The organism is Mesorhizobium sp. M0751, from assembly GCF_040320265.1.
Classification (GTDB): Bacteria; Pseudomonadota; Alphaproteobacteria; order Rhizobiales; family Rhizobiaceae; genus Mesorhizobium.
Genome location: NZ_JAMYPH010000012.1, coordinates 56,056 through 113,141 on the forward strand (window position 1 = coordinate 56,056; position 57,086 = coordinate 113,141).

At 60.6% G+C, this 57,086-nt stretch carries 53 protein-coding genes and 7 pseudogenes (2 of these 60 only partly in view); 18 read left to right on the forward strand and 42 right to left on the reverse strand.

The window, feature by feature from the left end:
• From NKI19_RS19105 to NKI19_RS19140, 8 genes are all read right to left on the reverse strand, one after another.
• Nucleotides 1-148 carry the 5' portion of a hypothetical protein gene (locus NKI19_RS19105; RefSeq protein ID WP_352566834.1) on the reverse strand. It extends 68 nt beyond the left edge of the window, so the window shows 148 of its 216 coding nt (coding positions 1-148); it begins with the start codon at nt 146-148; its stop codon lies beyond the left edge, outside the window.
• A 355-nt stretch (nt 149-503) separates the two neighbouring features.
• A complete protein-coding gene (locus tag NKI19_RS19110) occupies nt 504-1,679 on the reverse strand; it encodes a hypothetical protein (protein ID WP_352566836.1) in 1,176 nt (391 codons plus the stop codon).
• A 6-nt stretch (nt 1,680-1,685) separates the two neighbouring features.
• The gene (locus tag NKI19_RS19115; RefSeq protein WP_352566838.1) at nt 1,686-2,117 is read right to left on the reverse strand and encodes a hypothetical protein; all 432 of its coding nucleotides are present in this window, start codon (nt 2,115-2,117) and stop codon (nt 1,686-1,688) included.
• Nucleotides 2,118-2,295: 178 nt separating this feature from the next.
• Nucleotides 2,296-3,144: a DUF4238 domain-containing protein gene (locus tag NKI19_RS19120; protein WP_352566840.1), complete on the reverse strand. Its 849-nt coding sequence runs from the start codon at nt 3,142-3,144 to the stop codon at nt 2,296-2,298.
• Nucleotides 3,145-3,156: 12 nt separating this feature from the next.
• Nucleotides 3,157-4,620 carry a hypothetical protein gene (locus NKI19_RS19125; protein ID WP_352566842.1) on the reverse strand — a complete coding sequence of 488 codons (1,464 nt, stop codon included), beginning with the start codon at nt 4,618-4,620 and terminating at the stop codon, nt 3,157-3,159.
• Nucleotides 4,621-4,733: 113 nt separating this feature from the next.
• Nucleotides 4,734-5,597: a CBASS oligonucleotide cyclase gene (locus NKI19_RS19130; RefSeq protein WP_352566843.1), complete on the reverse strand. Its 864-nt coding sequence runs from the start codon at nt 5,595-5,597 to the stop codon at nt 4,734-4,736.
• 7 nt (nt 5,598-5,604) lie between these two features.
• Nucleotides 5,605-6,375, reverse strand: coding sequence for a hypothetical protein (locus NKI19_RS19135; RefSeq protein WP_352484889.1), 771 nt, complete (start codon nt 6,373-6,375; stop codon nt 5,605-5,607).
• A gap of 21 nt (nt 6,376-6,396) precedes the next feature.
• Entirely contained in the window at nt 6,397-7,836 is a 1,440-nt protein-coding gene (locus tag NKI19_RS19140; protein ID WP_352566845.1) for an SMODS domain-containing nucleotidyltransferase, read from the reverse strand.
• A gap of 330 nt (nt 7,837-8,166) precedes the next feature.
• On the opposite strand from NKI19_RS19140, the gene NKI19_RS19145 reads away from it, so the two are divergent.
• The 9 genes and pseudogenes from NKI19_RS19145 (at nt 8,167) to NKI19_RS19185 (ending at nt 15,044) form a co-directional block, all read left to right on the forward strand.
• Nucleotides 8,167-9,516, forward strand: a complete 1,350-nt coding sequence (locus tag NKI19_RS19145) for a GrpB family protein (protein ID WP_352566846.1) — start codon at nt 8,167-8,169, stop codon at nt 9,514-9,516.
• Between the two features lie 289 nt (nt 9,517-9,805).
• On the forward strand, nt 9,806-10,192 hold the full coding sequence (locus NKI19_RS19150; protein WP_127253491.1) for a hypothetical protein: 387 nt from the start codon (nt 9,806-9,808) through the stop codon (nt 10,190-10,192).
• A 208-nt stretch (nt 10,193-10,400) separates the two neighbouring features.
• Nucleotides 10,401-11,141 (forward strand): amidohydrolase family protein, encoded by a 741-nt coding sequence (locus NKI19_RS19155; protein ID WP_352566858.1) that lies wholly within the window; start codon nt 10,401-10,403, stop codon nt 11,139-11,141.
• 35 nt (nt 11,142-11,176) lie between these two features.
• Nucleotides 11,177-11,929: an SDR family NAD(P)-dependent oxidoreductase gene (locus NKI19_RS19160; protein WP_352469357.1), complete on the forward strand. Its 753-nt coding sequence runs from the start codon at nt 11,177-11,179 to the stop codon at nt 11,927-11,929.
• A 19-nt stretch (nt 11,930-11,948) separates the two neighbouring features.
• The gene (locus NKI19_RS19165; protein ID WP_352469358.1) at nt 11,949-12,788 is read left to right on the forward strand and encodes a transketolase; all 840 of its coding nucleotides are present in this window, start codon (nt 11,949-11,951) and stop codon (nt 12,786-12,788) included.
• Nucleotides 12,785-13,801: a transketolase family protein gene (locus NKI19_RS19170; protein WP_502899313.1), complete on the forward strand. Its 1,017-nt coding sequence runs from the start codon at nt 12,785-12,787 to the stop codon at nt 13,799-13,801. The genes NKI19_RS19165 and NKI19_RS19170 overlap by 4 nt, the downstream gene beginning before the upstream one ends.
• A 106-nt stretch (nt 13,802-13,907) precedes the next feature.
• Nucleotides 13,908-14,194 (forward strand): annotated as a pseudogene (locus NKI19_RS19175) (transposase); the annotation flags it as partial.
• A 71-nt stretch (nt 14,195-14,265) separates the two neighbouring features.
• Nucleotides 14,266-14,421: pseudogene (locus NKI19_RS19180) on the forward strand (ATP-binding protein); the annotation flags it as partial.
• Between the two features lie 266 nt (nt 14,422-14,687).
• Entirely contained in the window at nt 14,688-15,044 is a 357-nt protein-coding gene (locus NKI19_RS19185) for a hypothetical protein (protein WP_352453730.1), read from the forward strand.
• 138 nt (nt 15,045-15,182) lie between these two features.
• On the opposite strand, the gene NKI19_RS19190 is transcribed toward NKI19_RS19185, so the two are convergent.
• Nucleotides 15,183-16,151, reverse strand: coding sequence for a glycosyltransferase family 10 domain-containing protein (locus tag NKI19_RS19190; protein WP_352453731.1), 969 nt, complete (start codon nt 16,149-16,151; stop codon nt 15,183-15,185).
• 536 nt (nt 16,152-16,687) lie between these two features.
• Between NKI19_RS19190 and NKI19_RS19195 the strand changes: the two are divergent.
• Nucleotides 16,688-17,812, forward strand: a pseudogene (locus tag NKI19_RS19195) (site-specific integrase).
• A 242-nt stretch (nt 17,813-18,054) separates the two neighbouring features.
• Here the strand turns inward: NKI19_RS19195 and NKI19_RS19200 are convergent.
• A complete protein-coding gene (locus NKI19_RS19200; protein ID WP_352493621.1) occupies nt 18,055-19,716 on the reverse strand; it encodes a tannase/feruloyl esterase family alpha/beta hydrolase in 1,662 nt (553 codons plus the stop codon).
• A gap of 191 nt (nt 19,717-19,907) precedes the next feature.
• Between NKI19_RS19200 and NKI19_RS19205 the strand changes: the two are divergent.
• A pseudogene (locus tag NKI19_RS19205) lies at nt 19,908-20,225 on the forward strand (integrase); the annotation flags it as partial.
• Between the two features lie 2 nt (nt 20,226-20,227).
• Here the strand turns inward: NKI19_RS19205 and NKI19_RS19210 are convergent.
• The 4 genes and pseudogenes from NKI19_RS19210 to nadE all read right to left on the reverse strand — a co-directional run.
• Complete coding sequence (locus NKI19_RS19210; protein ID WP_352566848.1) at nt 20,228-20,485, reverse strand: aminopeptidase; 258 nt, start codon at nt 20,483-20,485, stop codon at nt 20,228-20,230.
• 56 nt (nt 20,486-20,541) lie between these two features.
• On the reverse strand, nt 20,542-20,694 hold the full coding sequence (locus tag NKI19_RS19215; protein ID WP_352453905.1) for an aminopeptidase: 153 nt from the start codon (nt 20,692-20,694) through the stop codon (nt 20,542-20,544).
• Nucleotides 20,695-21,145: 451 nt separating this feature from the next.
• A complete protein-coding gene (locus NKI19_RS19220; protein WP_352566850.1) occupies nt 21,146-22,228 on the reverse strand; it encodes a histidine kinase dimerization/phosphoacceptor domain -containing protein in 1,083 nt (360 codons plus the stop codon).
• Nucleotides 22,229-22,632: 404 nt separating this feature from the next.
• Nucleotides 22,633-22,964, reverse strand: a pseudogene (gene nadE, locus NKI19_RS19225) (NAD(+) synthase); the annotation flags it as partial.
• Nucleotides 22,965-23,977: 1,013 nt separating this feature from the next.
• Between nadE and NKI19_RS19230 the strand changes: the two are divergent.
• Nucleotides 23,978-26,044, forward strand: coding sequence for a carbamoyltransferase family protein (locus NKI19_RS19230; RefSeq protein ID WP_352493622.1), 2,067 nt, complete (start codon nt 23,978-23,980; stop codon nt 26,042-26,044).
• A 107-nt stretch (nt 26,045-26,151) separates the two neighbouring features.
• Here the strand turns inward: NKI19_RS19230 and NKI19_RS19235 are convergent, their stop codons facing one another.
• A complete protein-coding gene (locus NKI19_RS19235; protein ID WP_352493109.1) occupies nt 26,152-26,307 on the reverse strand; it encodes a hypothetical protein in 156 nt (51 codons plus the stop codon).
• A gap of 319 nt (nt 26,308-26,626) precedes the next feature.
• Here NKI19_RS19235 and NKI19_RS19240 point away from each other — a divergent pair, with 319 nt between their 5' ends.
• The 4 genes from NKI19_RS19240 (at nt 26,627) to NKI19_RS19255 (ending at nt 29,770) form a co-directional block, all read left to right on the forward strand.
• On the forward strand, nt 26,627-27,811 hold the full coding sequence (locus NKI19_RS19240) for a glycosyltransferase family 9 protein (RefSeq protein WP_352567080.1): 1,185 nt from the start codon (nt 26,627-26,629) through the stop codon (nt 27,809-27,811).
• A 539-nt stretch (nt 27,812-28,350) separates the two neighbouring features.
• On the forward strand, nt 28,351-28,635 hold the full coding sequence (locus tag NKI19_RS19245; protein ID WP_352468510.1) for a type II toxin-antitoxin system TacA family antitoxin: 285 nt from the start codon (nt 28,351-28,353) through the stop codon (nt 28,633-28,635).
• The gene (locus NKI19_RS19250; protein ID WP_352453588.1) at nt 28,636-29,145 is read left to right on the forward strand and encodes a GNAT family N-acetyltransferase; all 510 of its coding nucleotides are present in this window, start codon (nt 28,636-28,638) and stop codon (nt 29,143-29,145) included. It begins immediately after the preceding gene.
• 187 nt (nt 29,146-29,332) lie between these two features.
• Nucleotides 29,333-29,770 carry a hypothetical protein gene (locus NKI19_RS19255; protein WP_352517875.1) on the forward strand — a complete coding sequence of 146 codons (438 nt, stop codon included), beginning with the start codon at nt 29,333-29,335 and terminating at the stop codon, nt 29,768-29,770.
• Nucleotides 29,771-30,420: 650 nt separating this feature from the next.
• Here the strand turns inward: NKI19_RS19255 and NKI19_RS19260 are convergent.
• From NKI19_RS19260 to NKI19_RS19270, 3 genes and pseudogenes are all read right to left on the reverse strand, one after another.
• Complete coding sequence (locus tag NKI19_RS19260) at nt 30,421-30,663, reverse strand: FMN-binding negative transcriptional regulator (RefSeq protein WP_352567081.1); 243 nt, start codon at nt 30,661-30,663, stop codon at nt 30,421-30,423.
• On the reverse strand, nt 30,591-30,764 hold the full coding sequence (locus tag NKI19_RS19265) for an FMN-binding negative transcriptional regulator (protein ID WP_352468507.1): 174 nt from the start codon (nt 30,762-30,764) through the stop codon (nt 30,591-30,593). Before NKI19_RS19265 ends, NKI19_RS19260 begins: the two co-directional genes overlap by 73 nt.
• A 92-nt stretch (nt 30,765-30,856) precedes the next feature.
• A pseudogene (locus NKI19_RS19270) lies at nt 30,857-31,736 on the reverse strand (class I tRNA ligase family protein); the annotation flags it as partial.
• A 476-nt stretch (nt 31,737-32,212) separates the two neighbouring features.
• Here NKI19_RS19270 and NKI19_RS19275 point away from each other — a divergent pair.
• Nucleotides 32,213-33,859, forward strand: a complete 1,647-nt coding sequence (locus NKI19_RS19275) for an MFS transporter (RefSeq protein WP_352567082.1) — start codon at nt 32,213-32,215, stop codon at nt 33,857-33,859.
• Nucleotides 33,860-34,681: 822 nt separating this feature from the next.
• Here NKI19_RS19275 and NKI19_RS19280 read toward each other — a convergent pair.
• The 14 genes and pseudogenes from NKI19_RS19280 to NKI19_RS19345 form a co-directional block, all read right to left on the reverse strand.
• Nucleotides 34,682-34,795 (reverse strand): annotated as a pseudogene (locus tag NKI19_RS19280) (SMC-Scp complex subunit ScpB); the annotation flags it as partial.
• Between the two features lie 398 nt (nt 34,796-35,193).
• Nucleotides 35,194-35,310, reverse strand: a complete 117-nt coding sequence (locus tag NKI19_RS19285; RefSeq protein WP_352567124.1) for a hypothetical protein — start codon at nt 35,308-35,310, stop codon at nt 35,194-35,196.
• Nucleotides 35,311-35,769: 459 nt separating this feature from the next.
• Nucleotides 35,770-37,740 carry a relaxase/mobilization nuclease RlxS gene (gene rlxS / locus NKI19_RS19290; protein ID WP_352567083.1) on the reverse strand — a complete coding sequence of 657 codons (1,971 nt, stop codon included), beginning with the start codon at nt 37,738-37,740 and terminating at the stop codon, nt 35,770-35,772.
• A gap of 193 nt (nt 37,741-37,933) precedes the next feature.
• The gene (locus tag NKI19_RS19295) at nt 37,934-38,620 is read right to left on the reverse strand and encodes a lytic transglycosylase domain-containing protein (RefSeq protein ID WP_352567085.1); all 687 of its coding nucleotides are present in this window, start codon (nt 38,618-38,620) and stop codon (nt 37,934-37,936) included.
• Nucleotides 38,608-39,156 carry a signal peptidase I gene (gene lepB / locus NKI19_RS19300; RefSeq protein WP_352502721.1) on the reverse strand — a complete coding sequence of 183 codons (549 nt, stop codon included), beginning with the start codon at nt 39,154-39,156 and terminating at the stop codon, nt 38,608-38,610. The genes NKI19_RS19295 and lepB overlap by 13 nt, the downstream gene beginning before the upstream one ends.
• On the reverse strand, nt 39,153-39,422 hold the full coding sequence (locus tag NKI19_RS19305) for a helix-turn-helix transcriptional regulator (RefSeq protein ID WP_352453595.1): 270 nt from the start codon (nt 39,420-39,422) through the stop codon (nt 39,153-39,155). The genes lepB and NKI19_RS19305 overlap by 4 nt, the downstream gene beginning before the upstream one ends.
• A gap of 150 nt (nt 39,423-39,572) precedes the next feature.
• Entirely contained in the window at nt 39,573-39,896 is a 324-nt protein-coding gene (locus tag NKI19_RS19310; RefSeq protein WP_023747246.1) for a DUF736 domain-containing protein, read from the reverse strand.
• A 543-nt stretch (nt 39,897-40,439) separates the two neighbouring features.
• On the reverse strand, nt 40,440-42,161 hold the full coding sequence (locus NKI19_RS19315; protein ID WP_352567087.1) for a ParB/RepB/Spo0J family partition protein: 1,722 nt from the start codon (nt 42,159-42,161) through the stop codon (nt 40,440-40,442).
• 77 nt (nt 42,162-42,238) lie between these two features.
• Complete coding sequence (locus NKI19_RS19320) at nt 42,239-42,658, reverse strand: DUF2958 domain-containing protein (protein ID WP_352567089.1); 420 nt, start codon at nt 42,656-42,658, stop codon at nt 42,239-42,241.
• Between the two features lie 14 nt (nt 42,659-42,672).
• On the reverse strand, nt 42,673-42,876 hold the full coding sequence (locus NKI19_RS19325; protein ID WP_352453623.1) for a hypothetical protein: 204 nt from the start codon (nt 42,874-42,876) through the stop codon (nt 42,673-42,675).
• Nucleotides 42,873-43,835: an ArdC family protein gene (locus NKI19_RS19330; RefSeq protein WP_352567090.1), complete on the reverse strand. Its 963-nt coding sequence runs from the start codon at nt 43,833-43,835 to the stop codon at nt 42,873-42,875. The genes NKI19_RS19325 and NKI19_RS19330 overlap by 4 nt, the downstream gene beginning before the upstream one ends.
• A 487-nt stretch (nt 43,836-44,322) precedes the next feature.
• Entirely contained in the window at nt 44,323-44,643 is a 321-nt protein-coding gene (locus NKI19_RS19335) for a sunset domain-containing protein (protein ID WP_352468497.1), read from the reverse strand.
• A gap of 58 nt (nt 44,644-44,701) precedes the next feature.
• On the reverse strand, nt 44,702-44,929 hold the full coding sequence (locus NKI19_RS19340) for a hypothetical protein (RefSeq protein ID WP_352453620.1): 228 nt from the start codon (nt 44,927-44,929) through the stop codon (nt 44,702-44,704).
• A 135-nt stretch (nt 44,930-45,064) separates the two neighbouring features.
• Nucleotides 45,065-45,316, reverse strand: coding sequence for a helix-turn-helix domain-containing protein (locus NKI19_RS19345; RefSeq protein ID WP_023722035.1), 252 nt, complete (start codon nt 45,314-45,316; stop codon nt 45,065-45,067).
• 128 nt (nt 45,317-45,444) lie between these two features.
• On the opposite strand from NKI19_RS19345, the gene NKI19_RS19350 reads away from it, so the two are divergent.
• A complete protein-coding gene (locus tag NKI19_RS19350) occupies nt 45,445-45,714 on the forward strand; it encodes a DNA -binding domain-containing protein (RefSeq protein WP_352453619.1) in 270 nt (89 codons plus the stop codon).
• Nucleotides 45,715-45,809: 95 nt separating this feature from the next.
• Here the strand turns inward: NKI19_RS19350 and NKI19_RS19355 are convergent, their stop codons facing one another.
• The 10 genes from NKI19_RS19355 to ccoN form a co-directional block, all read right to left on the reverse strand.
• Nucleotides 45,810-47,717, reverse strand: a complete 1,908-nt coding sequence (locus NKI19_RS19355) for a putative bifunctional diguanylate cyclase/phosphodiesterase (protein ID WP_352567092.1) — start codon at nt 47,715-47,717, stop codon at nt 45,810-45,812.
• 303 nt (nt 47,718-48,020) lie between these two features.
• On the reverse strand, nt 48,021-49,202 hold the full coding sequence (ubiM, locus tag NKI19_RS19360; protein ID WP_352567126.1) for a 5-demethoxyubiquinol-8 5-hydroxylase UbiM: 1,182 nt from the start codon (nt 49,200-49,202) through the stop codon (nt 48,021-48,023).
• 423 nt (nt 49,203-49,625) lie between these two features.
• Nucleotides 49,626-49,778 carry a cbb3-type cytochrome oxidase assembly protein CcoS gene (gene ccoS / locus NKI19_RS19365; protein ID WP_023679633.1) on the reverse strand — a complete coding sequence of 51 codons (153 nt, stop codon included), beginning with the start codon at nt 49,776-49,778 and terminating at the stop codon, nt 49,626-49,628.
• Complete coding sequence (locus NKI19_RS19370; protein WP_352567093.1) at nt 49,775-52,063, reverse strand: cation-translocating P-type ATPase; 2,289 nt, start codon at nt 52,061-52,063, stop codon at nt 49,775-49,777. Before NKI19_RS19370 ends, ccoS begins: the two co-directional genes overlap by 4 nt.
• On the reverse strand, nt 52,060-52,557 hold the full coding sequence (locus NKI19_RS19375) for a FixH family protein (protein WP_352567095.1): 498 nt from the start codon (nt 52,555-52,557) through the stop codon (nt 52,060-52,062). The genes NKI19_RS19370 and NKI19_RS19375 overlap by 4 nt, the downstream gene beginning before the upstream one ends.
• Nucleotides 52,554-54,113 (reverse strand): cytochrome c oxidase accessory protein CcoG, encoded by a 1,560-nt coding sequence (gene ccoG, locus NKI19_RS19380; RefSeq protein WP_352567096.1) that lies wholly within the window; start codon nt 54,111-54,113, stop codon nt 52,554-52,556. The genes NKI19_RS19375 and ccoG overlap by 4 nt, the downstream gene beginning before the upstream one ends.
• A gap of 132 nt (nt 54,114-54,245) precedes the next feature.
• On the reverse strand, nt 54,246-55,109 hold the full coding sequence (ccoP, locus tag NKI19_RS19385) for a cytochrome-c oxidase, cbb3-type subunit III (RefSeq protein WP_352567098.1): 864 nt from the start codon (nt 55,107-55,109) through the stop codon (nt 54,246-54,248).
• A gap of 2 nt (nt 55,110-55,111) precedes the next feature.
• Nucleotides 55,112-55,261, reverse strand: a complete 150-nt coding sequence (locus tag NKI19_RS19390; protein WP_352457387.1) for a cbb3-type cytochrome c oxidase subunit 3 — start codon at nt 55,259-55,261, stop codon at nt 55,112-55,114.
• An 11-nt stretch (nt 55,262-55,272) separates the two neighbouring features.
• Nucleotides 55,273-56,004, reverse strand: a complete 732-nt coding sequence (gene ccoO, locus NKI19_RS19395; RefSeq protein WP_352707162.1) for a cytochrome-c oxidase, cbb3-type subunit II — start codon at nt 56,002-56,004, stop codon at nt 55,273-55,275.
• A protein-coding gene (gene ccoN, locus NKI19_RS19400) for a cytochrome-c oxidase, cbb3-type subunit I (RefSeq protein ID WP_352567102.1) crosses the window boundary here: on the reverse strand, nt 55,995-57,086 show its 3' portion. It continues 540 nt past the right edge of the window; the window shows 1,092 of its 1,632 coding nt (coding positions 541-1,632); its start codon lies off the right edge, out of view — the gene reads right to left on this strand; its stop codon occupies nt 55,995-55,997. The genes ccoO and ccoN overlap by 10 nt, the downstream gene beginning before the upstream one ends.

Genomic DNA, 57,086 nt, shown 5'->3' on the forward strand with positions numbered 1-57,086 from the left:
ACGCAGGTTTCTCACTGCGGATGAAAAGATAGGCGCGTTCGTCGAAATCATGCGCGCGAATGTGCTCTCGGGCGAGATACGGCTCCGCCTCGCCTGTCCGGCGGTCATCGACGAAATCGAGGTAGGCGATGCGGAAACCGGCATTCACGGAAGGCCGACGGACCTTTTCCACGAGCTGAACCCGCAAAACCAATGAGCCGCCGTTGAGTTCCAGTCTGCCATTTTATGCGACTTTCGAAGCACAAAAGGCGAACATGGAGAGGCGCGTTGTGTGTCCTTCGAGGTCAATAGCCCTGGCTCTTCGCAGCTCCGGCGGACATTATGAATGACTGGAAGGGGGTCGACTGCGGTCCGTCCGGTTTCGGTCGCGGTTGATGGAAAGCTGCCCATAACCAACCGACGCCCTTTCCGCCGCTCGTACTCGAAATACCGAAACCCCGATAGCGGTCATTGCCCGTAATAATGTCAATTCGCTTCGCTGCGCATGCGCAGCGATTTCGGGCTCAACTCCGAAGCGCCAAATCGCGGCGGAACCGATCGCTGTGGAGATATGCCTGGGGCGCGACGCCTTCGGAGCGGGCGCTTTCCGCCCCTTCCTCGGCCGCGGCCGTTGCCTGCGCTCGTGCAGCGCGCTCCACCATCTCGCGCGTTACGACTTTGCTGTGATCCCGCTCACGGTAGAGACGCGCATACTCGGAGTCGTCGACATCGCCCGGACCATAGTCATGGTAGTCGAGATGACGCCAACCCGGTTCCGTGAGGTTCATGCCGTATTCTACGCCGACAAATCCGCTCAAGGGCACGATATAAGTCTTAACGAAGGGAACGTTTTCGTATGTCCGCTTGATGAACTGCGCGCCGGGCGTGTTTTCGACAAACCATGGTTGCCGGCCGAACCCGCCAAACTGCAGTTGGATGATGCGGCCGAGCGTTTTCAATGCCGATAGAGCGTCCTCCCGCATTGTGGAGTAGGTCGCGGGATTAAAGTGGACAGAGCGGTTGCGCAGCGTCGCCAGCTCCATGAAAGCCATCCCAACATCAGGCAAGAGCACGCCCCAGTCTTCCAGCACGCGCACGGCGAACCGCCAGTCATCGAAAGACTCGCTGCGATAAACACGGCGGTAGTACGGCGACGCTTTGTAGTGATCCCGAAGGTCCAGGATGAGGTGATTCAGGATGCGCTCGCCGAGGGCGCACGCAGCGACCAAGGCTGGGAAGTAGAGCCCTGATACAAAGGCGCGGCGCGCCTGTTCATGCATCAGGTTATGATAACTGACGATGGAGAACGCCTTTGCGCCAAGGTCCTTAGTGTCCTGGATCACTTGCGCATGGCGGCGTTCGCCGTACTCGGCCTTGAGCCTCTCAATCGCCTTGTTGCGGTTCTCGATATGGAGCGCCTTCCCTTTCTCCTCCCAGTGCTCGCTCGGATCGTCAAGACTCATCGAAGTGGAGTCGAAATCATAGGCAAACGGGTGATACCGCCGCCGCCCGCGGTCTCGCACGGATTCGTGCCCCTCATGGTCGTAGAGGCCGCGCGGCAGGTCGGCGACCGTGATGAACCCTTCTGATACAGTGCTCTCCGCGTGGCCGTTGCTCTCGGTCTCAGCGGCTTCCTGGCGCTTGGGCGCCACCTGCACAGGCTTATTATCTTCGGCAGCAGTCGGCTCTTGGTCGGCCATGGTCCGTCAGCCCGCCGTCGCGGGTGCGGCCGTTCGGCGGCGCATCCTCGCCTTCAGCGCATCCGGATGGATATTGCCCATAAGATGGCCGCATCCTGTTGTAGGGAAGGGCGAAGGCTTGTTCTTGCCCCCGACCGCCTCGAGCTTTTCGTATAGCCCTTCGCTGACGGTTAGCATACGTGGATCGGCCCAGATAAAGAGATTATCGTCAACGAACTTCCTCATTCTGAAGATCCATGAACTCGGCGCGCCGGACGCCGAACCACAATGTGCGCTTGCCATATAGACCCTCCGCGAGGGTGTCGAACGTGATAATCTTGAATCGTCGCGCTCTTCGGTGTCAATACGGCTGCGCCGCAGTTCGCTCTCCGCGTATTCGGCGCGGCGGCCGAACACCAACATTAATTTCGGGTACGTTGGGTTGCGTTGCATCGTCACCGGCACACTGATCGTGCTCAGCTGATTGAAGAAGGCCTGCGGGTTACCTTCGATCGAAAGTCAGCCTGCCAACTGCTGATCTGCTGCGTGCACGAAATCCGGGTGGTACTCGTGGCCGCCGTCCATATAGAAGCGCGAGGTCGGCCTTACCCGCGAGCCCTCGGATATTCGGATTTGTTCACCGAGCATTGGCTATGGATTTGACCAGCGCTGCTGAACCGGCAGCGATGGTGCCACTCTGGCCTGCGATCGCAATGTTGAGCTGCCGCACTGGGCGTTCATCGACCGTATCGTGAAGACTTATCTTTCCGTCGCCTTGTCCTGCTCCCACGGCAACGTCTGACGCGATCGGGAGCCACATCTCGACCGTCGGATCGTTAAGATCGGTGCGATTGGGCGCGGTTAGTTTCACGACTGGCCGGCTGCCGACGATGAAGCTTTTCTTCGGCTGGACGATGCGCAGTATGGCGATGCCACGTCGCTCGAGCACGCGCATAACCTCTGCACTCGGTTGTCCGATTGTCTGAACTCGAACGTTGCGTACTGTTCGAGCCTTGGCATCGGCCGTCGCGAGCGCTTCGATTTCGTCAAGTCGATGGGGTGCGGCTTGGCGGAGCTCGTCGAGTGTATCCTCAACCATTCGCAGTGCTTCAGCATCGGAGACGTTGGCTCGTTGGGTCTCAGGACTGCGTCGCCACTGGGTTAGAAAGAATATGTACCAGAGGCGCTTTTGCTCGGATGTAAGGACGGGAAGCCGGCCCTCCCGTGCCGGCACCAGAATGGATTGCACGACTCCAACAGCCTCGCTCTCAAGAACTGAAAGAGCGTGCTCCATTGCCGGATCCTTGGCCCCGGTTTCAGAAAGCGTGCTGTACAGATGATTCTGATGGAACAGTTCAAGAGGTCTTGCGCGGCGGACCGTGACGGGTCGTTCGCAGAGGCGGCACCAGTGCAGCCAGCCATCCGAGTCTGTGAAGCCATTCAGAATCATCTGCGGCACGTAGTGATGGCGCTTGGGAACTGACATCGGTCCGATGGTCTAGGTGCTAGTTGTGATGCACGGCGGTGCCATCAACAGATCGCCGTCGATACGACGTGGATCGAGAAACTCAGGTCGGCGGATGAGGATCTTAAGCAGGCCACGCAATGCTTCGAGCGCCAGGTCCTTCGCCGCCAAATCCCGTTCTGCATGTGCGTCGGCAGCGCCAATTCGTCGCCGAGTGCCATGGACAATGGCTGATCGGGTCGAATAGACCACCGCGATCGCGTCACTCATGGCTTTCGCACCAGCTTGACCTCCCTCGATACCTGCCAACGCGGCTGCGCGCATCCGGAGCTTCCACGAGATCGCCTGCCCGTCTCCGTCGCCAAGTAAAACCTCAAGAGCGATTGTGGCGTCGAGAATTGCGTCGGCGAGGTCACTGCGCGTCATTGCCGTGTTCAGGCGACGGGTGGCCAAGGCAAGCCTTTCGCCTGTTGAACTTTCCAATGCTTCAAGAAGGCATGCGACCTTGCGCATCTGCGCCTTGCTGACGAGGGGTAGGTCCGCACGGTTCCAACCAAAATCGTCGAACACCTCGGGATAGCGGCGTGCGCCAACGGCATAAACATTGGGCAGCCCATAATTATGCCGGTGACGCCAGCCCCTCGCAAGCCGGATTTCCTGCGCATATCCAGTCTCGATCCCGGTCTCGAGCCGGAGCGCAGCGAATAGCGCATCGATGCGCTCGCGTGCTTCCGAGCTGAAGTTCGATAGTGTCTGGCTAAGCTCGATCCAATTGCCGTTCGGAACGTCCCATCCGGTAAGCACGAAAGCATGGGTCGCGGCCGCGAGCACTTGGTCATGACCGTTAGCGCCGTAGGCCTTCATCTCCCATCGCGCTCGTTGCAAATCTGGCGACATCCGCATGATATAGGCAGAGGGTCCGAGGCGCACCCGGTCGAAGTCGAACCGGACGAGTGCGACCGGTGCGAGCACCGCAAGCTTCAGGCGCGAGTCAAACAATCCTTTGAAAAGCGGCTTCAGAACGACATCGCGGGTCGCGCCCGTCGCGGGGGCCGCGCCGAAGCGAAGAAAATGAACATCCGCAGCCCGCGCGACTAGAAGGTCGATAGCGACCCTTGCTAACGGATTTTCCGCGTCGGATCCCGTCGGGGGAATGCGGGCGATTTCGGGGTATTCAAGGGCGAACGCTGCCAGCCTCGCCACTGCAGGGAAACGAATGGGTGGGAACCTGCCTAACTGACGCGCCTCAGGGTCGTTGTAGGGAGGTTCGAGCAGTGAAGCATATTCTAGCGGACCCACCCCCGTCCAAGCGCCATCGCCCAACGATGCCATGCCGTTGTTATGCAGCGAGAAGGTCGGATATCTGCTCACCTGGGATGGTTTGCCGCCACCCTCAAGCTTAGAAAGAATGGCAGATACGACTTCATCATACGCTTCGGCCAGCAGCTTGCCTAGGCGTCTCTGTAGCGCGCTCTCCTGGGCGGCTTCCTCATCCATCAAGTTTCCCCTGGTCGAGCAGCGACTTCCGAGTTGGTTTGTTGGAAACTAACATGCAACCAGCCCGAGGCTTAAGACTGCTGCCCGTTTTTCGTTCTTCGAGTGTGGTCGCCTCATCCGTATGCGGGGAAATAGTCAGCAAAAATCGACCGCCATTCGTCGATCGCCAGCTTCGCATATCCCTGGTTCGAGTAGTTTTCCGCAGTACGGGCCCGCCGATATGCCTGGTCGAGAGCGGCGATCATCCTGTCGGCCTCGGACTTAGCGAGATAGGAAGCGACGTCGTCGCTGTAGCCGGCGGGATCGGCAATCTTGGTCCAGACCTTGTCCCTCATTTTGTCGAATGCCCATCGAGCGCCGCTCGGATAGTCGGTGATAGTGACGTCCTTCAGAACATGGCGCACTAGGACCTCCAGATGAAAGGAGCGGAAGAGATCTCCCTTCTCGCGGTTCCAGCACTTCAGCATCTTGATCAGTGGCACGAGTGAGCCGTGGTGAGCTTTGTTGGACGCGGACCACAAGTCGACGTGCTTCTTCGGATCCGTGGGGATCCATCTCTTCAGGTGCGAGTCGGGAATAAGAAACCCACCGCCAGTTCGATAAAAGCCCGGAACGACATCGACCTTGAAATCCGTGAAGGTGATGGTCACCGCTTGGCCGTCGGGCTTTATTTTCGGTGTCTTCGGATACCTCTTCTTGAGTGTCGTCATCACGGATGACAGCAGTGCATGCTGGCTTTGGTCCGTGTAGTATTTCGGATCGAGCACGATGAAGACGTCGATGTCTGCCGTCGTGAGGGGTGCGATCATCGTGTTTCGGCGATAGGATCCGGTCAGAAAGGATTCGAGAACTTCGAAATCTTCGGCGACCGTGTCCCGCACGTTCTGCTGACGGCTGGACGTAGTGCTTTCCTGAAGACTTGTGATTTCAAGGTTCGTTCTGAATTGGCGAAAGCCCTCCGATATAGTTGTGACCATGTTTGCCTCAGATTCCGAGACGACCGCGAATCTGATCCCATTCCTTCGTCAGGCGGGCGTTGTGCTTATGAAACAGCCTAGATGAGAGAAGGATCGCGGCCGTAGATTTCGTCGTCTCATAGAACGAAAAAAAGTCGATCGCCTGCGATTGAGCTGCGGGTCGCGAGAAGGCCTGCTTTCCTGTGAACAGTCGAGTTAGATTATTGAAAACCTGCTCGCTGCGGATACGGAGCCATTCCATCCGGAGCCACCGGGCGATGATATCCTCACTGAAGACCGCCTGAGCCGCGACAGCAAGGACTTCGAGATTCGTGGAGCGATTCAGGACGGCGACGAAGTAGATCACGAGGTAACCTGCGGTCTTCGTTCGCTGTCCGACGAGCATCTTTCGAACAATCTCGCGCGTGAAGAACGTGCTTTCCATGACCGACGCCGCGAGGCGCTTCAACGGGTTTGTCTGGTCATTATTGTAGTAGCCGACTGTCTCTTCATGCGTCAGCATCACGCCGTAACTGTTCGACAGCAATTCCTGCCGGCGTTCGTCTTCGGCACGAGGAAAGAGATAGAGCTTCTGGATCTGTCCCTGAAAAAAGAACAGCAGCACGCAAACGATGAAGACGATCTGCACGATATCGTAGACAATCGGATAGGCCACCTTATCGGCGAAAAGCGCCGCAATCGAGAGGATCGAAACTACCCAGAACAGTCCAGATCCGACAGCTTCGGCCCACTCGAGGGGCTTGTAGTAGTTGCCACCTACCGTATCTAGCCTGGGCATCGATAGCTCCCTTCCCTCAACCTACTTGATCACAGCGTAGAACGGCTCGCTGAAACCAACGAGCCGATCATCGCTTCTACGGATGATAAATGCTTCCGCCATGTGGACGCCACGATATTCGAGCGCTTCCCAGCGACGGTCACCGTCGGTAGGCTTCTCGAAGCCGCCCCGCCCTTTCTTGAGGGCCATCGCCACTGCCCCGGTATTGGTGATGCGCCACCGCACGTAGCAGTCAGCCGGCACCGTCTGGAACTTGTTGACACGAACGTCGAACCAGAGACCACCCCGCGGGGGTAACGCCTCGCCTGAATTGATCGGATATCCCTTGGCAGAATACTGGGACGCGCGATATTCGGCGAAGACCTGGACGTTCCGAGAAACGTGTTCGGCGGGCTCCCAACGCGGGACCTGGAGGTGGGTTGGCGTTCGGAACCACAATGGAAGGATGCTGATACCAAAGTCGATTACGTTGTCGACTAGGCTATCGAGGTGGGCTGCCCCTTCCATGAGAAGCGCACTCGTTCGCTGCATCGCAGAAGCCTCGGTCTTCTTTACGTTCTCTCCCTTTGCAAAATCGTCGCCGAAGACCTTGCGCCATTTTTCGATGCTGTCAGAGCGGGTCTCGGCATCGATCGCTTCATCGATCCATAACCGGTACTTGTTCACGAAGTTTCGGAAGTTCGCGTACTGGGTATCGTTCCATAGGTCGGCAAAATCCTGGGTGGGGAGCGAAGGGTTGTTGACTTCCGGCTTGTCTGGCCGTGCCTGCAGCCAGTCGTCGAGCCTACGCATGATTGTCTGCAACGCACTTGGCGTGTCCGCGAACGCGTCCGAATCCTTGTCGAACCACTCGATTCGGTGACCAATGAGAGTCGTTAAAAGAACCGACTGGCAGCTGAAACGCTTCTTGATGTCCCGGATGTATTTGATGAGCCGGGTCGCCTTGCGAAACGAGTTATTGCCCGAGTACCCGTTCTTCTCGCGGATCCATCGAGTGTATTCGATGGGCTGGGATTCGTCGAATTTGTCGTTGCGCTTGTCGCAGACCTCGAGCGTTCCTTGATACTCGCGATCCATCACTAACGGAGCGATATCTATCTTACAATCGTCCGCATAGGTGATCGTGACGCAGTAATCATAAACGACTGTCTTGTCGGCATATCGTCCGCTCTCAAGGAAAACGCGCCCCAGGTCCTTCACGTATTGAGCGGCACTCCAGCCATCGACCGGCCGAACCCTGACGAGCAGATCGGCGTCGAATTCTCCGCCATCCACCGGGCGGATGATTGTGTCGTGCGCCCACGAGCCCTGCTCGATGAAGGTGGAGATTGTCGGTTCCCAGTCGGATTCTCGAAGAAAGCTATTAATCGTCTCCGCTCGGTCCTCTAGCAGTGTAATACGGGTTTGATTGAGATTGACGGTATCGGATAGAAAGTTTTTGAAGTCATTTACAAGTTTCACACTGCCCCCCTTGATATGTGCTAGTCCCCAACGGCTGTCGAAACGCTCACGTTCCCGACTGGCTCTCATTGGCGGAACGAGAGGTACGGAAAGCCAAGGAATGCCGCACGGGTTTGCGAACAAGAAAGAGATAATCTGCTCTACATGACCGAGAGTTAAAATGAGAATTTAACTCTCATACGGGGACGAATGCTTTTTGGATAGATTGCGAGAAACCGATGCGTAGCCCGCGTGCCGTGACCAAGCCGAACACGTATCATGGCGTCCATGGTAATGTGGTCGAGCAGTACAAGATCCAGGGTGTTTGATTCTGCCATGCGTGGAGAGAAAATGGCTGCGCATGATAAGGTACGCATTGTCGCGCACGACGAAGAATGGGCCTCGCGTTGTGCCGGCGAGGCGGAGGCGATCCGCGCTGTCATTGCACCGGCGCGAGCATTTATTGATCATGTAGGATCTACGGCGATCCGCGGTCTTATGGGCAAGCCGTGCATTGACCTCCTGGTCTCCCTTCTCGACTGGTCAGAAGCACAACAAGTCGCCGCAACGCTGAAAGCAGCGGGCTATGTCGAGGAGGAGAGTTGCGATAACCCACCGCGCATTTTTCTTGTGAAACCCGATCCCGTCACGCCCTTTCACCTTCACCTGGTTCCCAACGGCAACTCTTGGGGACAGGACATGATTGTATTTCGCGACGAGTTGTCCGGCGATCCAGACCTAGCGAGCCGCTATGCCGCTCTCAAGCAACGCCTTGCGCAGGCGTATCCGACCGACGCCAAGGCCTACACTCGAGGCAAGTCTAGCTTTGTCGCCGAGGTTCTGCGTAATGCAGCGGGGGCGTTTAGTAATGACCGCCTGCTGACCCATCAGCGTGCGGAGCTGAACCGTGCGCAGGCATACCAGAACCTGGCACTTGCCGCCCAACTTGGTGTTGCGGCCATCGCCGCAATCTCAGTCTATTCCAGTGACAACGCCACCCTTCTCAACTTCGCGCTCATCGGCTTCGGGCTTGCCGGCTTTTGGCTCTTGCTGGGCAGCAGGCAGCGGAAGCACCGCTCGGCTGGCGACCAAGCGCGCCGGGCGGTGCTCTTGGCAAGCGGTCTCAATGCACGGTTCTCGGCAGAGCAGCGGCTTAGAATCTTTGACGGCTTCACCGCACCCATCGAAAACAAGCCAATGGTGCGCGAGGAAAGCTACTTTGCGAGCCGCGCAGAGCCGAGTTATTTCCGCCTGGCCGAGTTGATTGAAGAATCAGCATATTGGACGCGCGACTTGCAGCGCGCGAGTGCCCAAGCGATGTGCCTCGTGCTGGTTGCGGTTGCGCTTCTGATGGGCTTCACGCTCTGGCATGCTATGTCTTCGATGTCCACCGACGCACAGGTCTCACTTGCGCGCGTGCTGGTGGCGGCCCTAGTTTTTCTGCTTTCGTCCGATACAGTCGGCACGATGATCGCACACAAGAACGCCGCCGGCGCTATCGATGATGTCCTCCAACGCGTCGAAAGTGCGGCCGCACGTGGCTACACAGAGCCGGACCTGCTGCTACTCCTGTCGGACTACAATGCGGTCGTCGAAGGCGCACCAGTCGCTTTGCCGGGTATATATCAACTCCGTCGCGGCAAACTCACCCGCAGATGGCGCGCTTATCTCGAGAATAAGCGACTAACCGAGCTGAGCTGAAGCGTCTCGGCGATCAACTCAGCCCTGCAGCTCACTAGCGTGCGGAGAGCGCGAGTGTCGGCTGCTACCGGAAGCTACTTTCGCTTCACGACGTGAGATGAGGTGCGACCAAAACCTCCAGCATGTTTAATCCCGATGTCCGCTCCCAGACACAGGCTAAGTTTCCCTCTACGGCCGGCATCAGGCGCATTGCCGCGCAGGCAGTGTGGTGGAAGGCGTCGGGCCTCTGTCCACTTGCTATGCCTCGAAATGTGCATATATTGTGCGTATGAGAGGTCGGAGATTTGTCATGGCCCACGCACAGCTCGCACATTCCACGGTGGTTTCAGGCTTTGTCGATAGCCTTCAGGAGCCGCGCACGCCTTATATCTCGCCGAAGCGCCTGTCACAGGCGCTTGGCGTAAAGGTGGCCAACCTCGCCCAGTTGACCGGTGTCCACCGCAACACGCTCCGTAACCCGTCATCGGAGCGCCTGCAGGGCCGGATGCGCGAGATGGTGAAGGTGATCTCGGCCGCGACGGAACTCACCGGCGATGTCGACAAGGCAATCTACTGGTATCGCAACGAGCCGATCGCCGACTATGGCCATCGCACCGCAGCCGAGCTCGTCGCCGACGGTCAGGTCGAGGCAGTTCTGGCTTTTATTCGTGATCTCGAGAACGGGGCGCGCGGGTGAAGATCGCCCACGTCGGCCCGGATGAAATCTTCCATCGTTATTTGACGCCAAAATGGGCTTTCCTGCCAACCAGCGGTGCAGGCGCTGCGATCGACGGTGGCCGTTTCAACCGGCCTGGTGTCGAAGCCGCTCCAGCTGATCGACCCAGCGATCGGCGAAGCGATCATCGATAATGCCGGCACGCAAATTGTCCCTCCACGAAGGCCAGATCGTCCAGATCGCTCGTGCCCTTTCCACCGGAGCCGAAGTGCTGCTTCTCGATCCCGGCGATCCGGTTGGGGAAACGCGCTGGCTGCAGGAGATCGCCAACAAGCGAGGCTTTCCGCATGGCATCGTCGGCTATGCCGACCTGTCCCAACCCGACGTCGGCGACCTCCTCGACCGCCACATGGAATATCCGACTTCCGCGGCATGCGGCAGACCGATGAATTATCATCCCGACCCCGCCAAGACCTATCTGGCGCGGCCGGAGGTCAGTCGTACGCCCGAATGGCGGCGCGGCTTCCGGGAGCTGGCGAAGCGCGGGCTGAGCTTCGACCCGCAGCTCTACTATCCGCAGATGAGCGAGTTCCTCGAACTGGCGCGCGACTTTCCCGACGTGCAGATCATTCTCAATCACACCGGCATGCAGGTCGACGGCGCCGAGCATTTTGGCGCCTGGAAAAAAGGCATGCACCAGTTAGCGCAAGCGCCGAACGTCGCCTGGATCTCGGGCCTCGGCATGGGCGACTGGACTTGGACCACGTTCTCGATCCGTCCTTATGTCGAGGAGGCGATCGCAGCCTTCGGCGTCGGCCGCTCGATGTTCGCGACGAACTTCCCCGTCGACAAGCTGTTCTCGAGCTTCGACGCCATTTTGAACGCCTTCAAGGAAATTACGATCGCCCACCCGCACGAGGAGCGGCTCGCGCTGTTCCATGACAACGCCGCCCGGTTCTACCGACTTTAGATCGCCGGCAAACAGAAATAGCAGGAGAGTTCGACTTGTTGCTGAAGGGCAAGGCCGTGGTGATTTCGGGGGCCGCGGGCCCCCGGGGAATTGGCCGCTCCACGGCAGCGCTGATGGTACAGCACGGGGCTCGCGTTGCAATACTCGACCTCGATGACGGGCAAGCGCGTGACGCCGCTGCGTCGCTTGGACCCGACCATTTCGGCCTTGCGTGCAACGTCGCGGACCTCGACGCCTGCAAGAGGGCGGCGGCGCAAGTGACAGAAACCTTGGGCAGGATCGATGTGCTCTGCAATAATGCGGGCGTCACGCAGCCGGTCAAGACGCTGGAGATCAGCGCGGCTGACTGGGACCGCATCCTCGATGTCAACCTACGCGGCGTGCTCCATCTCAGCCAGGCATTCATCCCGAACATGCGCGAAAATGGCGGCGGCTCGATCATCTGCATGTCGTCAGTTTCGGCCCAGCGCGGCGGCGGCATCTTCGGTGGCCCGCACTATTCGGCTGCCAAGGCGGGTGTTCTGGGGCTTGCCAAGGCCATGGCGCGCGAATTCGGTCCCGAAGGCATCCGCGTCAACTGCATCACACCGGGCCTGATCCAGACCGACATCACCGGCGGCAAACTGACCAACGCCATGCGCGCCGACATCATCAAGGGAATCCCGCTCAGCCGGCTGGGCGAGGCGCGCGACGTAGCCGGCGCCTATCTCTTCCTGGCTTCCGATCTGGCCAGCTACATCACCGGCGCCGTGATCGATGTCAACGGTGGGATGCTAATCCATGGCTGAGTGGACAACGGAGCTTGAGATGCCTCGCGCTGGCAGCAATGTCAGCCTGGCCGAACGAGCCTATCGTATCCGCCGACACGCCGTGCGGATGGGTCAAGTCCAGGGCCAAGGTTATGTCGGACAGGCGCTGGGTGTCGCCGACGTGCTTGCCGTCGCCTATTTCCATGCGCTTCGTTACCGGCCGGAGGACACGTTGTGGGAGGGACGCGACCGCTTCCTGCTGTCGATCGGACACTATGCGATCGCGCTCTACGCGGCTCTGATCGAAGCGGGCGTGCTGCCGGAGGAAGAGCTCGAAACCTATGGCAGCGATGAAAGCCGTATGCCGATGTCCGGCATGGCGCCATACACGCCCGGCATGGAGATCACCGGCGGCTCGCTCGGTCACGGCCTTGGCATTGCCGTTGGCATGTGCATGGGGCTGACGCGCAAGCGAAGCGACAGTTTCGCCTACAATCTTTTGTCCGACGGCGAGCTCGGTGAGGGCTCGACCTGGGAAGCCGCGATGTCGGCCGCCCACCACAAGCTCGACAATCTCATTGCCATTGTCGACTTCAACAATCAGCAGGCCGATGGTCCGTCGACGGCCATGCTCTCCTCCGAACCGGTGACCGACAAGTTCGAGGCGTTCGGCTGGCATGCGCAGCGCGTCGACGGCAACGACATCGAGGCGGTCCGCAAGGCCTTCGACATGGCGCGCGGCCTGAAGGAACCTCGTCCGCGTGTGATCGTTTGCGATACGCGCATGGCCAAGGGTGTGCCATTCCTGGAAACCCGCGACATCACGCATTTCATCCGCGTCGAACCGCACGAATGGACGTTAGCGCTCGAAGCTTTGGAAAAGGGACGTCCGCGTTGAGGTTGTCAAAGTTCGCGCCGCGCCACGCCGCCAATGCCGGTGAGCGCAAGACCACATCGGCGATGATCGCGTCGATCGCGCCCGATGGCGTACCGACACGCAATGCGCCGTTCGGGCACACACTGGCCAGACTGGCGCACCAGCGGCCCGGGATAGTTGGCCTGACGGCGGACCTCGCGAAATACACCGATCTCCATGTCTTCGCACAGGAGCATCCGGACCGCTTCTATCAGATGGGCATGGCGGAGCAGGTGCTGATGAGCGCCGCCGCCGGCTTGGCGCGGGAGGGTTTTACGCCCTTCGCCACCACCTACGCCGTCTTCGCATCGCGACGTGCCTACGATTTCATGGCGATCGCCGAGGAGAAACTCAATGTGAAGATCGTCTGCGCCTTACCGGGGCTGACGACCGGCTACGGCCCCAGCCACCAGGCGACGGAGGACATCGCGATCTTCCGCGGGATGCCGAACCTGACGATCATCGACCCTTGCGACGCGCTCGACATCGAACAGGCCACGGAGGCGATCGCGGACTACAACGGGCCGGTCTACATGCGGCTTTCGCGCGGTAAGGTTCCTGTCGTGCTCGACGAAGACGACTATACATTTGAAATCGGCAAGGCGCGAATGCTGCGCGAGGGCGCGGACGTATTGTTCATTTCCAGCGGCCTGATGACCATGCGCGCGCTGGAGGCCGCGAAGGCGCTTGAAGCCGACAGGATCGGCTGCGCCGTTCTGCACGTTCCGACGATCAAACCTCTGGATACGGAGGCGATACTCGCTGCCGCGCGCCGTTCGGGACGGCTGGTGGTGGCGGCGGAGAACCACACCATCATTGGTGGCCTTGGCGAAGGCGTTGCCGCGCTGCTGATGCGCGAGAGAGTGACCCCAGTCTTTCGCCAGATCGCCCTGCCCGACGAGTTCCTCGACGCTGGCGCGCTGCCGACGCTTCACGATCGCTACGGGATCTCAACTTCCGAGCTCGTGCGCCGCGTCCGCATTTGGAGCGAATGAGAAGTAAGAGCTCTCCCCACACAACAGTTGAGTCATCGACCTTGACCTTGCCCCTCTTATCTAATCCGGTTTGAAGTTCGTTCTGGCCCATCGAGAGGACCAGGACATGAAACGTAGCCGCTTCTCTGAAGAGCAGATCATCGGAATTTTGAAGGAACATGAGGCCGAGGTATCGGTTGCCGATCTGTGCCGCAAGCACGGGGTCAGCGACGCCTCGATTTACAACTGGAAGGCCCGCTTCGGCGGGATGGATGTCTGCGAGGCTCGGCGACTGAAGGCTCTGGAGGACGAGAACACGCGGCTGAAGCGGCTTCTGGCCGACGCCATGCTCGACAATGCCGCGTTGAAGGATCTTGTGGGAAAGAAATGGTGACGCCCGCGGCCAAGCGGAAACCTTTCCAGCGACCAGATCGATCAACTTCAACGCCGACTGCAACGGACCAGGCGATCAAGGAAAGGTGCATCATGAAGCATTCGCGGAGCCGACAATAGCCGACGCCATTCTCGACCGGATCATCCACAACGCCCATCGCATCACCCTCGAAGGCGACAGCATGAGAAAGCAAAAAACACCGTCGCCCTTGACCGGCGCCGAAAACGGCGAAATCAATCACAAATGACTTCAACCAGGCAACCGAGCGCCGACCCCATCCTGCTGTCCGCGAATTAGTGAAACTGCTGTCCGCGATTTAGCGGAACGACTGTCCCGTTTTTGCGAAATACGCACGTCCGACGCAGCTTGCGTTGACAGAGGCGGTTTTACGCGCAGTTGCAATAGCACTTCCGCCGGCCTATTTTTGTGGAGTGCAATTCTGGTTCGGCCAAGGGCGCTTTGGGCGCCGGACCGGCCCCGTGTAAACCTCATTAAAGAGAGACGAACCCTGCCATGGAAGAATTCTTATCGCGCATCGCCACTGGTGCCGGCATCGGCCCGGCTCTCGCAGAGAAGGCCGTTGGGTTAATGCTGGGTTTCCTGCAACGCCACGCGGCCGACGGTCCCGTTGCGCGCATGATCGCGGCCATTCCCGGAGCTTCGGAATTAGTGGCGAAGTATCATGGCAACGACCCAGAGGGCGGAGGCGGCCTCATGGGGCTCGGCCAGCAATTGATGAGTGAGGGTCTCAGCATTCTAAAGATCGCCGCCATCGCCAACGAGACGATCGCCTTCGCCAAGGAACATGCCGGCGACGAACTCGTGGACGAGGTCCTCAATTCCGTTCCTGGCCTTCCCCAGTTCGTCTGATCAGCGGCAGCCGGGGGCGCATGACCTCGTGCGCCCGTGCCGGCCCGTCTGCGCAGGTAGGCATTCTCCGCCGAGCGCTCCGTACCGATCTCGCCAGACCACCAACCGCCGGGCACGCGAAGCGAGCGTTGGAGTACTTCATTCGTCTGTCCCAAAATCGACCGCAGGCGAACCGATGTGTATAACTTCCGGCGGTAAGGGTTTATCGTGAACGCTTTCGATGAAGCCCGCGAGATAAGCAAACGTATTGTATTTCTCAAGAACCAACCGCTTCGCCTCTTGTATTGCGCCGCGACGCTCCTTCCAGAGGTCCGAGTCGATGATTTCTTGAATTTTTTGGATTACGTTCTTGTCCTCTGGGTCAATCAGAACCATTGAGTCGGAAGGGAAGAACCTCGTGATTGCCGGGCTGCCGTAATAGATCGGCATTGTTTCAGCAACGAAGCAGTCCATAAGCTTCTCTGTAAAATAGTAATCAGCACGAGTATTCTCGAAAGCTATACTGTAACGGTACGGTGCGAGTGCGTCCCATTTATCTCCAATCAGCCGAAAACCTCGGCCGAACAGGTCAAAATCGAGCTCCTCTCTCAGCCGTTCCAGAAACGCCAGCCGATATCGATGCCCTTTAAGCAGGGCGATGTTACTGGTAATCCATGAGAGCCGAAGCGGCTTGTCCACGACTTCGCTGACCAGAAGTTGGTCATATGTCTTTGTTACAGACCAAGACCGAGTGATAGGTGGAGACAAAACGAATCGGCGCTCTGCATTCTGCCGAGCAGCCAGCTCTGCGTCAGACGTCAGGACGATGGTATTTTTCCCCTGCCCTTCATGAAATGCGCGATGAGCTTTCGTCGGCGGTTCGCCGATTGCAAAAATTGTCCTGTTTGGACTCGCCTCGATATCAACAGGGAGCCCAAAAATAGAAGCAGAGTTAAAGACAATATGCCAATCGGGCGCGAAGGATGTCCTGCGTACAAAAGCGACATTGTTCCAGATTCCACTGCCCTTTGGAGTGAGATGGTGGATTGCATCATCCAAAACGCCCCAAGAATCCAGACATGTAGCAACAATGGGCGCCGGACGTTCCGTCAACAATTTGGTCGACAAAGCAGTTCCACCCCATTCACTTCCGTTGGACCGGGAGCAACTCGTGCATCGGGCGCAAGACCTCTCTGCGCCTGAAATAGCTCGCGATCCTGATCGGTATCAAACACACGATTCTGTGCGACTTCGCGATTCTGTGCGACTTCGCGCCATTCGACAACTCATCTCTAAGACCGCGGGAATCCCTTCACTCGTGAAGGTACTCAATCGCCATTTCGGATTGCGGTAAGATTGGGCAGCATAAACCTTCCGGGACCCGCTGTCGAGGCAATTGTCGCTTTGCACCTAACCAGGTTCTTCCTCACTTTGTGTGGTGATCAGGCCGGTTGAGTGGCAGCATGCGTGCCCTCTAAAATATGGAAGTTGACTACATTCTTATTATTAATCGGGATATACGACCAGTTTAGAGGCGGCTCGCCTCTCACAGGCGACGTTTGCAGCGGCGACGGCAGATCGAGATATTGGCGGGTTGATGCCGGGGCTTTGTCCGAAATCTGTGGTCCGATTTCGGACGAAGTGACGGTCAAGATGTCCGAAATATGCTACGAATTTCGGACAAGCTTCACACACAAAGCGCCGCGGCTTTGCCCGACATCATCGATATCGTCATGCAGATGGGCGATGCCGACCTAGCCTCGTCCCCCTCCCCTTCCAGCCATTGCCAATCCCAGCCTGCCTGCGCAGCTTGAGGCGCTCGCCGGCCGCGCGCGCGATTATATCGAGGCGGCGAGTTCGGCCAACACGCGTCGCGCCTACGCAGCCGACTGGAAGCATTTTTCGAGTTGGTGCCGGCGCCAAGGCATCGAGATGTTCCCGCCCGATCCTCAGGTCGTCGGGCTCTACATCGCCGCCTGCGCGTCAGGTACGGCCACTGGCGACAAAAGGCCCAACACCGTTTCAACCATCGAGCGCCGGCTTTCGTCGCTCTCCTGGAATTTTGCCCAGCGCGGTCAGCCGCTGGACCGCAAGGACCGCCACATCGCAACGGTCGTGGCTGGCGTTCGCAACACCCACGCCTCCCCTCCCAGGCAGAAGGAAGCGATCCTGCCCGAGGATCTGATCGCATGTTCGAGACCCTCGACCGCGGCACGCTGCGTGGTCTGCGCGACCGCGCCATGCTGCTTTTGGGTTTCGCCGGCGGCCTTCGCCGATCCGAAATCGTCGGCCTCGACGTCGGCAGGGATCAGACCGAGGACGGGCGCGGCTGGGTCGAGATTTTTGCCGATAAGGGTCTGCTTGTCACATTGCGCGGCAAAACCGGCTGGCGCGAGGTCGAAATCGGCCGCGGCTCCTCCGACGCCACCTGCCCTGTGGTCGCTCTGCAGACCTGGCTAAGACTGGCGCGCATTGCGCACGGACCGCTGTTTCGGCGCGTTGCTGGTCAAGGCAGAGCCGTCGGTGCCGATCGCTTGAACGACCAGGAGGTCGCACGCCTAGTCAAGCGCACGGCGCTCGCCGCCGGCGTGCGCGGCGATCTGTCGGAGGGCGAACGGGCCAAGAAATTCGCCGGCCACTCACTGCGCGCCGGCCTCGCCTCGTCGGCCGAGGTCGACGAACGCTATGTGCAAAAACAGCTCGGCCATGCCTCCGCGGAGATGACGCGAAATTATCAGCGCCGACGCGATCGTTTCCGCGTAAATCTCACCAAGGCGTCCGGGCTCTGATGCCCCCGTTTTGTCCGCTGGGATGAGGCGGTCAGATCTCAGGCGATAACAATTACCTCATCGAGCACAGCGAGCGCTGTGTCCAGACTATCGGCGGCCGACGCTTCGTAGTCAGGCATGATCATCAACTGCGTTATGGCACGGCCCACAAATTCCGGGTTTAGCTTTTCCAACCGATCCTTGGTCCGGGAGACCTGTTCCGGGAATGCGCGCAGATTGAAGCGAACAAATGACGAGGTCTCTTATCCCCGACACGAATAGCTCGCGATCTCATCGGGATTTCCCTTACCGCCATAGGCAGCTTGAGTGGGATAAGCGCAGATCGGCTGGTGCTTGCCGGGGAATGCCTTGCTGCCAGCCGCGAGAGAATCCGGAGCCTTGTCTTGGTTTATCCAGCCCTCGATGGCGGCCAAAGGATCAAAGTCGTCGAAGGCTTGGCCATCGCCGCAGTGGGTCATCCCCGGAATTATGAACATGCGCACGAAACGGCGAGTCGCTTCCAAATCGCCGCCGCTTGTGACCTCGACGACTTGCTTGTACCAGCGCACCAGATCGTTGGCTGAGAAGACTGGATCGGAAAGTCCCTGAAACAAGAGCAGCTTTCCACCGTGGGCAGCGAAGCTGGCGAGATACGTGCCGGTCGCATCATTGAGCTTAGCCGTATCCGCAACGCGTGCCGGATCCTTGTCGAAGTCGAACTTCAGGGGGTCAAAATTCGGCGCCGGGGGCGTCATGAAGTAGTATTGAAGCGAGCGGGCTCCCAGAACGATGTTATTTGCATCCGACTGGGAAGTGGGGGAATTGCCCAGCTTCCACATTCTCCAGTCCGCGCCCGCAACGCCCGTATCATATGGCCAATCGCTGTAAAGCTTTTCGCCATCGGAGCTTTCCGGACCCGCGAACGCGCGGCTCATGGCCTGCACTTGACCAGCCGTGAGGCAGCTGTCCGTCTTATCGCCTTGGCAGGACAGGACCTTTGGGTCGAACCGGCACTGCTGCCAGGCGTTGATGACGCCATCCTCAATGCCATCGCGGGCATCACAAGCAGCGAGAACCGCCTTGGCGACGATGTTCAGATCCTGCTGGGAGAAGGCGCGGGATAGAATGGGATGGCCGGCCTCGTCCTTGGGAGCGATGCTCATGTACTGGCGAGTATCCCAGGCTTCGGCAATGTTGGCGGCACTGAGACGAAAACCCGGGCTACCTGCAACAATGCCGTCGAACTCGAGCGGATATCGCTGAGCCGCTATCAACGCCTCACGACCGCCATTCGAGCATCCCATGAACACCGACTTTTTCGGAGCCGCCCCATAGAACTTGGCAATCACCTGCTTCGAGACCGAAGTGACTTTGCCAATGGAGGCGTACGCAAAATCAATGCGTGCGGCTTGATCGACCCCGAAAGCCGGATCGGGGCTTGGGTGCCCGCCATCCATGCTTACAACAGCGTAGCCGCGCAAGAGCCCGGGAGCCGCGGTCGAGTTCCGGCAAGGAATGGTCCCGACGGCCGGCGCCAGGAAGCCATCAACTGCGCCGCCGCCCTGGAAAAGGAACATGTCGTTCCAGGTCGTCGGAAGACGCACCTCAAACCGGGTGCCATATGATTGACCATCGACCCCCTGGCGTTTCCCGATAACACCTCGGACAAGGCAGTGCCCGCCCACTTTTACCGCCTGAGGCGAGGCGCCGGTGAATGCAGTGAAGGGATCTGCGGGGATCTCCTGCGGCTTTTGAAGGCTAGCCTCGGTAAAGATCACGCTTGGAATTTTGAGCTTGGCGATGGACCGGCACGCCTGATCCGACGCGTTTGCCGCCAGTGCAGGCGCACATACACATATGATCGCCAACATCAGTGCCAGCGTGCACCCGCGGTCCCGCAGCTTGAGCCCGTTAGCCAAGAACATACCCATCCTCCCTGGATGCGCCCGATAGCCCGAAAGCTGATCGCATTGGTAGCTAGTTGTGAGCTTTCAGTAGGTTGTCCATCCGGTCCGAACCAGGAAAGCTGAGATTGTCGAAGCTTCAGTGACTCCAGGGGGACCGGATGAACATCCATAAGAATACCGGTCTGACGCCGCTCGGTCGAGAGCGGATTTTTTGCGCCTGGGCGCGCCGGCAGCACCTCGAGGTGTTGCCGCTTGATCCGCAGACCGTCGGCCTCTACATTACGGCCTGTGCATCCAGAAAGGTTACAGGAGACAAGAAACCAAACTCTGTGGCGACGATCGAGCGCCGTCTCTCCTCCCTGGCGTGGAATTATACGCAGCGTGGCGAGCCGCTCGATCGAAAGGACCGCCATATCGCCACCGTGCCCGCCGGCATCCGTAACAGCCACGCAAAACCGTCTGTGCAGAATGACGCCATACTTCCCGAAGACCTGATCGCCATGCTGGAGACGGTGCTCCGCAAGACCCATCAGGTCGCCCCAGGCCAGAGCAACCGGCTCGTCCCCGGGGAGGACGAAACGGTCGACCACTCCGCTTGTTCGACTTGTGTTCGGGCGACTATCCCGGCTTCTATGCATCGCGCTTCGGCGCGGCGAGCTTTGTCGAACGCGCCAAGCCTTTGAACCGAATCGCTGTAGACGGAAGTCGCGGCGAGCTTCGCGTTGTTGATCGGAGCATCGAACCAGGCGTCGTATCCGCGGTATCCACCCCATCGTCTGTCGCGCAATCTGTTGGCGAGCGCGTCCTCAGCCGTTCGATCGCGGCCGTCTTTGCCGCAAACTATTATATGGCGGCCGCCGATGCCATTCGGGCGCGCAATATCTCAGGGGTTGAAGGATCGTCGATCAGTTTTCCGATGTCTTGGCGGGCCGCGATGATCTGCACATGACCCTGCAAAGATTGCGCGTAGTAGGAAATACTGGTGCAACTGGTCACCCCAGGCGTCAGGATAATCGTAGAACCAGTCGAACGAATGCACGCATCCCGGTTTGCCTACAGCACTGCTCTCCTGTCCCGATAGCGCAAATTCGCGGTTACCTCCGGCCACGAACAGTCGGACCAATTTTATTTGTAGGTTAGACCTTCGTCCTCGGCAAGATTGGCCAAGCGATGACTCGCTGCTGAATTGCCGGCCCGCGCGTGATGAGCGCGAAGGCGTCAGGTGCCCCCGCCGTCAAGACTCAAGCCGCAACGTAATCAGGCGGGAGTGCCTTCCGCTAGGTGGGGATGGACTGGCCGCCGAAGTCAGAAGCAGCAAGCCTGGAGCATAATGGAAGACCTCGACCATGTGAAGCAGGCCGCGAAGCGCGTCCGGGCCTATTTGCAGCCACCTGCTCAAAGCCGCGACATGAAGCCAGCCGCCAGCCTGCTAGTCGACAGCAACCGTTCAGCTTGCTGCCGCCGACCGCTTGAAAACGATGGTCACCTTCGTCCCTTTGTTGGCGCTGGACTCGACGGCTAGCTGCGCCTTGGCGTTCTCGGTCAGCGATCGCGCGATCAGCGCTCCGAGCTTGCCTGGTTTGGGCCACACCTCGCCTTCCGGCAGGCCGATTCCGTCGTCCGCCACTATAACCCGGCAGCCGTCGCCATCGACGACGCTGTGCAGTGTTATCGTGCCGCCATCGCGGCCCCGGAACGCATGCTTTAGTGAATTGGTCAGCAATTCGTTTACGACCAGCCCGGCCGGCATGGCGACGTTTATTGACACGGGATATGTATCCACCTTCATATCCAGCCGGATTCCCTCGACCGCATGCGAGCTCATGACCGCGGACGCGATCTGGCTGAGATACACACCAAGGTCGACCTCCTCCTTCGGCTCGTCGGCAGTTAGCGTCTGGTAGAGGATCGCTAGAGCGTCGACGCGACCGGCGAGCCGCTCAAACCGTCTCCGGTCGGCCTCGGTCGCGTTGCGGCTTTCCAGCCGGATCAGCGCGGTGATCATCTGCAGGTTGTTCTTCACCCGGTGCTGCAGTTCGCGCAGCAGCGTGTCTTTCTCGCTGACACGCTCCTCGGCCGAGCGCTGATCTCCCACCTCGCCGTGAGCCGATACGTCGACCAGGGCCACCAGTCGGAAACAGACCTTGCCGTTGTCGTCCTCTATCTCGTTGGAATAAACGTCAACGATCGCGGGTTTATCCTCGCTGCGCTCCAGCCTGAAGGTGCCGACCAAATCGGATTCCTCGACCACCACCTCGGCTAGCGGCCTGTCCTTTTGCTGATGGAGGCCTGTGCCTAAAAGGGCCGCCCAGTTTTCTCGGGTGAGCCTTGCGGACGTCAGGCCTGACAGTTTCTCGAATTCCGGATTGGCGTAGACCACGCGCTCTTCAGCGGCAAGGTCCGAAACGGCAATGGCAATCGGCACCTGGTCAAGGAATTTCTTAAACTGTTCACTTTCCAGTGCGGTTGCAAGGTCAGGTGTATCAAGCAACTGCTCGACGGCCTCAGCCTTCTCTGAATCCGATGTCATTTGCGCGCCTTTTCTGCGCGGATCATATCAACAATGCGGCGCGCCTGCCATCGCCGAAACTTGAGCTGCATCTCACGTTTCGCATCACGCATCTGACAACAAGCTCTGCATCGCGTAACGGCCGCACGTCTAGCATTGCGACCGGCCGAAGGAGAGCGGCAAGGATCGGCTACAATCCAGGTGCCTGGAATGTCGAAGCGACCGGTCAAGTGGGTACGCTGCGGAAGATCGATAGAGCAGGCATTCAGGAAGAATGAGTTCGCGTGCCGGCCTCGGCGATACGTGCCGACACTGTCAACCTCATGACCGCATGCGGGCTGAAAGAGCAGCGCTTCGCTCCAGCGGTAATTCAGGCCGCTAGCTGCCTAACTGCGGCAAGCCCATCGATCGTGTATGTTGAGACGCTATTGCCGATGCCTAAATATCGAACCCGTCATGGCAATCGTTGTGACGGGAAGCGCTCGCTTATGGGCTGTGCTGGAATGCGCATGAAGTATACGCCTGTGCGCCGCTTCGTTGATCTCTTGGCCTTCGAGGAAGTCCTCAATCTCATCGTATGTGAGACCGGGACGAGGTTCTCCAGGTCGGCGGTCGGGATCTTTTCAACAAGATCAGACGGAGCGCCCAGATACACTGCCAAGGCGCGAACTCTGCGCTTGTTCAGCCCGGAAAGAGGAAGAATGTCTGCGGCACCATCGCCGAACTTGGTGAAGAAGCCCATCAAGGCCTCGGCTGCTTCGAAGCGACTTCTGAAAAAGAAGTGTGGGTTTGCTCTCATACCCTTTGCTGAAAAATGTTGTCATAGAGCGCATGGAATGCCACGCGCTTCGAATCGGAGTAGCCATCCGGGAAGCCTGAAGCCCCTTTGAAGCGCATGTCCGGCAGCTATTCATAGTGTGGATGACTTTGATCGAAACAAACGATTTCATAACTCTTCGGAAATCTTGCATGGACAAAAGCACGTCCGCACCGATCACCCATCCAAAGGAGAAAATCTTCCATGCGCCCTGACGTGCAGTGGAGGTCGTGCCGAGAAGTGAGTTGCAACTGGCCGATCATGTCGGCGGTTCGACGCTAGTCGTCCCCAATGTTCCTGAGCTGCGAAGTCTTGCAGGCGAGCCAGCTGCCCAGCGCGATTCTGCTTGTGGCGGGCTTTTTGCCGCAGGCAGTCCGCTCGTTTGGGCAGCGGATTGGAGACCCGGCCGGCAGCGCTACCATACAACATCAGCGCACTTTACATCTACGCGGTATTGCCGGGCTTCCAGTCGGTGCCATGTTTGGCCGACGAATGACGCGATGCGGCCTCCTGCACAAGCGAAGGCGTTATCGGATGTGCGACCGGGAAGCAGGCGGACAGTGCAGCACATGTCACTCGCCTGTGCGACGGTCTTTCGGGGAATGAAATCGGGCCAGTTCACGGCGCGGCATTATTCGTCAACAGCCGCCCCTTCGCAAGGATATAGGCAGCCCGCGTCACAAGTTCGTGCTGCAGATGAAAACGGCATCGCCGGCATGCAAGTCAGCAGCCGCTCAAGATTCGATGATCCAGCCAAGCTCTCGGCGTCATGGAACGGCAGGCGCCACGATCGAAGCATCTCATGTTGATTCAGGCGGACCCTTATGAGGCGTTCTTTGATGCCGGTGATGCCTGACAGGCGGTTGCAGCTGCAAGCGACAACGCGGCCTATTTAGTTGGAAACGGTCTGAGGCAGGCCAATTTGGCTTGCCCGTCACTATGTGGAGAAAGAAATGCTGTGTCTAGGAATTAGCGGCGGACTTGACCAAGTCCATGAAAACCGATTCGAGCTTCGGAACGCCTTTATGCACGATGGCGCCGCGGTGCTCGTCCGAGACGGACGGGTGATAGCAGCCGTCGAAGAGGAACGCCTCAATCGGATGAAACACTCCAACAAGCTCCCAATTCGTTCGATTCAATACTGTCTGTCAGCGGCGGGGGTTCAGCTCAACGACATTGATCGTGTCGCGCTCTACGCCAGCGAGCCCTATGCCAACGCCATGCTTGAAGGAATGTCCGCATCCCACCCGGACATTCTCTCCATTCCGTTGGATGCTAAAACCTTGGTGCAGGATCTGTTAACGCGTGAGTTCGGCACTAAGTTGGACAGTTCGCGTATTTCATTCGTAAGTCATCATCAGGCGCACGCCGTGAGCGCCTTTGCAATGTCGGGCTTCGAACAAAGTCTCATTCTAGCGATTGATGGCTCTGGTGATTTCCTATCGGGCCTCTTGGCGGTAGGGTCTGGCACAGAAATTACGCAACTCGAGGCTTTCCCCGAGAACAATTCTCTTGGGCTGTTTTATCTCGAGACGATCCGCTATCTCGGCTACGGCTTGTTCGACGAGTATAAGGTAATGGGACTCGCGCCCTACGGCGACCCCGCTCCCTATCGCGAGCTCTTCGAGCAGTTCTACGAGCTCTCCGCCAACGGCGGTGGCTACCGTGTTCACCTCGACCGCATCGGTCCGGCGTTGCTCCGCAATATCGAGGTCAGGCGAAAGGGAATGCCCTTCACCCAGCAGCATCGAGATGTGAGTGCGTCACTGCAGGAAGCGCTTGAGCGGATCGTGTTCCACATTCTCCGGCATCACCGTGAGGCCACCGGCATGAAGCGGTTGTGCCTGGCGGGGGGGGTGGCCCACAACTGCACGATGAACGGTAAGCTGCTGTATTCAGGGCTTTTCGAAGACATTTTCGTGCAACCCGCGTCTCACGACGCTGGCTGCGCATTGGGAGCTGCGCTGATAGTCTCTAACGAGATGGGCCGCCCCGCGCCGTGTGAGCGACTGCAGGAGGTCTATTGGGGTCCTGATCTCGGGAGCGAGCGCGCCGTGCAACAGGAACTGAATGCATGGGCCGGACATCTCGAGGTTGAACGCTCTGATGACGTGGCAAGCAGTGCAGCCGACTGGATCGCCAACGGCGCCGTGATCGGCTGGGTGCAGGGGCGTTCGGAGTTTGGGCCACGTGCGCTGGGCAACCGCAGCATTCTTGCCGACCCTCGGCCCGCCGCAAACAAGGACCGGATCAATGCGATGGTCAAGAAGCGCGAAGGCTATCGGCCCTTCGCGCCATCTGTGCTGGAGGAGGATGCGAGCGAATTTTTCGACCTCCCGGACGGTAGGCACGAATTTCCATTCATGAATTTCGTCGTTCGCGTGCGTGACTCAAAGCGCGCCTTGCTCGGTGCCATCACGCACGTCGACGGTACCGCTCGCCTGCAAACAGTATCGCGCAACGCCAATCCCGCGTACTGGGAGGTCATCAATGCGTTCAAGAAGCGCACAGGCACTCCAATTCTGCTCAATACGTCCTTTAACAACAATGCCGAACCGATCGTGGATTCGGTTGCAGACGCGATTGCCACCTTTCTGACGACAGAGCTGGATGGACTTGTGGTCGGGCCCTTCCTGGTAAAAAAGCGGGCTGCAACGCTGCAGGATTGGACTGCGCTTGCGGTTTCGTTGCCGCCCTATGTGTCCCTCCATCAAACCCGCGCTTACAAAGCGCCAGATCGTCGGGAGACTCACTGCGAGATCAGCACGACCCACTTCAGCAGTGACAGTGTACGAATTTCACACGACTTGTTTAATCTGCTGATGCGGATTGAGGGCGAAGCCATGTTGGGAGATCTCCTCAATACAATTGCGCCGGATCAGGCTAAGCGTGACGCTGTGATGGAGGGCCTGCGACGACTGTGGGAGCAGCGCCTCGTTCGGTTGCATCCCTCACAAGCTGCTCGCATGGATCAAGACTGCGATCAAACGCTGGACCAGCATAACAGGCTCTCAGCGTGATAGGGATGCCGCTATCCAAGCTCGGCGAATAAAGGTGTTCATCGACGCCGCCTGCCAGCACACCCCAGGCAGGCGGTCGACTTCATCACAGGGTTGATTCGTCCACTTCATGTTGGACGACCCGGACGCGCAGAAAAAAGCGCCTGCGGCGGGTCCTTTGTAACCACCATGATGCGGGACCACAGCGACAGGGCGTGCCGGAGACGGTCAATCCGGCCGGCGATGTCGTCGCCGGCGGCGACGGTCTCATTCAGGATCAGCATCGACCAAAGAGCGAGGCCACTGCCGTTATGCTCGAGATCTGGGGACGGCGGCTTGGCGAACGCCGTCTACTCGGCGTTTCTCGAACTCACTGCATGCAAGACCGTGACGAAGCCCTTCACATTGCGGGTCGGGACATAGCTGGCTTCTTGGCGCGCTACCACCGCTAGAGATGCAGACTTCGCCCGACAGCTCCTGCTGGAGCGCGGCTTGGATCTGATGGCAGAATTCTTGCGGAGACGCGGACAAGTGGGGAGCACTCCAACCCTACACACGCGTCACTGGGCTATCAGTGTTGACCGTATAATCTTCGGAATGGCAATGGCATATTTTACAAAGCACGACCGCAATCAAATTATATACCGCAGCTGGGAAGAGCCGGAACAGTCAAGCGCAAGGATGAGAATTTTGGTCCTCAAGCTTGATCATGTCGGCGACTTTTGGATGTCTCTAGGGCCCCTAAAGGACCTTCGTCAGCGTTTTGCGCATGCCCACATTACGCTGGTGGTGGGAAGCTGGAACATCGCTACTGCAAAACAGTTCGACCTCGCCGACGATCACATTGCTTTTGACTTTTTTCCTCGCAACCCAAAAGTCAAAACGCGCAAAGCAGCCGCCGACATAAGGCCGCTGCTGACCGGCGAGTTTGATCTTGCCATTGATATGCGTGTTCCGGAAGAAACAAGGCCCATCTTGCTTGAAGTCCCCGCCAGGCACCGTGCGGCGATAGTTGATCCGTACAGCATGCATCAGATCGATATTGCGATAGCGCCATTCAATCTGAAACTGCGCAGAACCATTTTCTACAAGCTGGTCCAAAAAATAGGGCTTGCTAACAAAATCCCCCGTAGATGGCTTGATTGGTTCATTGACCGTAAGCAGGTGCGTCTCCAGCATGTGTCAGAAATCCTCCTCTTTCTGGTCGCAAAGGCAGCTGCCTATTTCGAAAGCGGAGCGGGTCACCCACAGAATTCGACTACAGGCAATGCCCCGATTGTCGTGGCTCCGTTCTCCAATTCCAGCCTGCGAGATTGGCCGATTGAAAGTTTTGGCAAAGTTGTCGCTGCTCTTTCGACCCGTGGTGAGGTGGTCCTCGTTGGCCGTGGCGAATGCCTGGAAGCGCTTGAGGAGGTTGCGAAGATAGCTAGGGAACGTGGAGCCGCGAACATTCGGACGGCTGTCGACTTGTCAGAATTGGAATTCAATTGTCTCGTGAATTCGGCCGCGCTCGTCGTTTCGAACAATTCAGGCACCGGCCATGTCGCTGCCCAGCTTGGCCGCCCTACTATCGGCATTTTCACGGCGTCACATCTACCGGAGATTTGGGGGTTTCGAGGTCCCTTGGTCAGCATGCTTATGAGTGTTATTGAATGTCGCGGATGTGGTCTGGACCAAGTGCGGCATTGTCCGGTCAAAGTCCGATGCAAGTTCGACATCACGCCGGATCTCGTGATTGCCGAGGTAAACGCCTTGATGAATCATTGTAAGGGTACGGCACAAGCTTAGTGGCTCGCGGTCACCACAACCGCGATTGCCCAGCCCTTGTCGCTGATTCAATCGCTACAATCATCTAAAGGCCGAAATTCAGAATCGAATCGACTTGTTCGAAGGACCGCAGTGGCGATGTCACATTGGCCGACAGGTGGCATAGAGCGGCGCCTGAGAATGAAAGTGCCGCCGCCCAGCCTTCATAGCCGTTCCTCCTTTGTGGCGTGACGGCCCGAAAGTCGCCATCGCGTCAGATGTTCATCAGGTTCGGGATAGCCGGGGCTCGTCCGGCGACAGTCATGGCAGCGACTTCGCTTCTGGACCCGCTCATCCGGCCGCCAAAAACAAATGCACTTCCTAAAGCCGTAATTGATCCGCCGGAGCTGACCAAAGCCACCTTGCTCTGGATTGCGGCAATGGCGACTGGGGCGAGAAGCCGAGAAGAACCGATCCGGCGAGAAATCCTGAGACCATCCGCCACGAAACGTCGCCAGGGAACGTAGTATTGCGTTCCGCGTTACACTAACGTATATACGTTCGCAGCACAGGAGCGCGCCATGGCCACCACACCCACCAGGAAGGAAGCACCCGTCTCGATGCGGTTTCGCGACGATGATCTCACCATCATCGACCGCGGCGCGGAGCTGCTCGGCCTGTCGCGCACGGAGTTCATGCGGCGCGCCGCGCTGCACGAGGCGCAGGCGGCCATCCTCAACGAAACCGTCATCCGCGTGTCCCCGGAAGCCTATGACGCCTTCATGCAGGCGATCTCAGCCCCGGCCGCTGCGCCCCCGACGAAGGCGGCCGAGCGGCTGCGTCGGTCCCCGCCCTGGGACAGCTAGGTGGCGCTTTCAGGCATCGAGCTCCTCGACCACGCACATCGCCTCGACAGCTTCGATTGCGGCAAGCCGGCGCTCAATGCTTGGCTGGCCGGCTTCGCGCGAACGAACCAGGCCCGCGGGTTTACCCGCGTCCTGGTCGTTCACGACGAGGGAACAGTCGTCGGGTATTACGGCCTCGCGCCGGGCGTGATCCAGCCAAATAGCGCACCGCGCGCCATCCGCACCGGACGCCCGCCCGATCCGATCCCCTGCCTGCTGATCGGACAACTCGCCGTCGACCACCGCTATGCCGGACAAGGCGTCGGTAGCGGCTTGGTCAAGGACGCGCTGTATCGCTGCGTCGCCGGCGCCGACATCGTCGGCGGCCGCGCGGTGGTGGTGCGGGCGATCGACGCCGAGGCAGAGCGCTACTGGCAGAGCTGGGGCTTCATTCCCGCGCGGGACAATCCGTCGGTGCTCATGCGCTCGATCCAGGACGTGAGCCTCTGGCTGGCCGACAAAGGCCACTAGCTCCGCGCGCGTAGCGCCTCCGGAAGCGGCAGGTCTGCGCGCCGGCCTGCCGCCGACCGGGCTTTAGTTGCGGCGTCCCGCCGCTCCCTGAGCCGGCTTCGCCGTCTCGGCGTTCGGGTGACCCCTCACGCAGGGCCAGAGGGAGACGGCGGTCAGAGCGAGGGAGCCCTGGAGAGAAGGGAAAGTCATGATGTCGATGATATTCATAGGGGGTTCACGCGAGATATTTGAGCTGCCGGAACCTGCCATCGCTCGGATCCGCCCAATCGTTGTTGCCGTGCACGGCGTGCTGATTGGCGACGCGTCTGGAGCCGATGCCGAGGCGCAGGGCCTGCTCGCGGGCTACGGCTACAAACATGTCGGGGTCTTCCATGCGGCCAAGGAACCCCGCAATGATCTGGGCGACTGGGCTGCCTACCGGGTCCCGTCTCCTGAAGGCGCTAGAGGATACTGGATCTACGCCGCCAAAGACCGGGAGATGGCGCGCGCCGATTTTGGGATGATAGTCTGGGACGGCGCATCACCCGGCACGGCCGTCAACGTGCTTCGGCTCGCCATGGCGAACAAGCCGAGGTCATCTACGATCTGGCCAGGGGCAGCATGGCGACTACGCACCATGTCGTAGACTGGTGCGCCATTGCTCCGCGATGCCGGTCCAGACATTCGGCGCGCCAAGCCGAAGCCCGCATGACGCCAGGCGAGCGCCTGGCGTTGCCGGGATGATGTACGCGCGGTCCCGGCGGGTCCAACGCGATAGGCTTGATCCGGCCCCGCGCCCCCAACTCCACTTGTATGAACGGCCGGGGCCGGCCCTTTTCGAAACCGGCTCACCGCCGCGTGGCGTTGTGCAGGATGATTGTCTTGACCCGTCTCGCATCTGAAGCGGGTGCAAGCCTGCCGCACATGCCGCTGCTTGGTCATCCAACCTGGCTGCGAGGCATCGCTACCGTGGGCCGTGGCGTTCGCTGCCAGTCGGCTCCGATCTCCAAACCGCTGTGCCGCCATACCGAACACGCAAGGCGGTTTAACCGCCAGGCTGCTGTTCAAGGTATTAACGACGCAGGCGGCATGACCGGAGAGGCTGGCGGGGTAAGCAGCTTCCATCGATCCGGCGGCATTGCGGATGTGGCTGGCGATGGCGGCCTGAGTTCTTGTCCATCTGCCGCATAGCGGGTGGTCAGATGCTGGTCGCGTTTCCGGCGAGCCGAAGCATTTGTCTCTCAAGGTCACCCGTTGGAAATCCAGCACCAGCGGCTTGTCGGGACAAGATAGTTGCTATTGGGATTTGGCCGCCGCAGCCGCGAGCATCGCTTCTCCCATCCCATTGACGCCTCGGGCATTCAGCATTTCACCAGCGTTCTGAATGTCGCGCACCTCTTTGTTCTGGCTGAGTTTTGATTTACCAACCAGGGTGGTGATCTCGATTTCTAGGGCGACGATCGCCTTCACCATCGTGTCAATGAAGTCCTTCGGCGCGTCGCCCATCTTCCACGGGGCAGGCTGCGAGGCTTCATGCATGTGAGTGAGCTTCGCCACGTTACGGCGCACACATAGCGCTCATCATCCCGGACAGTGATGCGTCCGTGGGCGTGGACGACGAGATAGTTCCACGTCGGCACCTGGTTATGGAATTCATGCTTGCTTGGATACCAGTTCGGCGAGATGTAAGCGTCAGACCGTCGAGCTCGTCCCGGACCGCATGGCGCTACGGCGTCACCTCCAGCCCGGCGAGAAAGTCGTCATTGTCCGTGAGGGTGACCGCCGCCTCTATGGTGAGAATATTGATCGCCGGCAACTTATGGCGCCTGCCGACCTCAAATTCGTTGAAGTCGTGCGCCGGCGTGATCTTGACCGCGCCGCTGCCTTTCTCCGGATCAGAATACTCGTCCGCCACCACCGCGATCCTGCGGCCGACGATCGGCAGAGGATGAGGTTCTTGCCGACAAGATGCCGGAAACGCTCGTCGTCGGGATGCACCGCCGACCGCCATATCGCCCAGCATCGTCTCCGGGCGGGTCGTCGCCACGGTGATGAAGGTTTTAGGATTTTCCGGATCCAAAACCTCGCCCTCGACGGGGTAGCGGAAATGCCAGAGATTACCGTTGACCTCCTGCTGTTCGACCTCAAGGTCGGAAATCGCAGTCAAGAGCTTCCGTCCCAGTTCACAAGGCGCTTGTCCTTGTAGATCAGGCCTTCGTTGTAGAGGGTGACAAACACTTCGAGCACCGCCCTGGACAGGCCCTCGTCCATGGTGAAACGCTCCCGGCTCCAGTCGGCGGAGGCGCCCAGCCGCTTCAACTGGTTGAGGATCGCGCCGCCGGTCTCGATGAGCTCATCGCGCGTCAGGTCGCGGCGGTGGATCTGCTTCTCCATCAACTGGCGCTCGACCACCATCTGTGTGGCGATCCCGGCATGATCCATGCCCGGCTGCCAAAGGAGATTCTTGCCCGCATGCGCTCGAAGCGCACCAGAATGTCCTGCAGCGTGTTGTTGAGCCCATGGCCCATATGCAGCGAGCCGGTGACGTTCGGTGGCGGGATGACGATGGTGAAGGCTTCCGCGCCCTCCTCGGCGCCTGCGCCGGCACGAAACGTCTTTTACAAGCGTATATGTTTTTTTGCGCATAGACCAACGAGTTGAACGGCGGCCCCATGAATCGCCGATGTGTAGGTCGGGCAAAGGCGCCCACCAGCTCGTACTTGTCAAGACGACGCCACCCTTGATCTTGCACCCGCCTCCGATACCAGCGATGCACTGCGTCGTATGCTCATGCCTGTCAGGATGGGATGGGCGCTGCTAGCACCGTGGCAGTTTGACAACCCGCCCATCGGGGCGGTAGCACCGTCCAAGGCCAAGAGTCGCAGGGCAGACCGCACCCCATCGGGCTGCGCGACCCAGACCAGCTGACGCCCAACTGGCACACTCATCGCGCATCAGCACCGTGGATGCGACATCTACTTTGTTGCGAGCGCGATATCGGAACTTGGTTGTGACGCAGCTGTGCGTAAGGCGCACCGCTGTCAGCAAGTGAGTGAGTGAAAGAACTACGTGGTGGAGGTGAGAAGTCATGCGGCGTCAAGATTCCCCGCCCTTTGCGGCAAACACACTGATCCCTCTTCAGAATCCGGTCTTTCGTTCGATCTGGACAGCCACGCAGATATCCAGCCTTGGCTGGCTGGTGCAGAGCGTGGCTATAAGCTGGCTTATGGCAACGATTTCAGCCTCCGATCTGATGGTTGCGCTCGTGCAGGCTGCATCGACACTGCCCGCCTTCTTCTTGTCGATCCTTGCTGGAGCGATTGTAGACAGCTTCAGCCGCCGCGGCGTGATGCTTGCCGGACATTGCCTGATCGCACTGGCATCCACGGCGCTGGCTCTCTCTGTTGGACTGGGCTTTGTCAGTCCATGGCTGATCTTGGGGCTGAGTTTCTTGGCGGGATGCGGCTTTGCCTTGAATGATCCAGCCTGGCACGCCTCGGTCGGCGACATCCTGGAAAAGCGCGACATACCCGCTGCAGTGACGCTGATGTCGGTGGGGTACAACGTGGTTCGGAGCATAGGACCGGCGCTGGGCGGTGTAATTTTGGCTTTGCTGGGCCCCCTTACGGCTTTCGCCTTCGCTGCGCTGACCGACCTGGTCCCGTTGAGCGCTGTGCTGCGCTCCAAGTGGCAAGTTCGCTCTTCGCCTCTTCCGCGCGAGCGGATGACGACGGCCATTCATGATGGCATGCGCTTCACGGCAATCTCCTCTGAGATCAGAGTGGCGATCGTGCGCGCAACCCTGTTCGGGCTGTCAAGCATCTCGATCCTTGCTCTGCTCCCCCTCGTGGTTCGCGACCAACTTGCGGGCGGGCCAATTGTTTACGGCGTCCTGTTAGCCGGCTTCGGCACAGGCGCCTTCATCGCGGGCATTGGCAATAGCTACTTCAGACGCATCACGTCCCAAAATCGATTGATCACGCTCGCGTCCGTTGCTTGCGCAACGTGTTGCCTTTTACTGGCTCTCACATCATCGGTGGCCGTAGCAGCGATCGCGCTTGCAATCGCTGGCGCAGGCTGGGTTGTCACCTGGACCGGAACCGACGTGTGTGTGCAGTTGGCAAGCCCAAGGTGGGTCGTTGGTCGCACCCTGTCGATCTATTACGCCCTGACCTACGGCGGCATGGCAGCGGGCAGCTGGATCTGGGGTGCTGTCGCGCAGTACTATTCCCTGACGTGGGCTTTGGAAGGTGCTGCAGCGGCGCTGTTGCTGGTTGCAGCTGTGGGAAAGCTATTGCCGGTACGGCTATGGGAGGAATCCGATCAAGGGGCCTTCGACTTCAGGCCACCAGAACTGGCCCTCGATTTGAAGCCCAGGAGCGGCCCGATCGTGATCAAGGTGGAGTACTCGATACCCGAGGAGAATATCGAGGAATTTCTGAGCTGCATGCGCGAAAGGCGGCGCGTTCAGAGCCGTGCCGGTGCGCGGGACTGGACCCTCCAGCGCGATCTTCAGAACTCGACCCTTTGGACCGAGACATTCCGCACGCCGACATGGACGGACTATCTTCGTCTAAACCATCGGCTAACGGTGACTGACAGGGAGGTAGGCGAGCGCCTTGCCGCTCTGCAGGTCGGTGATTCTCCTCCTCGTCTCTCACTTTCGATCGAGCGGTCGACAAGCCCCGCCCCCGGCAGCCAAGTCCAGCCCGTGCCCTTTGTATCGCGCCCGTAAGGAAACCAGTAACTTTTCTGGGTTCGGACACGGGAATGGCCGAGACCTACTCCATCTTTCATCGGGACTGCCCGGATTGCCATACGTTGCGGCCGGTTAGGCGAGCATGAGGATTTGTGTGGCAGGTACGTCCACCACGGGCGGCCCATGTCCAGCCCCACCGCCTCTGACATCAGATCGGCTTGGGCACGGGTTCAGGTCGCCTGTCCCCCTGCATCGTGGCGAGCAGCGGGGAGCAAGGGGGGCGGCGGGGTCTCCCCGGTCTGCACGGAGCGAAGCGGGCAGACGGAGGAATCCGCCATCGGCGGCTTGCAGGGAGAGGGCCGCGCGCCTCTTTTCCTCCCTCACAAAACGTGCCGCCAAGCACGTTCACGTCGGCGCAGCCGTGCCGCAGAGCCGGCCGCAACAAAGAAGGCCTACAAGGCGGAAGCATCGAAATGTCCGCCAGCGGGACCAATTAAGTTCGGTGCTGGAGAAAGCGGTTCAACAGGGCGGCCGTAGGAGCACCAGCATAGCGCCGCCGTCAGGCGCGACGCGGACCGACAGCCCCGAGAAGGGCGCTGATTGATCGATCGAAATTGAATCGGCTCATTTTATCAGCTGAAATATTCCATGAATTTTTCACGATGCTTCAGCGCGCGCGTGGATTTGATGCAGCCATCCAGGACTGCTGCATTGCCACAGCAATGGTCACAACCTGCTAGCGGGGCTTCTGGAGATGGACGCGACGTCGCGGGTGAGCGCCCACTCCGGCTTCTGCCAAATATTCGTCGGCGGGTTCGCAGCACCGCGGGCGCACCGGTGAGCTCGTGGGCAGGAATGCGGATGGAAGTAGGTGATGCACATCGTCACCAGCACCTCAGATTGTGTGAGGTCCACGGCTCGCTCGTTTCCGCCGACGGCGGCGCGGCGGGCGTCGGTATACGCAGGGCGGGTCCGTCGCCTTGGCCTCCAGTTTCGGGGCAATGGCAAGCCCCGGTCCGCGCGGCGGAAAGATCGACGGCGCGCAACGCGGGGCTCCTACGCGACGAGCAGTTTTTCCCCCGGTCTGACCCGGCCTCGACTCCAGATGCCGCAATGACCGTCGCGGCCCGGCGCGATTGATCGGGTCTCATGCCCAAAGCTGCCTCGGTGCCCAGTAGCGGCACCGCATTGCCCCTCCCAGGCGCTGCGCCAGTAAAGCGTCGGCGAGCCAGCATCCGACGGTGCGTTCGAAGCGATCTCATTCGGCGGCCATGATCGCGCCGGTCACCATGCCGCAGCGGAAAGCTGCCGAGCTCGTCTGGCCAGGTCGCTGACCGCCTCGTCGTCGCGGGCGACGACCGAAATCTTCCCTACCGCAGCGAGGTTTCTCCCGTTAGAAGATCCTCAGCGGGATGGGCAGCCAGTTCACGCCCGGCCAACAGCATCCGGCCCGCGGGGCCGACCTCGTCTCCCGGTCGTGTGAGCAGAAGAACATCGCGAAGTGCGGCTTCATCCTCGACGCCGCGAGCCTGCTCGCCGTACCGCGGCCGCCGAAAGCCTAGGCGCTGTCACCAGGCGCCAGCCCACCCCTCTAGCTGGCGGACCATCGCATCGAGCGCGCCGATGGCCGCACCTGCAGTGATTGCAAGTCCTCATGCGCCGCAACTGTTCGGGTCGGGGGCAGCCCTGCGCAACCAGGCCGGCACCGCCGTCGTCGGCGGGGCTTCCGTGGCACCGGGAAGAGTGCCGTGGTGGCGCAGGAGGGTTTTGGCTCAGAACCATGGAATACGATGAATGATTGGGGCGCTTTTTGTAGAGCGAACGATAAGTCTTGCACGACCAGCCATTTATCCCTCGCGAGATCAATGCCGCGGGCAATTAGCGGGCGAACTCCGTCCGGACTGAGTACCTGTTTCAACGCGGGCAAAAGAAGTTGTGTAGCCATGTCACGAAATGCTTGGTCCGCTTCTCTGCCGGCCGATGGTCCATGAAATCCCCTCCCCACCCATGACACCAGACACCTCCTTGCCAACAGACCGATCAAGCACTGGCCTCCATGGTACCAGCGTGAACTCGCGCGATTTCTCGATGACAGCGTATTTTCCGCCGGCGAGCTCGACGGAGCGGCGGAGCGTGCCTTCTATTCGATCTCCACTCTGGGCTTCAGAATAGGGCAGACCGAGTTCGTCAGACAGTTGACCGGCAACACGGTTCAGCTCACGTTGACGCAGGATAGAAAGCATGTTGGCGCGATAGACGATCCGGTCCTGCTCTTCCCGAGCAAGACCTTGCGCAATCAGCCACTGCCGTCGGCGGCCTTGCGCCTCTCGGACATCGCGGCCGAAACCAGAGCTGTGCAAGGCCTCCGGTGTGTCGGAAACCAGCTCTCGATCGAGCCAGGTGGCGCCGTCGAAGCTGACTTGGCTCTCCAGCAGCATTGATGAGAGCTTGTCGACGACAACCGGCTCGGCCCTCGCTCGCTGACGCTCGTAGCCCGCGACGCGGTCGAGATGGTCCGGCGCGATAGTCCATGTACCGTCCGGCTCGCGCTCGACACCACCGGTCGCCCGGCGGATCGCCTCCAGTCGCCGCACGTGCGTTTCGGCAAAGCGTTCGGTGGCCGACTGGTCATGCTTGAGATGGATATCGATGCTGTAGCGCCCGTCATGGGCCGTGGCGATCTCGGCAATTGTGCGGTCGACTTGCCTTGGCCCGGTGTCCCTCGGCGTGACCCGCACTATGCAGCCCTCTGCCGTCGGTTGGGTTGCCTCGCCTTTGCCGATATCAACATAGTGGCTTTTGCCGTCTACGGCGTCGACGACGAGGTAATGGCGGTCAGTGATTTCGTCGGCCAGGCCGCGCGCAATGATGCGGCCGACGACAGGCTGCATCTGCTCTGCAGATCGATCATGGACAACATAGTCGGCGGCACTGCGGGCGAGCCCCTTGCCGGTCAGTTCGCGGTGCATGGTCTTGATGATGTCGCCCCGCTCGCCGATGCGGCGCAGTGTCGCTTCAAGCTCGCCATCAAGGCGCCAGTGGCCCGAGCCGACTTCCTCAGCCAGACCCATCCGCTCGAGCTTGCGCAGGCGGCCCTGGTGCAGCGTCTGGCGAAACGTGTCTCGGCTGGCCGGTGAGACATGCCCCTCATGGTCGCGCATGCGGAGCAGCTGCCGATCGATGCTGGTGAAGCGTTCCCGCTCCATTTCCTGGCGCAGGCGTTGCACGATCTCGCGGTCCGTTCTCGGGCCAAGGTCGAGGCTGACCAGCTCGGCCGCCCGTTCACGGATTCCAGACGAGATGTAGTCCCGCGCGATGACGAGGTTTTCGTCGCGGTCGTCCTTGCCGCGGACGATAATATGGGTATGCGGATGACCAGTGTTGAAATGATCGACGGCCACCCAGTCGAGCCTAGTGCCGAGGTCTTCTTCCATCTGCGCCATGAGGCGCCGCGTGAGCGGCTTCAAGTCATCATACTCGATGCCGTCTTCAGGGGCGACGATGAAGCGGAACTGATGCCGGTCGCCATCGGCACGATCGATGAAGGCCTTGCCATCAACGCGGTCGCTGTCGGCGCTATAGAGCTCGCCAGGCTTGCCTTCGCGGGTGACGCCGTCGCGCTGGAGGTAGCGAAGGTGTGCACGTGCCCCGTCAACACCCTTGCCGGCCAGCTTGACGATACGCGCCTTGACGACGGCGCGCCGCTGCCGAAACGCCGCGTGGGGGTCGCGCGCTCTGAGAACGGCGGCAGCAGCCCCGCCGCGCCCCGCCCGGCTTCCGATGAAGCGGCCACGGCGACCGCTGCCGCCGCCGGCTCGGTTGATCGCGGCGCGGATCTGGCCGGCGAAACGCTTGCCTGCCTTCGAGCCGCGCGATCCGATTTTGCCCAGGCTCGGCTTGAACTCTTCATCCTGCATTGAGCCTCCTAGCAATCTTAAGCAATATCAGAGGTTTGTCGGCAGCAGCTCTCCTGACGCTGAAGGCAGCCTCCGTGGAAAACGATGTGCAGACAAAGACTTCGCCGCCTCCAGGAGGCGATGCCTTTATCTTGCCTTCCGCGGACCTGCCTCCCTGCCTCCCTGCCCCGCCCGACCCACGGTACCCCTGCCCTCACCTGCGATCCGGCCGGCCTGACCTTGCTCGCTCCGATCCGAGCGGCACCACGATTTGGCCATTCGGATCGGTCGCGGAAACACCGTTTCGCAGGAAAAACAGCGACTGCGCGGACGGGATTTCCGGCGCTTTTCCGGAACGGGATTTGCCGGTGAACGCGTCCATGTCGGCGGCCGCGATCCCCGCCGCCTTGAGCTCTTCCAGATACGAAACCGTCTCGCTGGGCAGCGGTCGCCCACGCTGCAAATGCTGTTCGTAGCGGTCCGGCCCAGCGTTATAGGCGGCAAACAGGCCGGGAAAGCCGAAGCGGTCATACATGGCGCGGAGATAGGCAGTGCCTGCCAGAATGTTGTCGCGAGGGTCGTGCGGATCGGCCCCCAGGCCAAGCTCTGCGCGCATCTCCTCGTAGGTGCCGGGCATCACCTGCATGAGGCCAACGGCGCCGGCGTGTGACGCGATCGGCCGTCCGTCCACCATTGTCTGCCCCCGGCTTTCGGCATCCATGACGGCATAAATCCAGGGCTGTGGAATGCTGAATCGCCGGCTTGCTTCGGCCACCAAGGGCTGCCATCGTTGGAGCTGCGGACCACGGGAGATGGCGGCCGGCTGAGCGTCGGTCGCGGCGGAACAGGCGCATGGCGCTATCGCGACCATGCCCAGCATCAGGAGGGTTACTCGGTCCATAGCGGCACGAGCCTCCCGGCAATATTTTCGGCCGGCACCGGCCCGAAATAGCGGCTGTCGAAGGAGCGGTTTCTATCGTTGCCGAGCAGGAAAAACTCGTCGGCGGCAAGCTTGCGGCAGGCATTCCACCAAGGCAGCGGACGGTGCTGCGTGTCGGTTGCCAGCCGGCGCGCGACAATCTCGCCGCCGATGATGATGGCGTCGCCGAAGGCGCAGACATGCTCGCCAGGCAGCGCGGCAAGGCGCTTGACCAGCGGCACATTGCTGGGCAGATAGAAGCGTTCGGCGGCGAGATCGGCGACCGGTTTTGGCGGGCGGACGAGCACCAGATCGCCACGAGCCGGTGATCCGGACGCGACGCGATAGAGGCCGACCGGCGCACTGGCCGAGGCGTTCCACACCAGCCAGGGCGATGGGTTGTCGAAAGCGGCGAAGCCGATCAGGCCGAGGCCTATTGTGGCCACGGCGATCGTCTTGCGCGCCCGAATGCGCCGCAGATGGCTGCCGATCAGACGGATAGTGGGACGCCGGCTCATGAGCGGCCTCCCTCACCGGCCGAGCCGGAATTGTGCCCGCCATCCTCGGGCCTGGTCTCCTGCGCGCGTCCCTTCGACCAGTCGTCGAGCTCGTCGATGTGATAGCGGACATAGCGGCCGTGCTTGCGAAATTGCGGGCCGCCGCCTTTGAGCCGCATCTTCTCCAGCGTGCGCTGGGACAGCCCGATATAGAAGGCGGCCTGCGCGGTGTTGAGAAACGGACTGCCCTTCTTCGCGCGGGCCGCGCGTTCGTTTTCGTCGTCCATGATGGTCCTCGTTTCGCTACGGACAAGCGACGGCGAGGATCGGCGAGCGAGATCGTTTCGGGGACGGGCGAAGAGTGGGGGGCGAGTTTTCGCCGCCCCCTCCCGAAAGAGCCCCGCGCCGGTTGCGGGGCGGGGCTCGAGGCTGGCGGTTCAGTCGACCGGGTTCCAGATGATGGCGTATGTGTCGTCGTCATCCTGGCCGGCGGCGCGGCCGAGATTGGCGTAGAGCTTGCGCGGGCCGAACTCCGGGGCGGCAATCGACAGGCTCACATAGTCCTTGCCGGAGGTCTCGCCGGTGCGGATCCAGCCGGCCCCTACTTCGATCCCTTGCGTCAGCACCCGGAAGTCGGGATGGGTGTCGGCGCTCTTTGCCTGATTGGGCACGATGTCGATGTCGGCGCGGACGCTGAGCGTCTTGAGCTGGCCCTTGTAGCCGCCGTTTTCCTGTTTGGTGACGTATCCGATCGCGGTCATTTTCAGTCTCCTTTTGGTGCTCGCCGGGGACCATTCCCCTGCGATGGCGGACCGTGATGGGCGCGTCCGGACCGCCGGAACCGGGACGGCCGCAGCGATAGCGGAGGACCCGAGCGGACAGCTTTTTTGAAGCGAAGCGGCGCGAGGAAGCCGCCGCAGGCGGCGGGGAAAAAAGCTGCTGGCGAGGGTTTCGGGCGGGCCGGATCCGCCCATAGGTCGTCAAGCCAGCCGCAGGGGAATGGTCCCTGAGACACATGGAGACAGGTGGCGCGATCGGTGGCACAAGAGCGGGCGGCAATGCAGGGGGCTGGCTGCGCGGGCTCTGTCGGCAACCGGATCGGACAATTGGCCCCATGCGCCTGGCGCCTCAGCAAGCAACCCGGCGTGGTGCAGGGCTGCCGAAATGGGGCGAGTTGGCGTCGGGATTTCTCGCGCGCGGCACCGGCTCGACAAGACGACCGATCGGCAGCCGGCGCGGTCCGGAGCGGCGCGCGCGACCTGAGCGGCGGCACTCGAAAGAACCGCCGCTTGGGTCCTGATCGATTATTCGCGGACGAACAGCGGCTGCACTTGTGCCCACTGATCGGCGGTGCGGAAACCGCCGCGGCTGGTGTAGCTTTCGGCGGGGAATTTCATCCAGCGCGGCAGCCAGGTCTCGACCCTGAGGCGGCCATTCTCGCCCGCCAGGAAGTCGCGGATGATCTTCTTTTGCGTCTTGACCTTCTCGGCGACATTGCCGTCCGCGACCAGCTTGCCGCCGATCTCGGCCAGCATCGAATTGGCGATTTCCTTATCGCGCAAGAGGTCGAAGAAGGCATCGTCCGGTTGCCACCATGTGCCCATTTCGACGTTCAGATGGTTGCCGAGCGCCTCGATGACGGCGCTGCCGGCTGCAAGCGTCTCGGCCATGACAAGGGTGAGAACGCGCATGACATCGTCGTCGCACAGCGCCAAGAGGCGCGCGAACACGCCGGCAATAGTAAAGGCGTCGCCATTGCCGCCGGCGACCACGCCATCCTCATCCGGTGATCCGAGCAGGGCCAATACCTCGCGCCGCTTTTTGCCGAATGCGGCTTCAGCCTTGCAGCCGGCAAGGCTGGCAGTCACCGTCTCGTTGGCTGCGCGCTGCGGCTCGGGGCGCACCTGCCACAGGCCGGAACCGGTGATGGCGTGCGCCACCACGAGGCGCAGCGCCACGGCGGGATGGTCGAGCATGGCCGCACGCACGGCAGCATGGCGATGCAGATCGACATAGTTCTGCATCGGGCCGGTGAGTTCGGGGCGCGGCGGCTTGGCGGCTGTTTCTTCTTGCTCACCGCCCTCGCGGGCGCGGCGGACTTGCTTGTGTGACAGCCAGCCCTCGTGACACTCGACCTCGCCGCGATACGTGACCGCGATGAAGACCTTGCCGCCCTTCTTCTTCGGGGTCTTCTCGTGGTCCCATGGGTGGAAATACTGGCCCGGTCCCAGCAGCACCACCTCGCTCCAGCCGCCGTTGAGATAGGTGTCGCGTCTGGCGGCAATCGCTTCGTTCTGCTTTTGCCAGAACAGGTCGGCATCGGCGAAATAGCTGTCCTCGCCGAACAGGTCCGAGGTGATCAGGCCGGGATATTCGTCGATGGCAAACAGCGCCACCTTGGTGGAAATCGACTGGCCGCCGAACAGCCATTGCTTCAATTGAAAGCCACGCGGCGCGTATTGATCTGGATCGGCACAGAGTGCCAGCCAGTCCTTCTGCTGCGCCTTGGACGCCATGGTGAGATGGCGCACCGTCTCGGCGTCGATCTCCTCGCGCCGATAGGCTTCGCGGATTTTGGGCAAGAGGTCGCCAAGCGCCAGAATGCGTTTGACCTTCAGGTCAGTGATGCCGAAGGTCGCAGCGATGTCTGGAACGGTGCGGCCTTGCCTGACGAGCCGCGAAAACGTCTCCCATTGCGAGACTTCGTCAGGATCGAGGCTGGCGAGGTTTTCGATCAGCGAGGCTTCCAGCGCATCGGCGTCGTCACCGTCCTCCATGATGGCGCAGGGCAAGGGATCGCCTTCGCCGCGCTCGTCGGCAAGCGATTTCGCGGCGAAATAGCGCCGCCTGCCGGCAACGATCTCGAAGGTTTCCGGCTGGCCGTTGGGCCGCACAAGGAGCGGCACCAGCACGCCGCGCGCACGCACGGATGGCAGGATATCGGAAATGTCGGGCGCGCGTTTTCCATGGCGCATGTTGAGCGCGGAAATGTTGAGGTGATCCAAGGGGATGTGGGCAAGCTGCATGGCTACTCTCCTTCGCTTTGGTGAGGTTGTCCCCGCCGCAGAGGCCGACGGCCGGCGCGGCGGGACGGTTTTTGCGCCTATCGGCGCTGCTGTTCCGCCGTGTCGGACGGAAGCTCGGAATGGGGCTTTGAAAGGGCGTCTGCTGCCTGCCGCAGAAGTCGCTCGGCCTCGGTGATGTGGCCGCAAATGCGGGCGGCTTCGGCATAGGCGGAGAGCGGATAGCGCGCCTGGAAATGCAGGTCGCGCTCGATGCCGAGGCCAAGCGGACCTTTTGCGGATGCAAGCTCGGCCAGACTGACGCTGCCGAGTTCGGGGAAGCCGAAGCCGAGATCGCAAAGACCGAACAGCGTGTCGCCATCGGCGTCGAGTTCGCTCAGAAGCCACGTCGCGGCACCTGTCGGATCGAACAGTTTCACAACGGGAAAATGGTCGATGTCGGCGTCGGCGGCGCCATTGGCGAGCAGTCGTGCGCGCAGTGGATCGGTGATCAGGATCATGGAAAGACTCCTTGTCAGAACAGGTCGAGTTGATTTCTGCTGGCTTCATCGAAGAGGCCGATATCGAGCGGCTTTTGCGCCGCGCGCGGACACATCGGCGCGTCCATCAGGAGGGTGAGCCGATCGCGCGTGGTGATCGGCCGGACACCGGGAATGAGCATCTGCTCGCCTTGCGGCGTCGGCTCGGTCGCGGTCAGTTGAGGATCGCGCATCGTCATGCCGCAATCCCTTCCTGCGCCTCGCCTTCGGCATCGGCCTGAAGGCCAAACAGGAAATCGGCGGCCTTGGAGGCAAGACTGGCGGCACGGAAGATGGCGCGGTTGTCCTCGCGCAGCACCTTCAGCCATGAGCCGATGTAATCGGCATGACGCACGGTCGGCTCGATACCGAGATTGCTGCAGACGAAGGCGGCAGTGATTTCGGCGACCAATTCTTCACGCGCGTAAGCCTTGGAGCCGAACGAGCCGGAGAGGTCGCGAGCAAGCCGCGTCGGGTGGCCGGTCCAGTGGCCAAGCTCGTGAAAGCAGGTCCGGTAATAGTCGATCTGGTGATGGAACGCCGGCTGCGGCGGCACCTGAATGTGGTCGCTGCCCGGCATGTAGAAAGCGCGATCGCCGCCGACCCTGAAATCCGCACCGCTGGCGCGAATGAGCGTCTCGGCCTGCGGCACGATCTCGCACTGAGGCAGCGGCTCGGCGGCGGCATAGAGGTCTTCCGGAAGATTATCGCACTGCGCGACATTGAAGACGGTGAAGCGCTTTAAAAAAGGCACGGCCTGTGGTTCATCGCCCTCGTGGCGTGCGCGCTCCTTCTCGTCCTTGGGGACAAAGCGGTCGGCATGCACGATGGTCGTGCCGCGCTCGCCCTTCCTGACGTTGCCGCCAAGGACGAGCGCCTGCCGGAAGGTGAGCCAGTTCTGGCTGGGATAGCTGCGCTCGATCACCGCGCCCCACAGGATAAGGATATTGATGCCGGAATAGGTGCGGCCAGAGGATGCATTCCTCGGCAGGCCAAGGCCTGCCTTTGCCCTGCCCCATGGCTTGACCCATGGCACGGTGCCGCGCTCCAGCTCGGCAATGATGCGGTCGGTGATCTCCTGATAAAGGCTGGCGCCGGGGCGCCCGCCCTTGCCTGCGCCAGCCTCTGTGCTGGCACAACGCTTGCTGTTTGCATGCATCGTCTCATCCTTCGCTCGCCAATCGCCGCGCCTTTCCCCGGAAGCGGGATGGGCGGCGAGTCGCGACCGGAAAGGCCCGCCGTGGTAGGCGGACCGCATCCGAAGGACCGGAACGAAGAGGAGGACCCTGAGCGGCACGCGAAGGGTTGCGGGCTGCCGCGGCGGGCCTAGAAGGGAGTGCCGCCCACCCCGCGCCACCGGGAAAGGCCAACAGACAAACCGCGCCGCCCGCAAGGGCGGCGGCCGTCACAGCCCGAAGGGCTGCCCACGCCAAGGGGCGAAGCCGAATGGCCGAGACCGCCTGAGCTTGCCGAAGAAAAGCGGGCTCGGTTCACGAGCACCTGGTGCGCGTCGTCAGGCGCGCGGGCGCCCGCCAGGACGGCAGGCTGGACAGATTTTTCGAACGGATCGCGATAAATACTTCAAATGAATGCTGCACCGAAAACATGTGCGATGCAGCATTTTCGCAAGCATTTACCACGGACGCTCAGACCCGAGACTTCCGCCACCCAGCCTTGCGCGCGGCTTCCTCCGAACAAAACCAGCGCTCGCCTTTCAACAGGTTGATGCGCGTCTCCCAGTAATATTCCTGTCCGGGAACATGATAGATGCGCTCGCCCGTGTTGTAGCTGATATTGGCTTTGATGTTGCAGCCGAGAGCGGCAGGGCCGATTTCGAAGGCAAGAAAGCCAGCCAGGATTGTTCCACCAGCAACGATCTTTGCCCACAACGGAACGTCCTTCGAACGATGGCGCTCGCCATACCTGCGACGGTTGTACCGGTTGTCTTGATAGCGATGGTTGCCCACGCCCCTTCTCCCCGAAGAGAGAATGCGACGTTTGCAGCCTGGAGTCTATAAGTCTGGTCTAATTCACCGGTCCTGTTCCGAACCATTGAATGAACGGCGCATCCTTACCGGTGATATCCTTCACCGTCTTCAACAGCGCTTCATGGGTGCGTTGGAGAGCCCGGTAATGGTTGCTGGTAGGTGATAGAAGCGGCTGGACGATGCTCTGGTGCAGCCGTTCCGCCTCCGCGAGAAAGCGCTCGATTTCAGCCTGTGAAAGCTGCTTGGAAAGTTTGGTCCTAGCCATTGCGATCTCCGCTGAGGAATCGCCCCACCTAGGATTATCATCCTATATCGGCATGGCTTGGTAAAGACCCACCCGCAGCGGAATGGCAGCTTGCCGAAGAAAAGCACGCTCGGTTCACGGCACCGGCGCGAGCCGTTAGACGCGCAGGCGCCCGTTAGCCCGCAGGCTGGACAGAATCTCGCACGGATCAGCGTCAAGCGCCGCAGTTAAGTCGAGAAACTCGATGACATCGAGACGCCGCTCTCCACCCTCGTACTTGGCCACGAAGGATTGGGGACGATCAAGCTTCTCGGCCACCTGCGCCTGAGTCAGGCCTTTGGCCTTGCGCAGGGAAACCAGCTGGGCCAGAAACCGCTGGTGGCGGGGCGAGCGAAGAGATTTGGGCATGTAGGCGAACCGGTCGGGTAAAGACCGGATCAGCGACTAATCCCGGTTTCGGATTATCCCATTTTGGGATATGCTGCGTTGCATCCAGCGCTCAACAGCCGAGGCTCGCAACAGGCATGAATCGATCAATGGGAACAGATGAGACTCGAAACTCAACTCTGTGCGACGAAGTCCCCTGGTCGGAGAACCTGACGGCCTACGATAGGCAGCATTTCACGATCTACCTGCGGATCCTGGATGCCTGCGCCGACAATGCCAGCGAAGAGGAGATGGCCGATCTCATTCTAGGCATCGACCCGGCCCTTGAACCGGTCCGCGCCCGCAAGGCTCTTCGCAGCCATATCGACCGGGCGAACTGGATGGTGACGACCGGCTACAAGGAACTGTTCGCCGGCTGACGCACAGCACGGATTGTCATGCTCTTCAAACAAGGACGTTCAGATACCCGTCACTCATGAGCGCACGGCCGCGAGAGACGGCGCGGCGGGAGCGGTCACAACTGCTTCGCGTGCTGTTTGACTGCCATTTCCAGTGCTTGGCTCAGAGGCACAGCCTTGGAGAACAGGTAGCCTTGAGCGGTTCGGCAGCCAAGCTTGTGCAGGGTTTGCCGATCCGCCTCTGTTTCGACGCCCTCGGCCATGACCTCGATCCCGAGCATGTTACCGAGATCGATGACCGATTTGACAAGCAGTCGGTCCTCTCGGGACTTGGCCAAGCCGCGAATGAAGCCCTGGTCTATTTTCACCTTGCGTATCCGACTGTCCTTGAGCGATGCCAACGTAGAAAAGCCGGTGCCGAAGTCATCGAGCGCGATGGAAATGCCCGCATGTGAAAGCCGTCCGAGCTTTTCATCCACTCTGTCCGGGTCCACCGGGGATTCTTCGGTAATCTCGATTTCGAACATCGTTGCAGGGAGGCCTTTTGCCGCCAGACCATCCAAAACCATGTCGTCGATATCGCCGGCTTCCAGTTCGCGCGGCGAAACATTCATCGCCACACGGAAATCACGACAGTCAGCTTTCACCAAGCCGTCGATAAAAGCACAACAGTCGGCGAAGACGGTTTGCGTCAGCAGCTGAAGCATTCCGGTTTCGCGTGCAGCTGTGATGATTTCGGGTGGAGAGATGGCACCATGAGTCGGATGGGACCACCTCAGCAAGGCTTCAAAACCGACCACGGCCTCGGTGTCGAGTTTCACGATCGGCTGGAACCAAGGTTGCAAGCTTCTCGTCTTTATCGCCGAATGAAGGTCCCGTTCGACGGACTGGCGGCGTTGCAGTTCCCTGTCGAGTTCGGCATCGAACAGGCAAAATTCGTTCCTGCCACGACGCTTGGCCGTGTAAAGGGCGATATCCGCCCGCAACAACATTTCGGTCAGGCCCGGGCTTTCCGCCAGGTATATTCCTATTGATGCCCCGACCCGGACGGACGCGACCTCCCGATAGGGGCGGGCAATTTTTGCTATGATATTGGAGGCGAGATCATTGGCAGAAAGCGAAACCCTCGTTGAGGGAAAAAACAGCACGAATTCATCGCCGCCGATACGAGCGAGCGTTGAGCCTTCCGGTGCTTCCTCCTCTATGCGGCGGGCGATCCTGACAAGCAGTTCATCACCGGTCCTGTGACCGTAGGTATCGTTGACGGATTTGAACCCGTCCAGGTCAACCAGCATTGCCACGAAGGGGCCATCCGCGGTCTCGAACCGTCCGATAGCGTCTTCGAGGCCACGCCTGTTGAGAAGGGCCGTCAGGTGGTCCTGCCTGGAACTGGCCTTCATCTCCGCCGCAAGCCGCTCGGCCTCATGCCTCAGGCGGCTCGCTTCGCGGAACCGTGCTTGCCCAACAAACGAAGCTCGAACCAAGCCGCCCATGAAGAGCAGAACGGTAAAAGCCAGAATGTAGTCTTCAAAATTGCCTTTCGCCAAAAGGCAACCCACCGTGATGAGGAGCGGAGGTGTGATGAAGTTGATCGCCGCCGCGGCATACGAACTGCCGTATGTAACCGCACCAGCTGAAATGCCCGCCAGAATGACCAGATGCAGCGGTGCTTGAGGTGTCGTGTATCCAACAGTCAGGACGGCCAGGAAGGACCAGGCAAACCCTGCCAGAAGAGCAAGGATGCCAAACCAGCGAAGCCGCGGCAAAACCCTCACTAATCCGTCATGGCGCCCCGTTTCCTTTAGCTGATAACGCGCGAGTGCAAGGCGGGCGGCATTTATCGCATTGACGACCAGGAACCAGATTGCAGCTGCAAAGCCGCTGCCAGAAAGGGCGTGCACCGCCCAAATCAGGCCTGACAGGATAGCGCTTATCGGCATCGACACGAAGAGGCCGGCCCTCAGGTCAGCAAGCTGATCCTGACGGATTTTGGCCTCCAGCGTGTCTTCATTCTTCGGGGCCATGGACGGACCAGCTTGCTCCCATCGTTGTTCGCGAGGACAAGCCTACGCAGGCCCACTGAAGGACGGGTTAACTATCCAGCGGGGATAACCAGTGTGCTCACCATGTCTTCGGGGCGCACGTCTGCCTCTTGGCCTTGCCGTCTAACCATCGAGCTCTTGCCCGCACGCGTGCCTTGATCCGAATCATCCCAGGATCGGCAACGTCACCATGGAAGCAGCCCTACCAACGGCATCAACGCGCCCGGCGAGACAAAAGGAAGCCGGGCCGAGATAGCGTTCCAGAGCGGCAGCGCTGCCTGCGATTCACCGCCTGAGCATGGCCGAAATGCCATGGCGGATAAAGGGAAGATATTGGGCAAAGCGAAGCCCTGCATGTCTTGCAAGCCGTGCCGCCGGGTGCTCGCCTGAGTAGAGAGCGACAAGTGCATTCGTAGCATGATAGAGCGGTGCCGCCGACAGACGCAGCCCGCTTTCGTATCTGCCGAGCATGTCGGGATCAGCAATGTCGCGGCGCTCGCGACATGTCGCCAGGATTCTATCGGCGAGTTGCTTCTGGCCACTGAGGCCGATGTTGAAGCCATGCGCGGTCACCGGGTGCATGCCGAGGGCAGCATCGCCGATCAGTGCCGCACTCGGAGCCCAGAACTTGTGCGCCCAGGTCGTGACCAGCGGATAGGCATGGCGGGTGCTTGCCAAGGTCATCTCTCCGAAGCGTCCTCGACACCGGCTCGTCGATTCCATGAGGAACAGATCGTCGTCGAGAGCAAGCAGTCTGTCGGCCTCGCTTGAGCGCAACGTGAGAAGCAGCGACGACACGCCTTCCATGAGCGGCAACATCGCTATCGTCTGATGGTGATCGAACCATTCGACCGCGATCTGGTGATGGGCGCGCTCGTGCCTCACTCGGCAAATCAGCATGGAGTTGCCAAGCCGATTGATGTCGGCGCCAATGCCGAGCAGGTCGCGCGTCGCGGACAAACGCGAATCCGCTGCAACGAGCAGCCGAGCGGCCAATTGCCTGCCATCAGAGAGCGTTATGACTGCTTCTTTGTGGCTGGTTGTTGCATTGATGACCGAGCGGCCGCACAGCAGCTGGGCATGATCCTGGAAGTGGACAAGCTTGAACAGGGCGTCGCGGATCCGACAATTTGGGACCAGAATTCCGAGTGGTTCCCCAGATCCGCTGGGAGAATCGAAGCTTAGGGCGAAAGGGCTCGATCCGTTGAGCACGCGCGCGCCTTGTAGCGGTGATTTGTCCGAAGCGGGGATGGCATCCCAGGCGCCGAGCTCGCGAAGGATTCCAACCGATGCGTGGGTCAGCGCGATCTCGCGACCGTCGAAAGCCGGATTCGCCAGGCTTTCGAGCGACTGCCGTTCAACCACTGCCACCTTGAGTCGGCTCTGGGCAAGCGACGCGGCGAAGGAAAGTCCGACCGGCCCGGCTCCGACCACAATAACGTCGAATTTATCGACAGAGCCGGCCATCAGCGTGCCGCCATTGCGTCGGCTATCTGCGACGAAGGGCACTGGAACGCATCGCAATCGATCCACGGTTTGCGGCTCATCTCCCCAAGCGTCTCCACGCGACCTAACCGTCCGTTAGACATCCGTTCTCCGTTCAAAAATGCTCAATGAAACCATGCCTATGAAGAGATAACCCTGATGTGGATCAACCAGGCTCGATAAACGCGGCAACGGCGGGTTCACGGTCGACTGGTCGACCGCCACACCATGGTCTGGTCAGGTCATCATGGAATGGCCGGCTTCCCGTTCGGTGCGGCCCTTTCCTGGCCGAAAGTTCGGCAACGTATTCTGGCTGATCCGTTCGCACCCGTCGCGCGCCGAAATCGGCATGACGCGAAGCAACCGCGGAAAATATTCGAGCGAGTCCTCGCAGGGCAGGCTGGGTCAACTGCGTGGCTCGTCGCGGTCGATCAGGATCCGCTCGGCGGCGCCATCGAGATCTTCATATTGGCCGCTCCTCAAGGCCCACAGGAACCCCGCCAGCCCAAGCGCTCCGAGGAACAGGGCCACAGGTATGAGGTAGGCGAGCGTCGTCATGAGGATTGTGCCAGTGCGCCAATGTCCGAGCGCCTGTCATGTCGGGCATCTTGCACCGATGCATTTGACACGAAACCTTGCAGACGTAGCGCATTGCCGATGACCAGGAGGGACGAGGCGGACATCGCGACCGCCGCGATCAGTGGCGTAACGTGCCCCAGAATGGCGACCGGCACGGCGATGCCATTGTAAACGATCGCGATGGCGATGTTCTGCCGGATCAGCCGTCCGGCCTTCCGCGAAATGTCTAAAGCAAGTGGGACCGCCAGAAGACTTTTACGCAGGAACACGAAATCCGCGGCGTTGCGACCGATATCCGCCGCCGTGGCCGGAGCGATCGAAACGTGTGCGGCGCCCAATGCAGGCGTGTCGTTGAGCCCATCGCCGACCATCAGCACCTTGTGGCCAGTTCGCGTCAATGCTTCGATGTGTTCGACCTTCCCGGAGGGAAGCAACGCGGGAACGAAGCGCTCGACGCCCAGTGCTTCCGCGACTTCGCCGCAGGCAGCTTCTGTGTCGCCCGACAGCATCTCCACCGACACGCCGGCGCCGTTCAGTTGCTCGATGGCCGCCTTGGCATCGGCACGCAGCTCATCCTCGAAATCGAAAGTCGCGACAATGACCCCGTCCTTCGTCAGAACGGTTCCGCCATAGCCTTGTTTGCCTTCGCCGCCGATCCGAGCTTTCCACTCACGCCATCCGCGGCGACCCAGCCGCCAGGTACTGCCCTCGGCGATGGCTTCGATGCCGAAGCCCGGATGCTCGCTGACGGACGCGAGTTTCGGCTGGCCGGCAAAGGCTGCATTGCCAGCGATTGCCTTCGAAAAGGGATGGCGGGAATGCGCTGCCATCTCGGCCGCCATGGCGAGCATCGTCGGATCGATGGACGGCGCATAGATCAGCCTGGGCAGTCCGAGCGTAAGCGTGCCGGTTTTGTCGAACAATGCCGTGTCGATCCCCGCCAGGCGCTCCATGGCGGAGCCGTCCCTGACCATGACGCCGCTTTCAAACAGCCGCCGCGCAGCGACCACCTGCACGATCGGCACGGCGAGACCGAGCGCACACGGGCATGTAATGATCAAAACGGCGATGGCGATGGTTATGGCCCGGTGCCAGTCGCCGGTCGCCGCCATCCAGCCGAGGAACGTCACAAAGGCGGTGAGGTGGACCACGGGGGCATAGAGCGCGGAGACGCGATCGGCGATCCTGCGATGGCGGGCGCGGCCGCCCTCTGCCGCTTCCATCAGCCGAACGATTTCGGCCAGGAATGAATCCTTCGCGGCGGCCGTCGCCTCGATGGTCAGCGGACCGGTGAGATTGAGTGTACCGGCCTGGACCTGCGCCCCCGGGCCCACCGTTCTGGGCGTGCTTTCCCCGGAAACCAGGGAACAGTCGAGATCCGATGCCCCGCCAATGATCCTGCCGTCGATGGGCACCCTCTCGCCAGCCGCAATCAAGAGCTCCATTCCTGGTTCGATCTCGCCAACCGGCAAGTAGTCGCGCGAACCATCCTCGCGCAGCACCATGGCGCCGCGCGCCGCCAGCCGAGCCAGTCCGTTTACGGCCGTCCGTGCCCGTTCCCGCATCACGTGATCCAGCGTGCGGCCGATCAGCAGAAAGAACAGCAGCGACACCGACGCGTCGAAATAAGCATGGTCGCCATGGTTGATCGTCTCGTAGAGGCTCATGGCGTAAGCGAGCGATACCCCGACCGCGATCGGCACGTCCATGTTCATGCGGCTGTGGCGCAGCGCATTCCAGGCCGAGCGAAAATAGATGCCGCCGGCGAAAGCGAGCGCAGGAATGGCAATCAAGGCCGAGACCCAATGGAACAGGTCGCGGGTCGCGCCTTGCGCGCCGGACCAGACGGAGACTGATAGCAGCATGATGTTGCCCGCCGCAAAGCCGGCGACCGCGACGGCGCGGATCAGTTCCGAGAGCGTCCTGTCCTTCCCGTCAGCCTCGGGATCGAACAGGTGCGCGCCATAGCCCAGCCGTCCAAGTGTGGCGACGAATGGCGGAACCTCGTCGCCGCGCCACCGGACCGAAACACGTTTCGTTGAAAGATTGACACGAGCGCCTTCGACGCGATCCAGCTTCCCGATCGCCGTCTCGATCGTCTGGATGCAGGCGGCACAATGCACAGCCGGCACCGAAAGGTCGGTCTGGCGAAGATTTTCGCCAATCGAGCGGCTCGCCAGTCTGATTTCCTGGCCAGAAGGCAGGACCAGTGTGACCTTTTCCAGGTCCAATGCCATTTCGGCGCCTGGCGCGCAGCAGCTCATTGCAGCGCCCCGCGGGAAATCACGATCCGGCGAACGTCGCGATAGGGTTCCGCAAGGCTCGCATCGGCGTCGATTTCGACGATCCAGACGCCATCCTTGGGGATGTGGTGCGCGGCGAATATCTGACCGGAGGCAGCGGCAAGAGTGACGGATTTGTCCTCGGCCTCGTAGGCGGGATGACGAAACAGCACCTTGACGCCATGCAAGGCAACCGGCTTGCCGACAGCCTCGGTGAGGCTGTAGCGGACCTCACCGCCTGCGATGGTCAGTTTGCCAGTCCAGCCGAGGGCTGCCTGAGCTCGCCCCTCCTCGGCCTTCTTGTTGAACTGCTGGCTCGCCACATAGGTGTTTTCGACGACAAGGCCGGTCCAGCTCGTGTTGGCGAGCGTCGCCATCGTCAGATTGACCGCTATGACCACGCCGAAGAAGCCAAGGATGGTGAACAGCATATGCCTGCCGGTGAATTCGCGGGATTGTCGCGAGGTGTCGCTCATCTGGCGCTCTCCGGTGCGTTGAAAGTGGCCGTATATTCGTCCGACTCGAACGTTGCCTTGTTTTCGACCCGGAACTTGAAGCTTTGCGCTGTACCCCGAACCTGATCTGCCGGCTGACGCACGAAAACCTTGAGCATCTTCAGCCGGTCGGGTTCGACCGGGATGGCGAAGGAGCGATCCGCCGGCAGGTCGATGCCGACAACGCTCATTTCGGCTCCATGCAGGCCCTGCATCGTGACAATGATCGTTCTTGGTTCGGGGATCATGTTAAGCAGCTTGACGGTGTAGCCGTTGCGGATCGAACCGTCGGACAGCGTCACGAACTGCGGGTTGCGATCGTGCAGGACATTCAATTCGAGCCGTTCGCGGGTCAGCAGGGAATAGAGCAGCGCGAGACCGACCGCCGACCAGGCGCCCATGTAGATGAAGGTGCGCGGGCGAAAGATCTTGCGGATATGGAAACGGGCCACCTTGTCGGAGAACAGGCCGTCAGCGCTCCTGACCAGTGACGGGTTGACTGAACCGGAGCCGCCCGGGGTCGCCAGTCTCATATTGGCGTTGTAGTCGGCCAGCGTCGCATAGGAAATCAGTCCGCGCTCCCTGCCGAGCTTGTCCATGATACCGTCACAGGTATCGATGCAGAGCGCGCAGGTGATGCATTCAAGCTGCTGGCCATCACGAATGTCGATCCCCATCGGGCACACCGCGACACAGGCATTGCAGTCGACGCAGTCGCCGACGGGCTGCCCGGCGGCAAGGACCCTCTTGGCGTGACGCGAGCGCGGTTCGCCGCGCCAGTCATTATAGGTGACGGTGAGGGAATTCTCGTCGAGCATGGCCGCCTGGATGCGCGGCCATGGGCACATGTAGGTGCAGACCTGCTCGCGCATCAGCCCGCCGAACGTATAGGTCGTCGCCGTCAGCACGGCGACGGTGATGTAGGCGACGGGGGCGGCGGTGCCGGTGAAGAGTTCCCCAAGCAGCATCGGCGCATCGGCGAAATAGAAAATCCAGGCGCCGCCGGTCAGCACCCCTATGACCAGCCAAATGGCGTGTTTCGATGTTCGCAGCACGAGTTTGCGCGCAGTCCAGGGACCGGCATCGAGCTTGATGCGCGCGTTGCGGTCGCCCTCGATGGCTCGCTCGACGACCAGAAACAGATCGACCCACACGGTCTGCGGGCACGTATAGCCGCACCAGGCCCGGCCGACGGTGGATGTGATCAGGAAAAGGCCGACACCGGCCATGACCAGCAGGCCGGCGACGTAGTAGAATTCCTGCGGCCATATCTCGATGAAGAAGAAGTAGAAGCGGCGGTTGGCAAGATGGACCAGCACGGCCTGGTCAGGGGCAAATGGCCCGCGATCCCACCGCAGCCAGGGGGTCAGGTAGTAGATCCCCAGCGTGATTGCCATCACCGACCACTTGAAGCGGCGGAAACTGCCAGAAGCCCGGTTCGGGAAGATCTTCTTGCGTCCGGCATAGAGCGGCTGACGGGTCTTGGCGGAGTTGACCGCATCGGCTTCGAGCCGTTCTATTTGCGTGTTATCGAGCACGAGAAGCTCCAGTCACCAGCGACGATTTCGCCGGAAGCCCGACCCATCGGTTTCTGGATGATGCCGAGGCCCGGCTCGCGCCGGGCCTCGTCGCTTGGCGGTTGGGGGGAGGACGAGAATAGGCTTGCGTTCCTATTCTCCGCCGCCAAGCGAATGGACATAGACCGCGAGTTCCTTGACCTTGATCTCGCCGAGACGCCCGATCCAGGCCGGCATGACGCCATGCCTCGGGGCGCGGACCTGCGCGGCGATGGCTGTTTCGCCAGACCCGTAAAGCCAGATCGCGTCGGTCAGGTCGGGTGCGCCGAGCTCCCTGTTGCCCTTTGCATTCTCACCATGACAGGCCGCACAATTCTCGGCGAAAACATTGGCGCCGAGTTCGATCAGGCTTGTGTCCTGAACAGGATCGGAGAGGCTTGCGACATAGGCGCCGACCTGCTTGATCTGATCCGTCGTGATGACGTCGCCAAAAGCAGGCATTTCCGACAGGCGCGTATCCGGGTCCGATGCGAAGCGGATGCCGTGCGCAATCGTCTGCTGGATCTGTTCGGCGTTGCCACCCCACAGCCAATCGTCGTCGTTTAGGTTGGGAAAACCCTTGGACCCTTGAGCGCCCGAGCCATGGCACTGCACGCAATTGACCTTGAACGCGGCGCCACCTGCGGCGATGGCGAATTCGCGTAGCGTATTGTCGGCTGTAATCTCGGAGACGGTCTTCGCCTGAATGGCAGCGACAAATTTACCCTTGGCCACTTCGGCCGCCGCCAGTTCATTCTTGACGTCTCTGCGGCTCGAATACCCCAGCACACCCCTGGTCGCGGAAGTCAGCATCGGCCATGCCGGATAGACGACGGTGTAGCCGATCGCCCAGGCAATGGTGATGTAGAAGGTTATGACCCACCAGCGCGGAAGCGGGTTGTTGAGTTCCTTGATGCCGTCCCACTCATGGCCGGTCGTCGAGATGCCCGAAACCTCGTCGATATGCTCGCTGCCCATGATCAGTCGTCCTTGAGAGGAATGTGAGCGGCTCTCTCGGCTTGCCTGCGGCTGCCGGGACGAAATGCAAAGGCAACGCATCCGAGGAAGAAAAGTGCCATGGCAAGCAGGCCCCAGCTGTCGGCAAACTCCCGCATGAAATTGTAGGTCATCGCCATTCTCCTCAGCGGTAACCGGCGGCTTCGTCATAGGTCCTGAAATCGACCAGCGTGCCGAGCATCTGCAAATAGGCGACCAGCGCATCCATTTCGGTGACCTGCTGCGGATCGCCGTCGAAGTCCCCAACCTTGGCTTTCGGATAGCGTCTCTCCAGGCCCGATGTGTCGGCATTCGCATCGGCCTGCGCCATGAGATCGGCATTGGCATGAGCGATCATGTCGTCTGAATAGGGCACACCGACACGGCTGTTGGCGATCAGATGCGTCGAGAAATCCTTCACCTCGATGGGCATGTCCTTCAGGAACGCGTAGCTCGGCATGATCGATTCCGGCACCGCCGAACGCGGCTCGGTGAGATGCTGGACGTGCCATCCGTTCGAGTAGCGGTCGCCGACCCGGGCGAGATCCGGCCCGGTGCGCTTCGAGCCCCACTGGAACGGGTGGTCGTACATCGACTCGGCCGCCAGGCTATAGTGGCCGTAGCGCTCGACCTCGTCGCGGAACGGCCTTATCATCTGGCTGTGGCAGAGGTAACAGCCCTCACGCACATAGATGTTGCGCCCGGCGAGCTCGAGCGGCGAATAGGGCCGCATGCCTTCCACCTTCTCGATGGTGTTGTCGAGATAGAAGAGCGGCGCGATCTCGACGATACCGCCGATTGTTACGACCAGCAGGGACCCGAGGAGAAGAAGTGTGGCGTTCTTCTCGATGACCGCGTGTCTGTCCATCAGGCCCATTTTCTGGCTCCTGATCGCACAGGCTGGAGGGCGGGGATGGAGCGCGGCATCGGATCCTCCTCGCGCTGGTAGCCGAGGATGGTCATGGCGATGTTCCAGGCCATGATGAGGGCGCCCGACAGATACATCGCGCCGCCGATGGCACGCATGATGTAGTAGGGATGCATGGCGGCGACGGTTTCGGCGAAGGAGTAGACCAGGAAGCCCTGCTCGTTGTATTCGCGCCACATCAGGCCCTGCATGACGCCGGAGACCCACATCACCGCGGCGTAAACGACGATCCCAAGCGTCGCCAGCCAGAAGTGCCAGTTGACGAGCCGCAGCGAATAGAGCCGTTCACGTCTCCAAAGCTTCGGCACCATGTAGTAGATCGCGCCGAACGAGATCATCCCAACCCAGCCGAGCGCACCGGAGTGCACGTGACCTATGGTCCAGTCGGTATAGTGCGACAGCGAATTGACCGTCTTGATCGACATCATGGGACCTTCGAAGGTCGACATGCCGTAGAAGGCGATGGCCATCACCATCATGCGGATGATCGGGTCGGTCCGGATCTTGTCCCAGGCGCCGGATAGCGTCATCAGGCCGTTGATCATGCCGCCCCATGACGGCATCCAGAGCATGATCGAGAACACCATTCCGAGCGTCTGCGCCCAGTCAGGGAGTGCGGTGTAGTGGAGGTGGTGCGGACCGGCCCAGATGTAGAGAAAGATCAAAGCCCAGAAGTGGATGATCGACAGCCGGTAGGAATAGACCGGTCGGTTGGCCTGCTTGGGCACGAAGTAATACATCATGCCGAGGAAGCCGGCGGTGAGGAAGAAGCCGACGGCATTGTGGCCGTACCACCATTGCGTCAGGGCGTCCTGTACGCCGGAGAAGGCTGAATAGCTCTTGGAGCCCAGGAAGGAGACCGGCATCGACAGGTTGTTGATCACATGCAGCATTGCGATGGTCACGATGAAGGCAAGGTAGAACCAGTTGGCGACATAGATGTGCGGTTCCTTGCGCTTTAGGATCGTGCCGAGGAACAGGATGAGATAGGCGACCCAGACAATGGTCAGCCACAGGTCCACATACCATTC

Bases quoted from the DNA above. Each gene is read 5' to 3' on its own strand.
- NKI19_RS19110 (WP_352566836.1), bottom strand. From the start codon at position 1,679: ATGGCCGACCAAGAGCCGACTGCTGCCGAAGATAATAAGCCTGTGCAG.
- NKI19_RS19120 (WP_352566840.1), bottom strand. From the start codon at position 3,144: ATGTCAGTTCCCAAGCGCCATCACTACGTGCCGCAGATGATTCTGAAT.
- NKI19_RS19125 (WP_352566842.1), bottom strand. From the start codon at position 4,620: ATGGATGAGGAAGCCGCCCAGGAGAGCGCGCTACAGAGACGCCTAGGC.
- NKI19_RS19130 (WP_352566843.1), bottom strand. From the start codon at position 5,597: ATGGTCACAACTATATCGGAGGGCTTTCGCCAATTCAGAACGAACCTT.
- NKI19_RS19135 (WP_352484889.1), bottom strand. From the start codon at position 6,375: ATGCCCAGGCTAGATACGGTAGGTGGCAACTACTACAAGCCCCTCGAG.
- NKI19_RS19145 (WP_352566846.1), top strand. From the start codon at position 8,167: ATGGCTGCGCATGATAAGGTACGCATTGTCGCGCACGACGAAGAATGG.
- NKI19_RS19150 (WP_127253491.1), top strand. From the start codon at position 9,806: ATGGCCCACGCACAGCTCGCACATTCCACGGTGGTTTCAGGCTTTGTC.
- NKI19_RS19165 (WP_352469358.1), top strand. From the start codon at position 11,949: ATGCCTCGCGCTGGCAGCAATGTCAGCCTGGCCGAACGAGCCTATCGT.
- NKI19_RS19185 (WP_352453730.1), top strand. From the start codon at position 14,688: ATGGAAGAATTCTTATCGCGCATCGCCACTGGTGCCGGCATCGGCCCG.
- NKI19_RS19200 (WP_352493621.1), bottom strand. From the start codon at position 19,716: ATGTTCTTGGCTAACGGGCTCAAGCTGCGGGACCGCGGGTGCACGCTG.
- NKI19_RS19220 (WP_352566850.1), bottom strand. From the start codon at position 22,228: ATGACATCGGATTCAGAGAAGGCTGAGGCCGTCGAGCAGTTGCTTGAT.
- NKI19_RS19230 (WP_352493622.1), top strand. From the start codon at position 23,978: ATGCTGTGTCTAGGAATTAGCGGCGGACTTGACCAAGTCCATGAAAAC.
- NKI19_RS19235 (WP_352493109.1), bottom strand. From the start codon at position 26,307: ATGCTGATCCTGAATGAGACCGTCGCCGCCGGCGACGACATCGCCGGC.
- NKI19_RS19240 (WP_352567080.1), top strand. From the start codon at position 26,627: ATGGCATATTTTACAAAGCACGACCGCAATCAAATTATATACCGCAGC.
- NKI19_RS19245 (WP_352468510.1), top strand. From the start codon at position 28,351: ATGGCCACCACACCCACCAGGAAGGAAGCACCCGTCTCGATGCGGTTT.
- NKI19_RS19255 (WP_352517875.1), top strand. From the start codon at position 29,333: ATGATGTCGATGATATTCATAGGGGGTTCACGCGAGATATTTGAGCTG.
- NKI19_RS19260 (WP_352567081.1), bottom strand. From the start codon at position 30,663: ATGCATGAAGCCTCGCAGCCTGCCCCGTGGAAGATGGGCGACGCGCCG.
- NKI19_RS19275 (WP_352567082.1), top strand. From the start codon at position 32,213: ATGCGGCGTCAAGATTCCCCGCCCTTTGCGGCAAACACACTGATCCCT.
- rlxS (WP_352567083.1), bottom strand. From the start codon at position 37,740: ATGCAGGATGAAGAGTTCAAGCCGAGCCTGGGCAAAATCGGATCGCGC.
- NKI19_RS19295 (WP_352567085.1), bottom strand. From the start codon at position 38,620: ATGGACCGAGTAACCCTCCTGATGCTGGGCATGGTCGCGATAGCGCCA.
- lepB (WP_352502721.1), bottom strand. From the start codon at position 39,156: ATGAGCCGGCGTCCCACTATCCGTCTGATCGGCAGCCATCTGCGGCGC.
- NKI19_RS19305 (WP_352453595.1), bottom strand. From the start codon at position 39,422: ATGGACGACGAAAACGAACGCGCGGCCCGCGCGAAGAAGGGCAGTCCG.
- NKI19_RS19310 (WP_023747246.1), bottom strand. From the start codon at position 39,896: ATGACCGCGATCGGATACGTCACCAAACAGGAAAACGGCGGCTACAAG.
- NKI19_RS19315 (WP_352567087.1), bottom strand. From the start codon at position 42,161: ATGCAGCTTGCCCACATCCCCTTGGATCACCTCAACATTTCCGCGCTC.
- NKI19_RS19320 (WP_352567089.1), bottom strand. From the start codon at position 42,658: ATGATCCTGATCACCGATCCACTGCGCGCACGACTGCTCGCCAATGGC.
- NKI19_RS19325 (WP_352453623.1), bottom strand. From the start codon at position 42,876: ATGACGATGCGCGATCCTCAACTGACCGCGACCGAGCCGACGCCGCAA.
- NKI19_RS19330 (WP_352567090.1), bottom strand. From the start codon at position 43,835: ATGCATGCAAACAGCAAGCGTTGTGCCAGCACAGAGGCTGGCGCAGGC.
- NKI19_RS19340 (WP_352453620.1), bottom strand. From the start codon at position 44,929: ATGGCTAGGACCAAACTTTCCAAGCAGCTTTCACAGGCTGAAATCGAG.
- NKI19_RS19345 (WP_023722035.1), bottom strand. From the start codon at position 45,316: ATGCCCAAATCTCTTCGCTCGCCCCGCCACCAGCGGTTTCTGGCCCAG.
- NKI19_RS19350 (WP_352453619.1), top strand. From the start codon at position 45,445: ATGGGAACAGATGAGACTCGAAACTCAACTCTGTGCGACGAAGTCCCC.
- NKI19_RS19355 (WP_352567092.1), bottom strand. From the start codon at position 47,717: ATGGCCCCGAAGAATGAAGACACGCTGGAGGCCAAAATCCGTCAGGAT.
- ubiM (WP_352567126.1), bottom strand. From the start codon at position 49,202: ATGGCCGGCTCTGTCGATAAATTCGACGTTATTGTGGTCGGAGCCGGG.
- ccoS (WP_023679633.1), bottom strand. From the start codon at position 49,778: ATGACGACGCTCGCCTACCTCATACCTGTGGCCCTGTTCCTCGGAGCG.
- NKI19_RS19370 (WP_352567093.1), bottom strand. From the start codon at position 52,063: ATGAGCTGCTGCGCGCCAGGCGCCGAAATGGCATTGGACCTGGAAAAG.
- NKI19_RS19375 (WP_352567095.1), bottom strand. From the start codon at position 52,557: ATGAGCGACACCTCGCGACAATCCCGCGAATTCACCGGCAGGCATATG.
- ccoP (WP_352567098.1), bottom strand. From the start codon at position 55,109: ATGGGCAGCGAGCATATCGACGAGGTTTCGGGCATCTCGACGACCGGC.
- NKI19_RS19390 (WP_352457387.1), bottom strand. From the start codon at position 55,261: ATGACCTACAATTTCATGCGGGAGTTTGCCGACAGCTGGGGCCTGCTT.
- ccoO (WP_352707162.1), bottom strand. From the start codon at position 56,004: ATGGGCCTGATGGACAGACACGCGGTCATCGAGAAGAACGCCACACTT.